The sequence below is a fragment of the Planctomicrobium mucosum genome (assembly GCF_051466335.1).
Lineage (GTDB): Bacteria > Planctomycetota > Planctomycetia > Planctomycetales > Planctomycetaceae > Planctomicrobium.
Window position 1 is genome coordinate 1,326,446 of the sequence record NZ_CP195793.1, and the last position, 57,671, is coordinate 1,384,116.

The 57,671-nt window shown below is 52.8% G+C and carries 47 protein-coding genes (2 of these 47 running past the window's edge); 24 read left to right on the forward strand and 23 right to left on the reverse strand.

Going from position 1 to position 57,671, the window contains the following annotated elements; translation table 11 throughout:
- A protein-coding gene (gene murC / locus SH668x_RS05340; RefSeq protein ID WP_437187662.1) for a UDP-N-acetylmuramate--L-alanine ligase crosses the window boundary here: on the reverse strand, nt 1–419 show its 5' end (the start). Its footprint begins 997 nt before the window's first position; only the first 419 of its 1,416 coding nucleotides appear in the window; its start codon is at nt 417–419; the stop codon falls past the left edge of the window.
- A 222-nt stretch (nt 420–641) separates the two neighbouring features.
- Here murC and SH668x_RS05345 point away from each other — a divergent pair, with 222 nt between their 5' ends.
- The 3 genes from SH668x_RS05345 to thiO are packed head-to-tail and all read left to right on the forward strand — an operon-like array spanning nt 642 to nt 3,867.
- A complete protein-coding gene (locus SH668x_RS05345) occupies nt 642–926 on the forward strand; it encodes a hypothetical protein (RefSeq protein ID WP_437187663.1) in 285 nt (94 codons plus the stop codon).
- Nucleotides 926–2,794, forward strand: a complete 1,869-nt coding sequence (locus SH668x_RS05350; protein ID WP_437187664.1) for a c-type cytochrome domain-containing protein — start codon at nt 926–928, stop codon at nt 2,792–2,794. Before SH668x_RS05345 ends, SH668x_RS05350 begins: the two co-directional genes overlap by 1 nt.
- Complete coding sequence (gene thiO / locus SH668x_RS05355) at nt 2,794–3,867, forward strand: glycine oxidase ThiO (RefSeq protein WP_437187665.1); 1,074 nt, start codon at nt 2,794–2,796, stop codon at nt 3,865–3,867. The genes SH668x_RS05350 and thiO overlap by 1 nt, the downstream gene beginning before the upstream one ends.
- 88 nt (nt 3,868–3,955) lie before the next feature.
- On the opposite strand, the gene SH668x_RS05360 is transcribed toward thiO, so the two are convergent.
- The gene (locus SH668x_RS05360) at nt 3,956–4,282 is read right to left on the reverse strand and encodes a hypothetical protein (RefSeq protein ID WP_437187666.1); all 327 of its coding nucleotides are present in this window, start codon (nt 4,280–4,282) and stop codon (nt 3,956–3,958) included.
- Between the two features lie 339 nt (nt 4,283–4,621).
- On the opposite strand from SH668x_RS05360, the gene SH668x_RS05365 reads away from it, so the two are divergent.
- Together SH668x_RS05365 and hrpB are read left to right on the forward strand one after the other, a co-directional pair.
- A complete protein-coding gene (locus tag SH668x_RS05365; protein WP_437187667.1) occupies nt 4,622–6,595 on the forward strand; it encodes an AAA family ATPase in 1,974 nt (657 codons plus the stop codon).
- A gap of 94 nt (nt 6,596–6,689) precedes the next feature.
- Entirely contained in the window at nt 6,690–9,245 is a 2,556-nt protein-coding gene (gene hrpB, locus SH668x_RS05370; protein ID WP_437187668.1) for an ATP-dependent helicase HrpB, read from the forward strand.
- Between the two features lie 9 nt (nt 9,246–9,254).
- Here the strand turns inward: hrpB and SH668x_RS05375 are convergent, their stop codons facing one another.
- Both SH668x_RS05375 and SH668x_RS05380 read right to left on the reverse strand, forming a co-directional pair.
- Complete coding sequence (locus SH668x_RS05375; RefSeq protein WP_437187669.1) at nt 9,255–10,853, reverse strand: rhomboid family intramembrane serine protease; 1,599 nt, start codon at nt 10,851–10,853, stop codon at nt 9,255–9,257.
- Nucleotides 10,854–11,044: 191 nt separating this feature from the next.
- A complete protein-coding gene (locus tag SH668x_RS05380; protein ID WP_437187670.1) occupies nt 11,045–11,974 on the reverse strand; it encodes a malate dehydrogenase in 930 nt (309 codons plus the stop codon).
- 391 nt (nt 11,975–12,365) lie between these two features.
- Between SH668x_RS05380 and SH668x_RS05385 the strand changes: the two genes are divergently transcribed.
- Together SH668x_RS05385 and SH668x_RS05390 are read left to right on the forward strand one after the other, a co-directional pair.
- Nucleotides 12,366–12,506 carry a Sec-independent protein translocase subunit TatA/TatB gene (locus SH668x_RS05385; protein WP_437187671.1) on the forward strand — a complete coding sequence of 47 codons (141 nt, stop codon included), beginning with the start codon at nt 12,366–12,368 and terminating at the stop codon, nt 12,504–12,506.
- A 79-nt stretch (nt 12,507–12,585) separates the two neighbouring features.
- Entirely contained in the window at nt 12,586–12,879 is a 294-nt protein-coding gene (locus tag SH668x_RS05390) for a Sec-independent protein translocase subunit TatA/TatB (RefSeq protein ID WP_437187672.1), read from the forward strand.
- Nucleotides 12,880–13,032: 153 nt separating this feature from the next.
- Here the strand turns inward: SH668x_RS05390 and SH668x_RS05395 are convergent, their stop codons facing one another.
- From SH668x_RS05395 to SH668x_RS05430, 8 genes are all read right to left on the reverse strand, one after another.
- Nucleotides 13,033–13,530, reverse strand: coding sequence for an HYExAFE family protein (locus SH668x_RS05395; RefSeq protein WP_437187673.1), 498 nt, complete (start codon nt 13,528–13,530; stop codon nt 13,033–13,035).
- A gap of 95 nt (nt 13,531–13,625) precedes the next feature.
- Nucleotides 13,626–14,198, reverse strand: a complete 573-nt coding sequence (locus tag SH668x_RS05400; protein ID WP_437187674.1) for a glutathione peroxidase — start codon at nt 14,196–14,198, stop codon at nt 13,626–13,628.
- Between the two features lie 155 nt (nt 14,199–14,353).
- Nucleotides 14,354–14,806 (reverse strand): GNAT family N-acetyltransferase, encoded by a 453-nt coding sequence (locus tag SH668x_RS05405; RefSeq protein WP_437187675.1) that lies wholly within the window; start codon nt 14,804–14,806, stop codon nt 14,354–14,356.
- 113 nt (nt 14,807–14,919) lie between these two features.
- The gene (locus tag SH668x_RS05410) at nt 14,920–15,306 is read right to left on the reverse strand and encodes a co-chaperone GroES (protein ID WP_437187676.1); all 387 of its coding nucleotides are present in this window, start codon (nt 15,304–15,306) and stop codon (nt 14,920–14,922) included.
- Between the two features lie 281 nt (nt 15,307–15,587).
- On the reverse strand, nt 15,588–16,727 hold the full coding sequence (locus SH668x_RS05415; RefSeq protein WP_437187677.1) for an aldose epimerase family protein: 1,140 nt from the start codon (nt 16,725–16,727) through the stop codon (nt 15,588–15,590).
- Between the two features lie 111 nt (nt 16,728–16,838).
- Nucleotides 16,839–17,438 (reverse strand): hypothetical protein, encoded by a 600-nt coding sequence (locus SH668x_RS05420; protein WP_437187678.1) that lies wholly within the window; start codon nt 17,436–17,438, stop codon nt 16,839–16,841.
- Between the two features lie 142 nt (nt 17,439–17,580).
- Nucleotides 17,581–18,483, reverse strand: a complete 903-nt coding sequence (locus tag SH668x_RS05425) for a hypothetical protein (RefSeq protein WP_437187679.1) — start codon at nt 18,481–18,483, stop codon at nt 17,581–17,583.
- A 431-nt stretch (nt 18,484–18,914) separates the two neighbouring features.
- Nucleotides 18,915–20,387 carry a S1C family serine protease gene (locus tag SH668x_RS05430; protein ID WP_437187680.1) on the reverse strand — a complete coding sequence of 491 codons (1,473 nt, stop codon included), beginning with the start codon at nt 20,385–20,387 and terminating at the stop codon, nt 18,915–18,917.
- Nucleotides 20,388–20,690: 303 nt separating this feature from the next.
- Here SH668x_RS05430 and SH668x_RS05435 point away from each other — a divergent pair, with 303 nt between their 5' ends.
- From SH668x_RS05435 to SH668x_RS05445, 3 genes are read left to right on the forward strand one after another with little or no spacing between them, the layout of a single operon-like run.
- The gene (locus SH668x_RS05435) at nt 20,691–20,996 is read left to right on the forward strand and encodes a hypothetical protein (protein WP_437187681.1); all 306 of its coding nucleotides are present in this window, start codon (nt 20,691–20,693) and stop codon (nt 20,994–20,996) included.
- A gap of 39 nt (nt 20,997–21,035) precedes the next feature.
- Complete coding sequence (locus tag SH668x_RS05440) at nt 21,036–21,656, forward strand: hypothetical protein (protein WP_437187682.1); 621 nt, start codon at nt 21,036–21,038, stop codon at nt 21,654–21,656.
- A 35-nt stretch (nt 21,657–21,691) separates the two neighbouring features.
- Entirely contained in the window at nt 21,692–22,678 is a 987-nt protein-coding gene (locus tag SH668x_RS05445; RefSeq protein WP_437187683.1) for an ROK family protein, read from the forward strand.
- Between the two features lie 464 nt (nt 22,679–23,142).
- Here SH668x_RS05445 and leuS read toward each other — a convergent pair whose 3' ends face one another.
- A complete protein-coding gene (gene leuS, locus SH668x_RS05450) occupies nt 23,143–26,064 on the reverse strand; it encodes a leucine--tRNA ligase (RefSeq protein ID WP_437187684.1) in 2,922 nt (973 codons plus the stop codon).
- 290 nt (nt 26,065–26,354) lie between these two features.
- Between leuS and SH668x_RS05455 the strand changes: the two genes are divergently transcribed.
- Together SH668x_RS05455 and rpsB are read left to right on the forward strand one after the other, a co-directional pair.
- Nucleotides 26,355–27,458, forward strand: coding sequence for a hypothetical protein (locus tag SH668x_RS05455; RefSeq protein WP_437187685.1), 1,104 nt, complete (start codon nt 26,355–26,357; stop codon nt 27,456–27,458).
- Nucleotides 27,459–27,685: 227 nt separating this feature from the next.
- Nucleotides 27,686–28,429 (forward strand): 30S ribosomal protein S2, encoded by a 744-nt coding sequence (gene rpsB, locus SH668x_RS05460; protein WP_437187686.1) that lies wholly within the window; start codon nt 27,686–27,688, stop codon nt 28,427–28,429.
- Between the two features lie 226 nt (nt 28,430–28,655).
- Here the strand turns inward: rpsB and SH668x_RS05465 are convergent, their stop codons facing one another.
- The 6 genes from SH668x_RS05465 to SH668x_RS05490 all read right to left on the reverse strand — a co-directional run bounded on the left by SH668x_RS05465 (nt 28,656) and on the right by SH668x_RS05490 (nt 37,103).
- Nucleotides 28,656–31,349, reverse strand: a complete 2,694-nt coding sequence (locus SH668x_RS05465) for an MGH1-like glycoside hydrolase domain-containing protein (RefSeq protein WP_437187687.1) — start codon at nt 31,347–31,349, stop codon at nt 28,656–28,658.
- Between the two features lie 71 nt (nt 31,350–31,420).
- The gene (locus SH668x_RS05470) at nt 31,421–33,397 is read right to left on the reverse strand and encodes an amylo-alpha-1,6-glucosidase (RefSeq protein ID WP_437187688.1); all 1,977 of its coding nucleotides are present in this window, start codon (nt 33,395–33,397) and stop codon (nt 31,421–31,423) included.
- Nucleotides 33,398–33,692: 295 nt separating this feature from the next.
- Entirely contained in the window at nt 33,693–34,484 is a 792-nt protein-coding gene (locus SH668x_RS05475) for a phosphoadenylyl-sulfate reductase (RefSeq protein ID WP_437187689.1), read from the reverse strand.
- Between the two features lie 553 nt (nt 34,485–35,037).
- Nucleotides 35,038–35,748, reverse strand: coding sequence for a hypothetical protein (locus tag SH668x_RS05480; protein ID WP_437187690.1), 711 nt, complete (start codon nt 35,746–35,748; stop codon nt 35,038–35,040).
- Between the two features lie 57 nt (nt 35,749–35,805).
- Nucleotides 35,806–36,507 (reverse strand): hypothetical protein, encoded by a 702-nt coding sequence (locus tag SH668x_RS05485; protein WP_437187691.1) that lies wholly within the window; start codon nt 36,505–36,507, stop codon nt 35,806–35,808.
- A gap of 158 nt (nt 36,508–36,665) precedes the next feature.
- Complete coding sequence (locus tag SH668x_RS05490) at nt 36,666–37,103, reverse strand: DUF2752 domain-containing protein (RefSeq protein ID WP_437187692.1); 438 nt, start codon at nt 37,101–37,103, stop codon at nt 36,666–36,668.
- Between the two features lie 404 nt (nt 37,104–37,507).
- On the opposite strand from SH668x_RS05490, the gene SH668x_RS05495 reads away from it, so the two are divergent.
- Both SH668x_RS05495 and SH668x_RS05500 read left to right on the forward strand, forming a co-directional pair.
- Nucleotides 37,508–37,840: an ArsR/SmtB family transcription factor gene (locus tag SH668x_RS05495; RefSeq protein ID WP_437187693.1), complete on the forward strand. Its 333-nt coding sequence runs from the start codon at nt 37,508–37,510 to the stop codon at nt 37,838–37,840.
- 331 nt (nt 37,841–38,171) lie between these two features.
- On the forward strand, nt 38,172–42,614 hold the full coding sequence (locus SH668x_RS05500) for a PVC-type heme-binding CxxCH protein (RefSeq protein ID WP_437187694.1): 4,443 nt from the start codon (nt 38,172–38,174) through the stop codon (nt 42,612–42,614).
- 92 nt (nt 42,615–42,706) lie between these two features.
- Here the strand turns inward: SH668x_RS05500 and dusB are convergent, their stop codons facing one another.
- Both dusB and SH668x_RS05510 read right to left on the reverse strand, forming a co-directional pair.
- The gene (dusB, locus tag SH668x_RS05505) at nt 42,707–43,798 is read right to left on the reverse strand and encodes a tRNA dihydrouridine synthase DusB (protein WP_437187695.1); all 1,092 of its coding nucleotides are present in this window, start codon (nt 43,796–43,798) and stop codon (nt 42,707–42,709) included.
- 77 nt (nt 43,799–43,875) lie between these two features.
- Nucleotides 43,876–45,066, reverse strand: coding sequence for a glycine C-acetyltransferase (locus tag SH668x_RS05510; RefSeq protein WP_437187696.1), 1,191 nt, complete (start codon nt 45,064–45,066; stop codon nt 43,876–43,878).
- 367 nt (nt 45,067–45,433) lie between these two features.
- Here SH668x_RS05510 and SH668x_RS05515 point away from each other — a divergent pair, with 367 nt between their 5' ends.
- The 4 genes from SH668x_RS05515 to SH668x_RS05530 all read left to right on the forward strand — a co-directional run bounded on the left by SH668x_RS05515 (nt 45,434) and on the right by SH668x_RS05530 (nt 50,489).
- Nucleotides 45,434–47,056, forward strand: coding sequence for a hypothetical protein (locus tag SH668x_RS05515; RefSeq protein ID WP_437187697.1), 1,623 nt, complete (start codon nt 45,434–45,436; stop codon nt 47,054–47,056).
- An 84-nt stretch (nt 47,057–47,140) separates the two neighbouring features.
- Entirely contained in the window at nt 47,141–48,442 is a 1,302-nt protein-coding gene (locus tag SH668x_RS05520) for a hypothetical protein (RefSeq protein ID WP_437187698.1), read from the forward strand.
- A 478-nt stretch (nt 48,443–48,920) separates the two neighbouring features.
- Entirely contained in the window at nt 48,921–49,223 is a 303-nt protein-coding gene (locus SH668x_RS05525; RefSeq protein ID WP_437187699.1) for a hypothetical protein, read from the forward strand.
- 639 nt (nt 49,224–49,862) lie between these two features.
- A complete protein-coding gene (locus SH668x_RS05530) occupies nt 49,863–50,489 on the forward strand; it encodes a hypothetical protein (protein WP_437187700.1) in 627 nt (208 codons plus the stop codon).
- A 103-nt stretch (nt 50,490–50,592) separates the two neighbouring features.
- Here SH668x_RS05530 and SH668x_RS05535 read toward each other — a convergent pair whose 3' ends face one another.
- Complete coding sequence (locus tag SH668x_RS05535) at nt 50,593–51,015, reverse strand: acyl-CoA thioesterase (protein ID WP_437187701.1); 423 nt, start codon at nt 51,013–51,015, stop codon at nt 50,593–50,595.
- A gap of 306 nt (nt 51,016–51,321) precedes the next feature.
- Between SH668x_RS05535 and larB the strand changes: the two genes are divergently transcribed.
- The 5 genes from larB to SH668x_RS05560 all read left to right on the forward strand — a co-directional run bounded on the left by larB (nt 51,322) and on the right by SH668x_RS05560 (nt 55,996).
- Nucleotides 51,322–51,996, forward strand: a complete 675-nt coding sequence (gene larB / locus SH668x_RS05540) for a nickel pincer cofactor biosynthesis protein LarB (protein ID WP_437187702.1) — start codon at nt 51,322–51,324, stop codon at nt 51,994–51,996.
- Nucleotides 51,997–52,033: 37 nt separating this feature from the next.
- Nucleotides 52,034–53,416 (forward strand): PQQ-binding-like beta-propeller repeat protein, encoded by a 1,383-nt coding sequence (locus tag SH668x_RS05545; RefSeq protein WP_437187703.1) that lies wholly within the window; start codon nt 52,034–52,036, stop codon nt 53,414–53,416.
- Complete coding sequence (gene larE / locus SH668x_RS05550) at nt 53,417–54,286, forward strand: ATP-dependent sacrificial sulfur transferase LarE (protein WP_437187704.1); 870 nt, start codon at nt 53,417–53,419, stop codon at nt 54,284–54,286.
- A 77-nt stretch (nt 54,287–54,363) separates the two neighbouring features.
- Nucleotides 54,364–55,524, forward strand: a complete 1,161-nt coding sequence (locus SH668x_RS05555) for a hypothetical protein (protein WP_437187705.1) — start codon at nt 54,364–54,366, stop codon at nt 55,522–55,524.
- A 283-nt stretch (nt 55,525–55,807) separates the two neighbouring features.
- Nucleotides 55,808–55,996 carry a hypothetical protein gene (locus tag SH668x_RS05560; RefSeq protein ID WP_437187706.1) on the forward strand — a complete coding sequence of 63 codons (189 nt, stop codon included), beginning with the start codon at nt 55,808–55,810 and terminating at the stop codon, nt 55,994–55,996.
- A 159-nt stretch (nt 55,997–56,155) separates the two neighbouring features.
- Here the strand turns inward: SH668x_RS05560 and SH668x_RS05565 are convergent, their stop codons facing one another.
- A complete protein-coding gene (locus tag SH668x_RS05565; protein ID WP_437187707.1) occupies nt 56,156–57,007 on the reverse strand; it encodes a sugar phosphate isomerase/epimerase family protein in 852 nt (283 codons plus the stop codon).
- Nucleotides 57,008–57,239: 232 nt separating this feature from the next.
- Here SH668x_RS05565 and SH668x_RS05570 point away from each other — a divergent pair, with 232 nt between their 5' ends.
- On the forward strand, nt 57,240–57,671 hold the beginning of the coding sequence (locus tag SH668x_RS05570; RefSeq protein ID WP_437187708.1) for a type I 3-dehydroquinate dehydratase. It continues 1,017 nt past the right edge of the window; the window shows 432 of its 1,449 coding nt (coding positions 1–432); it begins with the start codon at nt 57,240–57,242; the stop codon falls past the right edge of the window.

Here is a 57,671-nt window from a genome sequence, read left to right on the forward strand (position 1 = left end):
GCGGAGTGCAGGATTTGACCGAGCATCGCAGAGGTCGAACTTTTACCGTGCGTTCCTGCGATGCAGACAGACTGGAAACGTTTTGAAAGCTCGGCGAGAACTTCAACATAGGACATCTGGGGGATGTTGAGTTCGGTTCCTCGAATTCGTTCAGCGTTATCAGCACGAATCGCAGCGCTATAGAGAATTCCCTCTACTTCTGAGGTGATTTGCGAGGGATCGTGACCGCTGTAAAGCTGGATTCCGCGTCGCGATAAACTGTTCGCAACATGCGGATCGGGGTTGGAATCACTTCCGGAGATGCTGCAGCCCGCATGATGGAGGTACTCAGCGAGCGCCTTCATCCCTGCGCCTGTGATACCAATCAGGTGCAGTCGTTTCGCTGGAAGAGATGCGATAGAAAAATCGATCAACTGCATGAAATCCCCGGGGCAGAATCAACACGAATCGTGATCGTGCTGTGAGTTGCCGTCAAGTGCTTTCCGAAGATCCTGAGAGAGCAGTGGCGACAGGCGATGCAACCGCTGGAAATGCCTCTTGAATCTTTCTGTTAGCGATCCACTTGATGGTTGCGAGTTCCCGTAAATGACCCTGAAGAAATGGGACGAAAAGCGGAGGCGTGATCGTCAGAAGTGACGAACGTGTCTCAGTTTCTGGGAAATCTCTGGGGAATTGGTCGAACACAGCTGGGAGTTGTGTTGTATCAGGTGATGGGGAGGACCGTCCTTTATTCCATCGTTCTGGACATTTATACTGCGAGTATCCAGCAAGAGAGGTATTTCGAGATTGGTCCTCTTTCTGGAAATGATCCTCTGGATTTTACCCTACTGGTGAATGGATCGAGTCTTTATTTCGATGTGACCGGAATGATTTTTATTCCTGTGGCAACGGTGGGTGGCTCGATGACAACTGAGACGAGGTATTGATGTCAAAATTCGGTTACATCGTCGTTGTGGTCGGCCTGATGTTTTCAGCATTTGGTCAGAATGCAGCGTTGGCTCAGTACACACCAGAGCATCGCAAAGAGCTGAATGAGATGACCAAGACGGTCAATGGCGTCTCTGCGATCATCAAGAAAAAAGAGTATCAGGAGGCCCAAAAGATCCTCATGGAATCCAGTTCCCGGCTGGAGGAAATTGTCCAGGAAGCCAAAGGGACCGCCAACGATCCTCCGATTCGCAAAGTGCTTCTTCAGATCATGAAGCAGCAAGGTCTGGTTGAAAAAGGGATGGCGAAAGAAAAGCCTGTCGTTCCGGAAAAACCAATCAGTTTCATGAAGGAAATTGCACCAGTGGTGATCAACCGCTGTGTCGGATGCCACGGAGCAGAAAATCCTCGGAATCGCCTGCGACTGGATAGCTTTGCCGGATGGAAAACTGGTGGACAATCCGGGCAGATGATCATTCCTGAAAACGCATTCCGTAGCATGATGATTGCACGTTTGCATGCACCTGAAGGCAAAGGTCGCATGCCGGCCAACGGTGAAGCCCTGTCGGACGAGCAAAAGCAGCTGTTCATTGACTGGGTCAATCAAGGTGCGAAATTCGATGGAGAGAGTGAAGACAAAACATTCGCCGACCTGATCTACGAGGAGGAAGCGAAATCCGTCACGATTCCCAAGCCAAAAGGTGGCGAGCAGGTTCTGTTCACACGGGACATCGCCCCGTGGTTTACGAATCTCTGCCTCAATTGCCACAACTCTCGCCGCAAATCCGGTGGTCTCTCTGTCGAGACGTTCTTCGACATCATGAAGGGGGGAGATAGCGGTGAAGTGGTTATTCCTGGCGATATGGAAAACAGCCGCTTGTTCCGCCTCGTCGGTGGCCTCGAACTTCCACGCATGCCACAGGGGCAGGCTCGCATCACGAAGAAAAACTACGATGACCTTGTGACCTGGTTCAAGGAAGGGAACTCGTTTGACGGGGCTGATCCACGTGCTCCGATCTCTTCGTTTGTCCCCTCCGAAGAAGAGGTGTTGCTCAGAAATCTGGCTGGATTGTCGACCGAAGCGTTCCAAAAATTGCGAGAAGATCGGACCAACGACGCATATCGTCGGGCAATTTCCAAGGAACAGCATCCGAAATTGACTGGAGATCATTTTCTAATCACAGGAAATGTCCCAGAAGACCGGTTGAAGCAGGTCGAAAGCTGGGCTGTGGAAGAACTTGCCAAACTTCAGAAGTCGTTCAATAACGATCAGAATCCATTCCGTGGGCGGTTGGCGATCCTCGTTTTGAAGGATCGGTTTTCTTACAACGAATTCAGTGAGGTCGTTGAACGTCGGCGCGCTGATCCTGAATCCACAGGGCATTCAAAAGTAACTGCCGGACAGGAAGATGCTTATATCGTCCTCGTCGACACAGGTGACCAGGCTGGTAAAGATCCAGTGCTGAAAGCGGTACTGATTGAGAACCTGACCAGTGCTTATATGAAGAAGTCGGGGAGACCTATTCCTGAGTGGGCTGCTCGGGGGATCGGTCTTGCCATGGCAGATCAGGCTGTGCCGGACAAACAACGGGCCGATGCGATTGAGAAGGTCGCTATTCAGCAACTCGGAACCCTCTCAAAACCGGAAGATCTCTTTAATGAAGGAGTCTTCTCCCCATCGGGGACTGCTGCTGTTGGGTACTCAATCACGAAATACCTGCTGGCCAGTGGTGGACAAGAGAAGTTTGTGAGTTTTATAAATGCGATCGAGGGAGGAGCGAATGTCGGTGCTGCTTTGCAAAGCAGCTACGGCGCTTCCCCTGCGACAATCGCCGCTGGATACTTGTCTTCCCGAAAGCTTCGTTGATGTCTGATGTGGTTGTAGTTGGTGGAGGAGTGATCGGGCTGACAATTGCCTGGGAGCTCGCCATTGAGGGGCTATCGGTCTCGGTTCTGGATCAGTCTGAAATTGGACTCGAAGCATCCTGGGCCGGGGCTGGAATGATTCCCCCTGGGGATCTTCATCACGAAGCGACCCATCAACTTGCAGCTCTCAGTTCACAGCGTTGGCCGGTGTTGACCGCAGCCCTTCGATCCGAAACCGGGATTGATAACGGCTACCGCCGGTGCGGTGCGATTCTCATTGACGCAGCAGGGGATAACGAGGTCTTGGCCTCTCGCTGGCGTGAGCGACACCTGCGGGCAGATGTTCTTGATGCGACTCAACTTCAGCAATTGAACAACGTGATCGGCCCGGCGGTGACATCGGGGATCTGGGTTCCTGATCTGGCTCAAGTACGCAATCCCTGGCACTTGAGGGCGTTGCGAACCGCCTGTGAACTGCATGGAGTCCGATTTTATCCGAACCAGAAAGTTCATGAATGGACGGTCGAGGGTGGAAGACTGACGGCTGTGAACACGTCAAACTCGGCGTTCGCTGCTGACCAGTTCGTGGTCGCTGCTGGAGCCTGGACGCCGCAGATCCTTCCCCCAATTCCTCGTTCCTTTGACATCTCTCCGGTCCATGGGCAGATCGTACTCTTGCGAGCGAACGAGAAATTCTTTGATTTTGTCGTGGAACGCGGGACCGAGTACCTTGTCCCACGAAACGACGGGAGAATTCTTGTTGGGGCGACCGAAGAATACATCGGATTCGAGAAACGAAACACGGATGACGCGATTCAGAAGCTACGAAGTTTTGCCAATTCGATGATCCCGGCTCTCGCTGACCTTCCCGTCGAAAAGTACTGGTCCGGATTGCGCCCACGGAGTGATCGAGGTTGTCCATTCATCGGCGGCGTTCCGGAACATGACAACCTGTTCATCGCTGCTGGGCATTTCCGCGCTGGGCTTTCCAATTCGCCTGCAACCGCTCTCGTCGTCAAACAGCTGGTTCTAGGTGAACCGCCAACAATTGACCTGACAGAATTCTCATGCTGAGATCATTGATTTGAGCCGTCCAGCAATTCGCAATGCGTCGTGACTGTTGTCGACGGGAGCCGGACTTCGGTAGAAGCAGGTTGATCGCTCATGTGGCCATGAAGTAGGAACGAAGGCTCATCATGATCCGCTTTGCTTCAGCGGTGAATTCGTTCGAGTTCCAACGGGACGAGAGCGGACGAATGCTGACTGTCACTGACCAGTAATTGTCAGTGCAGGAATTCTTGCGGATCGCGTGCGGGTCTTCTGTTTGACTGTAAGGCTTGATCGCGATTCTGACTTCCATTGGTTTCTTGCGGAAGTTCCCTTGGAGGGGAGGCTCAAACCATTTCTGCCCGAGTCGAACACGGAGAGTCGTTTCGGAGACATCGAGGATTTGAGCCCGATGGTCCAGAATGAATCCACAGGCTTTCAAAATAAGAGTTCCCCCGATACTCATAGACGTGAATGAATCGGTTAACTTCTCTTGAGCAGTTGCTGAATTGAAGCCAAAAAAGCCCATTGTGTTCCCCAGACAGTCGATGTGATGCAATGAGCAAGGAGAACAAAGCGGAATCTGTGCCTAGATATCGTTGAGAAAAGAATGTCGTCGTGTTGCGGTGTTGCAACATGTTTTTGGGAAAAGGTTTGTGGTTTTCTTGAGGGCTTGTGGGTGTTCGGGAAGTGCGATTGTTGGGGCTCTGTCGCGGCGTGAGTGTTTCAAGTTCAAAACGCATTGCGATGCAAAAAAGAATCGCTTCAAGGTTGATGAGAAATGAATACTCGGATTGTCATCGAAGATCTGCGGCAACGAATCCAAGCGGAATTCCCCGCGTTGTTATTGCAGACCTACGAAGAGCAGCGATGGGAAGATGAGATTGCCGAACTGGCATTCGAGCTGGATCGAGGTCTTGTCTGCTGGTCTTCAATATCGGGAGCCATGCCGCCTCTGGGAGCTGATATCGAATCAAGCAATCCGGTCGAATTTCTCAAGCAGATTCGGGACTACCCTGCGAATCACCTCTTCCTGCTGAAAGATCTGCATCCCTACTTGAATGAGCCTGAAGTGATTCGGGCGATGCGTGAATGCCTGATGGCCTTATCCGGTCAACAGAAGACGCTCTTATTGATGTCCCCTGTGAAGGAGGTGCCGATCGAACTCGTCAAAGATCTGACGGTGATTGAGTTGCCTCTTCCGGGGGACACCGAAATCCGGGATGAACTGCTCACAGTGTTGGCAATTCAATCAGAACAAGTGCAGCGTCGGTTCGAACCTCAACAGATCGACAGGATGGTGCAAGCAGTTCTCGGGTTAACTGTCGGCGAAGCCCGGAAAGCATTTTTGAAGGCGTTTCTGAAGTTCGACGTCGGAACAGACCAGATCCTGCCGTTGTTGGTCGCGGAGAAGCGGCATTTGATTCAAGGATCCAATCTGCTGGAGTTCTTCGATCTGGAAGAAGATGTTGCTGACATTGGTGGACTCGATGGGTTGAAAGAGTGGATTGAGCAGCGGGCCTCTGCGTTTACAGCAGATGCTCAGGCACGTGGAATCTCCACTCCAAGAGGGGTCTTGCTCGCGGGGGTTCAGGGATGCGGCAAGAGTTTGAGCGCACGAGCCATCGCGATGACTCTCGGGTTTCCACTGGTTCGACTCGACGTCGGTTCGCTGCTGGAATCGGCGCGGGGAAGTTCAGAACAAAACTTGCGAGATGTTCTCAAGCTGATGGACCACGTTGCTCCAGCCATTCTTTGGCTTGAAGAAATCGATAAGGCCTTTGGCGGTTACGATGCGGAATCCGGAAGCGATGCTACGATGTCGCGCATCGTCGGTCGATTCCTGACTTGGTTGCAGGAACACACATCGCCAGTTTTTGTCGTGGCAACGGCAAACAATATTTCAGCGCTTCCCGCGGAATTGCTGCGTCGCGGTCGGTTCGACGAAATTTTCTTTGTCGATCTTCCTAACTATCAGGAGCGATGTGAGATTTATCGCATTCATCTCCAGAAGCGTGGGTGGAAACCAGAGAAATTTGCAATCGAGGATCTCGCTGAGCAAAGCAGTGGTTACAGCGGGGCAGAGATCGAACAGGTTGTGAATTCCGCGATTATTGAGTCGTTCGCTGCCAATCGGTTGATGAGTCAAAAGGATCTTGATGATGCCCGCGAGAGAACGGTTCCGCTCTCGGTCACGATGGAAGATGAAATCTTCCATCTTCGGGAATGGGCACGCTCGCGATGCCGGTCCGCGACCACGGAGTTCCGGGTGATGGAGGTGATGGAAGAAGAAGAACGTCGCGGTGAAATTGAACTGCCACGAGGAACGGCGCAGCCGAAGTGGCGAGAACTTGCGGAACATGGACAGATAGCAGCTGCCGTGATTGAACACGTCCGCCTGTATGATCACGTTCAGTGGGGAAAACTAATCTCCGATTTCGCCCCGCTCGTCGATTTGAAGGGGGAGTACGGTTTAGTGTTGAGAGCCGATCCAAAAGCGGTGATCTGCGTTCGAATCAGTAAAGAGCTTGCGGACATCTTTTGCGACTACGTTGATGGGCGTCGTCTCTACTTGAATCCAGTTGCTCTTTCTGAAACGGACGTTGCAGATCGTCCCACGATCGAACCGATCGATACCCTCCCCGAAGAGAGACTCACTAAACCCGCGTGGTTTCCGACGAAGATTCGCCTCCTTCCGCCTGCATCAGGAAGTGGAAAACTCGCTCGCGTAGCCAGGATCAAAATGGGTCGATAAGTGAAGCGTCGGTTGACTTGATTGACGATGTTCACAAGAAAGAATCAATCAGCTCTCAGTTGGCAGTCAGACTGCAATCCGGGATAGTGCTCGCATGAACTCCCCAGACCTTTCTTCGTTGCCAATTCAAGAAGTCCTTCCTCATTTGTTGGAGGTTCTCTCTACGCGATCCTCTGTCGTGTTACGCGCACCAACGGGGGCCGGGAAAACAACGCGGGTGCCGCCAGCAATCCTCCGGTCGGGGCTCGCTGGTGACGGTCAGATCGTCATGCTGGAACCCCGTCGGATTGCTGCCCGCGCTGCTGCAGTGCGAATGGCGCAGGAGATGGAGGTGGGCGTCGGGAGAGAAGTTGGCTATAGCGTTCGTTTCGATTCGAAAGCGAGCGACGCCACTCGAATTCTGGTGGTCACTGAGGGAGTGCTGTTACGTCGACTCCAGTTAGATTCTTTTCTGGACGGTGTGAGTGTCGTTGTCTTCGACGAATTTCACGAGCGCAATCTGGCGAGTGATCTTGCGCTCGGAATGGTTCGGCGGATTCAACAGACGGTACGACCGGATCTGAAGATTGTTGTCATGTCCGCTACGCTGGATCCGGTCCCGATCGCAGCCTGGCTGGGAGCTGAATCGGCTGTCGTCGAGAGTCAGGGGCGATCATTTCCTGTTGACGTTCTCTACCAGAAATTTCGTGATCCTCGTCATCCATTGGAGTTGGTGACAGCCGGGGTCGAGCAGATTTTTCATGGGACAACGGGACATTTGCTGGTCTTTCTGCCCGGTGTCGGCGAAATCCATCGGGCAATGCGCGATCTGGAAGAGTTTTCCCGTCGACATCAAACCCCGCTCTTACCGCTGTATGGAGACCTTCCGCCCGAGGAACAGGATGCGGTTCTGAACTCGACTGGAGGCCGGAAGATCATTCTCGCAACAAACGTCGCGGAGACGTCGGTCACGATTCCGGGGGTGACCGCTGTTGTGGATACCGGTGTCGCCAAGGTGATGCGGTTCGATCCGGTTGCAGGTTTGGATCGACTGGTTCTGGAGCCGATTTCTCAGGCATCGGCAGACCAGCGTGCGGGACGAGCAGGGCGGACTCAGCCCGGTGTCTGTCTGCGGTTGTGGGACGAGAAATCTCATCGGCTACGGTCAGCCCAGACAGATCCTGAGATCAAACGAGTAGACCTCGCGGGCCCTGTCTTGCAGTTACTCAGTTGGGGCGAAAGAGACGTTCAGGGATTTCCCTGGTTGGAATCGCCACCCGTGGAAGCGGTCGAACAGGCGCTGCTCTTGCTGCGTCGTTTGGGGGGGATTGATGAAGCAGGCGAAGTGACGCCGTTGGGGTATCAACTGGTGCAGTTGCCTGTTCATCCACGTATTGCTCGCATGCTGATTGCAGGGCACCAAGAGGGAGTCACACGCCGCGCAGCATGGCTGGCAGCACTGTTGGAGGAACGTGATCCATTCTTTCGGCCTCGCAGCGGTGGACATTCTGGCGGCGCTCCACGAACAGTTTCATCTCATCATTCTCAATCTGATGTGCTGGACCGACTCGCTGCACTTGAAGAAGCGGAGCGGGGAGGAAGCAGTGAATTCCCATGGGGTGTCCTCAATCGGGGTGCCGCCCGACAAATTGGACGCGTGCGTGACCAACTTCTGCAGTACCTGAAAGATCTGAAGCTCCCCACCGGAACCGGAGCATCTACTTCAGATGACGAAGTTTTGTCGCGAGCGTTGGTGGCAGCTTTTCCTGATCGGGTTGCCAAGAGGAGATCTCCGGGAAGCGACAAAGGACTCATGGTCGGGGGACGTGGCATCAAATTGGCACCGCAATCATCGGTGCGCTCTGGGGAACTGTTGCTGTGTGTGGATGTCGATGCTGGAAAGACGGATGCCCTTGTTCGTCAGGCGTCGCTCATTCAACCAGAATGGCTGCCGTCTGAATCGTTAAGAACCCAGACTGATCTTTTCTTTCATCCGACGCAAAAGCAGGTTGTGGCTCGCAGGCGCGAGTACTTCGATGATCTGGTGTTGGCGGAATCACCAGTCTCTCTTCCTGATGGAGACGGACCTGCGATCGTTCTATTTGACGAAGCCAGTCGAGCTTGGGATCAGGTGTTCCCGGTGCAGGACCCGGCAATTCAAGGCTATCTTCAACGCATTCAGGCACTGTCCAGCTGGATGCCTGAACTGGAACTCCCCGCATTTGAGGAAGAAGATCGCCTCGCAATTTTGAGACGGCTGTGCGCCAGTTGTCGGTCATTTTCAGATTTGAAGAAAGCAGACTGGCTCAGCGAACTAAAAATCAATCTCTCATGGAATCAGCAGCAATCAATCGACAAAGAAGCGCCTGAAGCTCTTCGAGTTCCCAGTGGAAGTATGATTCGGTTGGAATATGAACCCGGACGGTCTCCTGTGATGGCTGTGCGAATTCAGGAACTCTTCGGGATGGCAGAGACACCGCGGATTGCTGGGGGGCGAGTTCGCGTGTTACTGCATCTGCTTGCTCCCAATCGACAACCTCAGCAAGTGACAGAAGATCTCGCAAGTTTCTGGGCGAACACATATCCGACAGTTCGCAAGGAAATGGCTCGTCGATACCCGCGACATCCCTGGCCAGAGAACCCGCTGACTGCTCCTGCTATCCGCAAATGAGATGAGCGTTCAAGATTTTCGAGTGCGGTGTTGGTTGAGTCTCTGACTGATTGTGAATCCGATGTTCCAGCACGCTCCGCACAGAAAACCGAGTCCGAATCCGAGAATGTGAGCTTCCGAACTGACATTGGGTGTCTGTGAATCGAAAATAAATTGGATGACAACAATTGTCAGCAGCACAAGGAATTGTCGCAGCGCTTCCGTATTTCGACCTGTGATCAAATTGAAGACTGCCTGGACGAGCAGTCCCCCGAGCAGTCCCATGACTCCCCCTGAAGCTCCGACAAGAATTGTCGGATAATCCAGGTTCGCAGCGATGAAGTAGGGAGCGAATCCGACCGCCCCGATAGCAGAAATCAGGTAGGTCAGCAGGAAGAGCCACGGACCCCAGAAGCGTTCGATGCTTGCGCCTAATGCGATGAGACCCAGCAGGTTCATGGTGAGGTGGATCGGGCCGAAGTGGAGAAATGCAGCGGCGATGACTCTCCACCATGCCTGATCACCTGCTTCGGCCGGGATGATCATTGCTCCCATGCGGGCGAGGTTTTCAATGTCATCGCTGCCGCCGGGGATTTCGCACAGAAAGACTCCGACGAGCAGCAGAGCAACCCCCCACGTGGCCCAGATTTTCCGCTGATTGCTGAAACTGATGATTCCATTCTGAATATCGAATTCAGCCTGTTGCCTCATACGTTCAAGTTGCTGGACTTCCTCATCGATTAAAGGAACTTCTGCCAAGGTCGGCAGTGGATAGCTCAGACGGCGATTTCCTGCCTCTGAGATGTGCCCTAGGTTATGAGCCTGCAACGCGTGGAAGTCGCGTTCGGCTTCCTCCTTGTCTCCTTTGACGAACAGCGCAGTCGCCATCCAGAAACGCTTTAGTTCTGCAGGGAGGTTGCGAAGTGGACTCGTCAAGATTTGTGCAGCGAGTAAATCGTCACCACTGAATGCAGCGATTTTTACTCTCAGATAACGCTCCGCTTCGACAGGAGAATTCTGGAAACGATTCTGAATGACTGCATATTCCCGGAGCATTTCGGATCGCTGTCCAGATTCTCCGAGCGATTGAATGTACGTGTCGAACAGGCCGATGTCGTTGATGATTTCCGGGTGATGACGATTAGCCCGGTACCAGTTGATGTACGGAATCCAGCTTCTCTCCATTCGGGTCCGCATTCCGTAAAGAATGCGACCAATCTGGGATGAAAGTGGAATGGGACTTTGCAGCAATTCGCTGAATCGTTTGGTATCTCCTGCGTTCATGGCCTGCATTGCCTGCACCATTCTCGGGAGATACTTCACATCGCGGTCAAAGCGAATGAGGGTGAGAAGTCGAGCGACCCAGAGGGCACTGCGGAAGGAATGCTTCGACATCAGAGAATTGAGAAGCACCGTGCAGAGGGCAGGGAGCATCCCAAAGATGAAGAAGACGGCCCCGGAGAGATAGCCGGCACGATCAGGAATTATGAAGCACAACGTGATCAGGAGTACGAGGATTGCAACCGGGAGCCAGATACTCTTTGCCAGACTTCGAACCGTGACGAGTTGAAGTATCCCCACTCCGCATCCGGTAGCGACGGTCCAGATTAATAGGGAGTTCAGATCCATTCAGTGACGTCGCAGAGATTCCCCGGAAACGGCCGGTGTTTTGAGGTGAGGAACGGAAAAATAAAAAGGAGGTCGCAGTTCGTTTCTTCTGCGCCCTCCTTGTCTCACGGTAACGTTAAAAGCTGCTTCTGAGTGGCTGCAAGATCAGATGGTGTGTGATCTGCGGATTCCTCAGGAGATTGTGGCTGGAATTAGCCATGCAGGACTTTGTCGATGGTTTCTCTGAGAACCTGTCCTGATCGCTGCAGTGCTGCCAGTTCTTTCGGCCACAGATCGATTTCGACGTGCGACAGTGCCCCTTTTCGCCCGACGACGGTTGGGACGCTGATGCTGACATCATGCAATCCGTAGGCGCCGTTCTGAAGTGACGACACCGGGAGAATGCGACGCTGATCCAGCGCGATGGAGTGAATGACGTCCGCAATCGAAATTCCGACGGCGAATCCTGCTCCACCCTTTTTCTTGATGACTTCTGCTCCAGAACCGCGAGTGCGTTTTTCAACGTCTGCGATCAGTTGAGGAGTCACGCCAGGGAATTTTTCGAGTGGCAGACCCGCGATCTGGGCGTTGGACCAAGCGGGAACCATGCTATCCCCGTGTTCCCCGAAGATGGTGACCTGCACCTGACTCGCAGGGACATCCACCTGATGTGCCAGCAAGCTGCGAAGGCGAGTGGTGTCGAGAACGGTGCCGAGTCCGATAATCTGCTGCGGAGGAAGATCGAGTTCCTGAGCAGCCAGGTATGTCAGCACGTCGACTGGGTTCGAAACAACAAATACGATGGTTTCTTTTTTGTATCCGACACGTTTGAGGTCACCCAGGAGTGAGCGGAACAATGCAACATTGCGATTGATCAGATCGAGACGGCTTTCGTCTGGCTTGCGGCGAAGACCGGCAGTGATGCAGACCACGTCAGCACCTTCAGATGCTTCTGGTCCACCGAAAGTGATCTTCTGGTCTGCGATCAGCGAGGCGCCATGCAGAAGATCAAGAGCCTGGCCTTCGACCAGTTCCTGATTGACGTCGACAAGAGCGATCTCGCGAACCACTCGACCAAATTGAAGGGCAGATGCGGCACATGAGCCAACCAGTCCACCGCCGCCGATAATCGAGACCTTCATGAATACTTCCTGCTGGGCAATTGTAAGCTCAATGCTTGAAGGAGCTTGGAGTTATTGTACGTTTCTTGATGAAAGACTGAGATGTCAAATTGTCAATCAAGTGGACGTATCGACAAGTTTTACACAAGTCTCGAAAATTCTCCCAGAGAGTGGCAGATCTGGATCTGAATTGGGAAAGAAATTCAGATTGTCGAGTTTGACTTCAGCTATTCCCTGTTTATGATAAAAGGCGCTCAACGTGCTCGCAATTCCTCCCGCGGGCGAATCGAGTGTCGACTGACCGGCAAGGACCGGAGCGCCACTCGTCTGCAATCTGACCCGTGCACCTCCTTCTTCCGTCAATCCCAGTCGTCTTACGACCGTTTTGATCGTTATGTTTGAAGGATGCGTTATGCTTGGTTTCGGGTTCACTGAAGTCATGATTCTGGCAGTGATTGTGCTGTTGCTGTTTGGAAACCGCCTCCCTGGTTTGCTTAAATCACTCGGACAAAGTTTGCCTGCATTCAAAAAAGGTCTGGCTGACGAGTCGTAGCCAGTTTGGAAATATCAATCAGCTATCCAGACGTCGAATCGTGACGTCCTTGAAAACTCCAGCCTGATAGAGGTGTATTATGTTCGGTATTGGCCCTCCAGAAATGATCATTGTGGGGATCATCGCGTTGCTGCTGTTTGGAAAGCGGCTTCCTGAAGTTGCCCGCAGCATGGGAAAAGGAATCGTCGAATTCAAAAAGGGTATGGCTGGGATTGAGGACGAAGTCAATAACGCCACACGACAAACGTCGACATCCGCTTCCAGTAGTTCACGTCCTGCTGTTGAGAATGATGATCAGCAATGGAAGGCTCCACGGTTTGAGCCACCTGCTTCAGAGCCAGTTGACGAGAAGAAAAGTGAAGCAACAGTCTGATTGGCTTTCGAAATCGGCCCTGAGCTGGTGACTGCTGAGCAGGTTTTATGAATGTTGAACAGGGAGCCGGATCGTTTGTCCGGCTCCCTGTTTTGATGTTGTCGTTTGAGACCTGCGATAGAATTGGAGCTGCTTCACTCAACTTCTGTGGGACTAAAGAAGGCTGAGTAATGGCTGCCTGATCTTTTGGAAGTCTTGCGATTTGAGCGAGACCGTTTTCCAGCTGTTGGAACGGGTCCGCATGAACTGTGCGTACTCACTCGCCCAGACCCCGTAGAACGCATAGCGACGACCGCGGAAATCCCAAGTGACCTCGTGCTGATCTCCATCCTTCAGCGATGCAAGTTCGTAGGCAAAAACTAACAGACCCTTGAAGTTCTCTCCAAAGACCTGTTCCCACTTCATGAGGCTGCTGACGTCCTCGACTGTGGTCCAGTTCTCCCAGCATCGACTTCCCGAGAGTGTGCGTCTCCCCTTCACATCGATCAGCAGATTTGAAGTGCTTTGGGAATAAACGACGAAGTCCATCGATTTCAGTGAGCCATTCTGAAAGAGGGGGCGACGTGTTTCATTCACTGAGACATAGGGGCGTTGCAGAAGCCGCAGGAGTTTCTCGAAAGCCATGTCGTAATGATTGTTTTGCTTTGCCATGAGTTGGAGCGTGACGCCGCGACGAATCCAGAGTCCCTCAATGAAAACGGCACCGCATGTGAGTGACGGTGCCGTTTAGAAGATCAAATTCTGTATTATTTGGCAAGTTCGGCCTTGATTTGGCTGACGATCGTCTCGTCGTCAGGCTCAACTCCAGTGCCAAAGCGGCCGACGATTTCTCCATTCTTGCCGATCAGGAACTTTTCGAAGTTCCATTTCACTTTGCCTGCGAACTTTGGGTCTGTTTTCTCTGAGGTGAGGTGTTGGTAAAGCGGCGAAGCATTCGGCCCGTTTACGTCGATCTTTTCGAACATCGGGAAGGAGACTCGGTACTTGGTTTCACAGAACGTCTGAATTTCCTTGGCATCTCCGGGCTCTTGTGCTCCGAACTGATTGCACGGAAACCCGAGGACGACGAGTCCCTGATCCTTGTACTCTTCGTAGAGCTTTTGCAGGGGAGCATACTGAGGTGTTGCACCGCATTCGCTTGCGACGTTTACGATCAACAGGACTTTCCCTTCGTACTCGGAGAGTGCGACAGGTTTACCTGCGAGAGAATTCACTTTGTGATTCAACACTGCTGGGGTTTCCTTGTCGGCAGCACTGCAGAACGAGGTGAGTGAGACAGTCAGAGTGAGGGCTGTCAGCAGTTGGCGAACGGATGTCATGGAGGGTTCCTTCTCGGAGTGGCCGGGCGATGTCAATCGGAATGCGGGACTCTGGTGAGCGTCCATCTCAGTCAGTTTACAGTGATGCCACGTGCGCAGAGCCTCTCCATGATTCAACCATCAATGCTGATGGATCGCAATGATGCGGGATGAGATTATGGTGTTTCACGAGTCTGCAGGAACAACGCCTTCTTCTCGCCGGGCAGTGTGAAATCGAACCCGCAGTTTTTGAAGAAGTCGTCGGAGGAGGTGATGACCATCACTTCGAAGATGTTTCGTGATGCAGCCAGTTCGACACAGGCCCGTGTGAGCTGCTTACCGATTCCACGGCCCTGCAAACTCGATTTGACGCAGAGTGAGCGGATCTCAGCCAGCTTGCGGGAATACACTTCAAGTGCTGCAAAACCGACGATCTTCTCGTCCAGAACAGCGACGAACGCTGTTGGCATCAGGAGTGTCATTTCGTCGAGTGTTCTGGGAAGAATGCGTTTTGCCTCGACAAACGCTTCCAGAAATTCCAGCACATCGTCAGCGTCGTCGGCCTGAGCCGCTCGTACTGTAATGTTGAGCGTGGAGGTTGCGACAGAGGAGGATTCAGGGTGTGCCAACTTGGGCTTACCTTCCGTATCAGGTTTTCATGGCGAGAGTCGGGTGACAGAATGCTGATACCGCACACCGAAGTGTGCGGTATCAGAAAAAAGCAGCTGGACAGACGGAAAGCTTACGCTTCATCCGGGTCATCATACTCGGAGAGTCCACCAAAGTCGTCTTCAAATTCGTCGCTGTCGTCGTCTTTTGAGTCCTCCTCGTCTGGACGGGGAGCCCGGCGGAACACAGCGACGACGTCGTCTACCGGAACAACGAATAACACATTGTTAGGCTCCAGGTCGACGGGGATGGCATTCTTCGGATGGAATAGTACTTTGTCATATTTGGCGACAGGAAATTCATCGTCGTTTTCCACTTCGACGCTGACTTCCACAACTCGACCGGTAATGGTTGGGATCTCGGACTGATCCGGAAGAAGAATCCCCCCCTTGGTCTGCTGGCGACTTTGGTCCTTTCGGATCAGGATTCGCGGTCCCAGTGGTTCTACAAATTCGTCCATGGCAAGTCCCCCTCTATTGAAGGGTCAAAGATTCGGTTGCAACGTTGCCATTATATCCCGGTGCCTGATGCGAGACGAGATAAATGTTCAGCAGTCGCTGAAACCTGAGCAGGATAGTGAGAACCGGACCGAATTCAACAGCTTTAGGTTCACAATTCGCGCCGACGCCATCACCTTCCCGATTTAGGGATTGGAAAGAAGCTCCTCTTTCTCAAAAAGGGAGCTTCTGACCTGTTCAGGTGTGATTCTCATTCCCCTGGATCGGTTTGGTGGACGTTTGATTAGTACCCTGGGGTGAGGTCGTAGACAGTGGTCTGCATGTACTGCTCACCGGGACGCAAAATCGTCGTCGGGAAGTTCGGGTGATTGACGGAGTCAGGGTTGTGTTGGGTTTCGAGGCAGACAGCGCTTCGCTTGATGTACGTCTTGCCGTCCTTTCCTTCAATTCCGCTCAGGTGGTTTCCTGTGTAAAGCTGAACTGATGTCTCTGTTGAGCTAATTTTCAGAACGCGTCTGCTGACAGGATCCACCAGTCGGGCGACAGGGCGAACTTCGCCAGCTTTGCCGTTCACCACGAAGTTGTGGTCGTATCCCATCGCTGGGGTGTTATCCAGATCGTCGATGTGTTCGCTCAGAAGAATTTCGTCGCGGAAGTCGAGAGGTGTCCCTGCGACGGGAGCCAATTCGCCCGTTGGGATCAATGTGTCATCTGTCGGTGTGTACTGATCTGCGTGCAGTTGTAACTTGTGATTCAGGACTGTGTCGGCACCTTCACCCTGCAGGTTGAAATAGGAGTGGTTTGTGAGATTGATCGGTGTCGCTTTGTCGGTGGTTGCGTGGTAGCTGATTGTCAGGCTGTTATTTTTGTGGGGAAGGAGAAACGTGACGGTGCACTTCAAATTGCCGGGGTATCCCTCCTCACCATCGACGCTCAGGTAGCGAAAGACAACTGCGTTGTATTTCTCTGATTCAACCGCTTCGCCCGTCCAGACCACCTTGTCGAAATTTCGGCTCACTCCACCATGCAAATGGTTCGGCCCATTGTTCACTGCGAGTTTGTACTCTTTCCCATCGAGAGTGAATTTCCCTTGGGCGATTCGATTACAGACTCGGCCGGTTGTGCACCCGAAGAACGGGTTGTTTTCCGATTCGTATCCAGCGAGATTGTCGAAGCCCAGAACGACATCGGCTCTGTTTCCTTCTGGATCTGGAACGATCAGTTTGACGATCGTCGCGCCCCGCGACATCAATTGCACTTCCATGCCAGTGTCGTTTTTAAGCGTGAACAGCGTCACCTCTTCGCCGTTGGTGGTTTTGCCGAATGACGATTCGGTGATTGAGCCTGCCCAGCCCACGGAAGCCTGCAAACCTAACAGGAGAGAGACACACAAGGTCCACTTAAAGAATGATGTGAAACGCATCACGACTCCTGCATTGCGGTGTGATTGGCTGTTGTCAGAGAGGTTCCCTGATCATTTCAGCTTTTGAATAGATGATTATCAACGACCACGACAGGGCCAGCAAGTGACGCGTCAGGAAGTTTGTTTCGCGGTGTATCGTTTGACGACTTGACTGGAGAACTTTTGGCAGGCTCGACGCACGACGGTGAGTAGAAATTGACTTTCCAACGACAGCAGAGTGAGGAGTGCTGTGATGACCGTGGCGGCAATAAGCCACCTGCGCTGTTCTGCCGATTCGTCAATCGCAAGCAGCAACGAAACCCATTTGGCTGGCTCCGGCTTGGTACGACCCGCTTCGAGTGATGGGCGAAGTGAGTCGTAATGCAGTTCATGGGCGACGGGAATCTGCTTCGACCCAGTTGTTTGAAGTTGGAGTTCCGCCCCAATGACGCGGTTCAGAAAATCCTTGTCTGTGCGTAAAGACTCGGCGACAAGTTTGAGGTGTGCGGTCTCTCTCTGAAGATCAGCCAGCGCGTTCGCATTGTTCCAGAATCGGTCCTGAAGCTGTTCCTGTTCGAGTAGTCGAGGAGTGATCGTGAGTATTAAAACCAGCAGCGACGTCGTCGCCAGTCCTCCCCAGAAAATGATTGAATTGAGCGTTCGGGCGAGAGTCAATCGGAATGGGTGTTGATTGGAATTGATCATGAGATTGCCGTCGCGCAGAGTCAGCAAAAGTGTTCTCAACCCCAATGAAGAAGGCCTCGCAATCACGAGGCCTTGATCGATTCATCGATTCGGATGAGCCGCGGCCAATCTCACTGTACAGAGAAATTCGCGGTCGTCACTGATCGTACTTCAGGTCAACTTGGACCTGTTAGTTCTGTGCGGTCGCTGGCGACTCCGGAAGCTTCTGGCTGCTGCTGTTTTCTGAGAGGGCTTTCGCCAGATCCTGATTCTCTATTAGCGTCGCCCTGAGTTCGGTGTATTTCTCGGCAAGGATCACTCGTAGGTGGTCTACGATCAGCAATGTGTCGTCGCGAACTTCTTCGGCCAGCGTCAATGTTGCGATCAAGCCGTCTTTGACATCCGGAAGGGCAGTTTCGGGAGCGTCGGGATTTCCGTTCAGTTCCGCGAGACGCTGATCGAGTGTCGCTTGGGCAGCGATGACCAGCTTCTTCTGGACCTCAAGTTGCTGGAGCGAGTCTGCCAAAGAGGCTTCGGCAATTCGTTCCTGTCCTTCGAGATCTGCAATGCTCACGAGGAGGTCGCCGGGAAGGGTTGCTCGGGCGTGATAAAGGCCACTTGGCCAGGTTCCAATTTCATTCTGGAAAGGAGCTCTGGCGAGTCTTGCGACTGTATGGTTTGGTCGAATGCTGCCGATGGTAAACTCACCAAGGTACTGTGATTGACCTTGCCCGTCAGCGAAAACAAAGATGGCAGGATCGGTCGTGGCATCCGCTGCACGCTGAGGCAGGCCAGAGCTAGCCCCGACTCCCAGTTCCACGATACCAGCGTTTCCGGGTTGCACGATTGAATTTGTCGCATTCCAGACGTCGCCCCAAGCTTGCACCAGGGCTTGACGTTGCTCTTCCAAGGCTCGCACGCGTTTTTCAGCATCTGCGATCTGGACGAGCCCTTTTTCGACGCGGCTCTGGCGATCGGCGACATCCTTCAGCCACTTGTGGCGGACTTCGAGTGTCATTGTCGTCAACACGAGCGCTGCGGGAATCAGTGGGAACACGCACAGCCAGAGGAGCACCTTCCCCAGGATATGCATGATTTCTTTCCTTCTGATAGTACTGGTAAACGGAATGAGCGAACGCAAACAGTTGTTCTAAAGTCACGACCTCAGTGAGGATGAATCACCTGCCATCGTGTTGGGGGATCCCCGTGAAAGAGAGCACCCATTCATTGAATCGGCACACTGTCACCGAATTCAATAGTCTGTTGCAAAACGATCGGATGTAGCGGTTTGCGCGAAAGTTTGAACGAAACCCTGTGATTTAGAAGTTGCGCAAAATGGCTGGAGATCGACGCATCTAGAAATCGTAAACCGCTATTGATGGAGCGGTCAAGCAGGAGGTTTGGATTTCTGGGAAGCTCAGGGCGAGTGCGGGAGTCGTAGTGATTGTGTGGGGTTTTTGGTTGATTGGTCAACGAAAAACGCCCATTTCCTGAGAGGAATGGGCGTTGAGTCACTCACGAAATCTATTTGCGAGCGATGCTGCTCAGTCGGAAGTGACCGAACAGGGTTTCGCCATCTCGGACGATGTAGAACTTCAGCGGTCCGAGCGTGTTCAATTGGGGGTGTGAGAGAACGTAATCGATGTTCTCGTTGCTCACGGTTTCCCAGAGGTGCAGACCGACCAGAACGTCACCTTCGCGAATTCCATTTGCCTCAGCTAGCCCTGACTGGCGGACTCCTGTGACTCGCATTCCACCGTGATATGGCTGACCGGGGACGCTGTAGCCTTCAGTTGCCTTTTCCAGTTTCAGTCCGAGAACATCCCAGCACTTTTCACTCACTGACTGGCGTGTCGGGGTGGACACTGGTCGGGCAGTTGTTGTGGTAGTCGTCGACGTGTTGTTATTTGCCAGAAGCTGCTGTTGCCCAGGTTGGCGTCGTGCACTTGAGAGCTCGGCCAGTCTGAATGGAATTTCCTGAGTGGACCCGTCACGAATCACTTTGATGGGGATGTCCGATCCAGCTGAGCGACCAAACAGCGACCGTTCAAAGTCGGCACCGTCGACAATCTGGACATTTCCTGCCTGTGTGATGACGTCGCCCGGTTTCAGACCAGCCGAGTTCGCTGGTGAATCTGGACGAATGCTTTCCACAACCAGTCGGCGTTCTGTTCCACTCTTGATGTCGGTTGTTGTGACACCGTGGTAAGTCAGATTGTGGCGTTCAATGTTCAAGAGTCGAGCGACGACTTTTCGAGCCGAGTCGATCGGAATCGCGAATCCAATTCTCTGTGCCCCAGCACGAATTGCGACGTTGATGCCGATGACTTCCCCGTCAGCATTCAGAAGCGGGCCGCCGCTGTTGCCGGGATTAATCGCAGCATCGATCTGAATCAGATTGGTGTACGATTGTTCTTCATTGACTTCGACGTCGCGGGACCGATGGCTGATAATTCCGCGGGTTACTGATGATTCGTACCCGTAAGCATTTCCAATCGCGATGACATCTTCAGCGAGCATCAAATCGGATGAAGTGCCAAAGTTGGCGACGATCAGCGGTTCACGTGGATCAATGCGGATGATTGCAAGATCTTCACGGGAGTCGTAAGCGAGGACCCGGGCTTCGTATTCACTTCCCTGATAGGTTGTGACGCGAAGGCGTTCGACGTCTTGAACGACGTGATAATTTGTGACGATATAGCCACGTTCGTCGATGACGATTCCAGTTCCCATTCCGTTGATTTTGGTTGCTTTTCCAGCTGAAAAAACAACGTCCATCGACTTCTGTCGCTTCTCTGTATGGATGTTTACAGAAGAGCGTTCAGCGCGGGCAACGATTCTTGTTATGTCTGTATTGCGTTGTGAGCCACTTGCAAGCGCGATTTGCTCCGCTTGAATCAAGCGGGGAAAAAGCACAAGCAGCATGGCCAAGCAAATTCCAGCAAGGCAGCATCGCTTCGTCATCTGCAGGCCTGTTCCTGTTGCGAACCGAGGCATCAAAGGCGAGGTCCATTCGCCGGACGGTATCAGGAGGTCACTCCGTGTTTCTCCACAGCCCCAACATCGGACAGGTCGTTGAATCTGCTTGAAATGCCCGATGGAACGGCGAAAAAGTTACCCATTTTACTATGTGTGGGTGGGTAATTTGTGATGCCGGAAATTTTGCGATGCAAAAAAAAGATCAGTCAGGGGCGAAGTTCGCCTCAAGAGACGCTATACCAGATACGCCGACCACTCCAGTTTTCACGGCAATTGAGTCCGTTCCGGATGTCCTCTGGAAGAATTTTGTAGAGCTTTTTGATGAACCGCCTTGAAAAAATTGAAGAACGACTCAAAGTCGATCCTGACGATATTTTTTTGAATTATTCCTACGCAATGGAACTGTCGAAGGGGATTGATGTTGAGGCGACGCGGGCTGCTTTTTCGAAGGTGAGGCAGCTCGATTCGAATTACGTCTCGGCATATTTCCAGGAAGGGCAGTTTCTGGCAGGGCAGGAACTCCTGAACGAAGCACGGGAAATTCTCCGGGAAGGCATTACTGTTGCCAAGCGAATTGGAGACGGACATGCGCTGGGTGAGATAACCGAGTTCCTCGATAACCTGTAGTCCTGGAGCCGGCTCCCGAAGTTGTCGATTGAGGTTCGAATGCGGCTACTCGTGACGGGGTTTCCACCCTTTGCCAATCGTCCCGTGAATCCATCCCAGACGCTGGTTCAGGACGTCTTGGCGGGCAAAGTGCAATTTCCAGCCGGGATCACAGTGAAAGCTGCGCTGCTCCCGGTCGATTACGATGCGATCGAATCGCGGTTCGTCGAGTTGGTGGAGGAATTCCGCCCAGACGTCTGGTTGGCATTCGGTGTCGGGCGGAACACAATTCCGATTCAACTCGAAACCGTAGGCCATAACTGTGACGACGCATCAATTCCGGATAATGCTGGCGTCCTCAGGCAAAATCAGCTGATTCGGGACGATGGACCAGAGTTATATCGAGTCAAGCACTCGGTAGATTCCTTGCTGAGTTCGTTGCAGTCGGAGAATGTAGAATCCGGGATCAGCGATGATGCTGGGCGGTACTTGTGCAATCACCTTTTTTATTACGCGCTCAACTACCTCGAACGCGCGGGGATAGATTGCCGGTTCCAATTCATCCATCTGGCTCCGGCAGAAACCGGCATCCCGGGGGAATTGTACTCATTGGGACTTCAAATCATGGCAAAGTGGTTTCAGAATGACGGGAATGCAACTGAGGCCGAATGTGCAGGCTGATGGGAACACTCCTCCTGAGTTGGAATTGAGCAACGATGTCCGCTTCTGATACTGCTCGTTACTGGATGGGATTTGATTTGGGTGGCACCAAGATGCTGACCCAGATCTATGACGAGCAATGGAATGTCGTTGCGAAAGAACGGAAACGCCTGCATCCGGGGACCGGAGCAAAGGGAGGAGTTGATCGGATTATCGAAACGATCAACGAGGCCCTCAAAAAAGCGGGGCTGACGTATGAAGACCTGAAAGGGCTGGGCATTGGGTGTCCCGGTCCGATCGATATGGATCAGGGATTGCTGCTGGATCTCCCAAATCTCGGGTGGCAGGCGGTTCCACTCAAGGAGCGTCTGGAGTCTGCGATCGGTCGCCCCGTCGCTGTGCTGAACGATGTCGACGCTGGTGTCTACGCAGAGTACCGACAGGGTGCTGGAAAAGACTGCCGGTGCGTGATCGGGATCTTCGCCGGGACGGGGATTGGCGGAGGGTGCGTGTATAAAGGTGAAATCCTGCGGGGCGGGCGAAACTCCTGCTTTGAGATTGGCCATATGCAAGTGATGTCGAATGGCCCTCGATGTGGCTGTGGACAACGTGGATGTCTGGAGTCGGTCTCGAGCCGGCTTGCAATTGCAGCTCAGTGCGCCCGGGCAGCTTACCGAGGAGACGCGCCACATTTGCTTGAAAAAGCAGGGACGGATATCGCTGAGATTCGAAGCGGTGTTTTGAAGAGTGCTTTGGAAGCGAATGACAAAGCGGTTGACGATGTTATTAAAGAAGCGGCGCGGTACATCGGAATTGCAGTGGGGAGTGTGGTCAATCTCATCTCTCCTGACACAGTCATTCTCGGCGGAGGACTCGTGGAAGCGATGCCGGATTTGTTCGTCAGCCAGGTCTTCAAGGCGGCGAATAAACGAGTCATGCCTGCCTACAAAGATTCGTTCAAGGTCGTGCCCGCTGCACTGAAAGATGATGCCGGTGTGTTGGGGGCGGCTCTATGGGCCGAGTACGCCATCAGCGGGAAGTGATCTTCACACACTTCCGCTCCTGTTGAGTCGATGGCGCAGTGGATATGGTGCTGGCGGCGCACAGATCGTTTTGTTCGGTCAATCTCTGCTGTCAACTGGTGGTCATCAGAATGAAGATGGAAATCCGCTCGGGCGATCGCCGATAGGGTTTTCGCTTCTTGAAAAGGTCGATCATCACTTTTCTGACTTTCGATTGATTATCGTTTACCCGTGCGGAGAGTGTTGCGACTACTCTTCAGGGAGTCATTAGTTGGCCAGCTTTAGCAGCGTTGGGCAAATCCCAGGACTCTGGAAATACCGAAGAGTTTCCGCGTGAAGTGACTGGAGAGATCGAGCAAAAAAAGTCTCCTGAACTCGCATTGCGAGCTGAGGAGACTCTCATGACAATGACATCAACTATTGAAGCAAGTCGACCAGAGATCTTTCGTGTGGGAAATTCCTGGACTTGCAGGAGATACGCTCCTCTACTTCACGACAAAGTTGACCATCTTCTTCGGAACGCAAATCACCTTGACGATTGTCTTCCCCTCAAGTTGCGATTGAACCTGTGGGTCCGCCTCAGCCAGTTTTTGAAGCTGCGCTGAGTCGGCTGTCACTGGGACGTTAATCTTTGCTCGAAGCTTCCCGTTGACCTGCACTGGAATTTCGACCTCGGATTCCACCAGTTTCGATTCGTCATATTGCGGCCAAGGGGCGTAGGTCAGTGAGGTCTTTTCGCCGAGAAGCTCCCAAAGTTCTTCCGCGAGGTGAGGTGCAAATGGGGCCAACAACAGGGCAAACTGTTTCAGGCAGCTGACAGGTCGGTCAGTTTGGTTGGTGAAGAAATTGGTAAACTCCATCATACGGCTGATCGCAGTGTTGAAAGAGAGTTTTTCGATATCTTCTGTGACAGCTTTGATTGTGCGATGCAGCACCCGCTCCTGTTCAGAAGTCGGCGGGATATCCTTGAGTGCCGAAGAGAGTTTCAATTCGTCTTCGAGGTCATCCACAACCAGTCGCCAGACGCGACCGAGGAATCGGTAAACACCGTCGACGCCGCTCATGCTCCAGGGCTTCGTCTGTTCCAGCGGTCCCATGAACATTTCATAGAGGCGGAGTGAATCGGCCCCGTATTCATTCACAACATCGTCCGGGTTGATCACGTTGCCGCGAGACTTGGACATCTTGAATGTGCGGGTTTCGACGACGACTTCTGGTTTCTCCTTGAGGACCAGATCGCTTCCCTTCTTCTCGACGAGTTCAGGTGAAACCCGAACAGATACAACAGCGTCACCCGTCCGCGTGTCTTTGTCCTCTTTCACAAACTTCGCGGAGATGAAGTCCTCGAGCGCGATCGATGCCGGGTCAATCTTGCCTTCGCTGTCACCCTCAGCTCCTGCAGGCGCTTTGACATAGCTGGTGATCTCAGCTTCACCGAGAATCATTCCCTGATTCACAAGTCGCTGGAATGGCTCGGAAGAGGAGACATGACCACGGTCGAACAGCACCTTATGCCAGAAGCGGGAGTACAGCAGATGCAACACTGCATGCTCGGCCCCGCCGATATAGAGGTCGACTGGAAGCCAGTATTTTTCCAGTTCCGGATCAATGAACTGATTCGGGTTTTTGTTGTCACAGAAGCGAATGTAATACCAGCAGCTTCCAGCCCATTGAGGCATGCTGTTGGTTTCCCGCTTCAGGCGAACTCCATCTTCGGCGGTCTTGTATAACCACGATTCCGGAGCCCATGAAAGGGGTGGTTCCGGAGTTCCTTTGGGTTTGAAATCATCCATGTCTGGCAGTGTGACGGGGAGTTCTTCCACTGCGACTGGGCGGACCTTGCCCGTTGGATTTCCAGCGTCGTCGAGTTCATGCCAGATCGGGAATGGCTCGCCCCAGTAGCGCTGACGAGAAAACAACCAGTCTCGCAAACGGAAGTTGACTGCCTCTTTTGCAATACCACGGGTGTGCAGGTCAGCGGTGATTTGGGCTTTGAAAACAGCTGTTGCCAGACCGTTGTAATCGCCAGAATTGACGGCAGTCCCCAAGTCGGTGAATGGTCGATCCTGAACTGATTCGTTGTCCGCACCTGATGTGACGACTTGAATGATGGGGATCTCGAATTGTTTTGCGAATTCCCAGTCGCGTTCGTCATGCGCCGGGACGGCCATAATCGCCCCCGTTCCGTAGCTGATGAGAACATAATCAGCAGCCCAGATCGGAATCCGGTTTCCGTTGACCGGATTGTAAGCGAACGCGCCGGTGAAGACGCCTGTTTTCTCTTTGGCGAGATCAGTTCGATCCAGATCGCTCTTGAGGGACGCTTTGCGGCGATACTCTTCAACCGCAGTTTTCTGCTCAGGCGTCGTGATCTGATCGATGATCGAATGTTCCGGAGCAACGACCATGTAAGTCGCCCCGTAAAGTGTATCAGGTCGAGTTGTATAGACTCGCAAAACGTCTGCTTCAGGAGCAGCGGGAAAGCCCCCTGTCTTTCGCTTGAGGCTCCAGTTCTCAAACGCAGTTGAATCGCTCTGATCTGGTGTGGCAACGAGGAAGTCGACTTCTGCTCCAACGCTCCGACCGATCCAGTTTCGCTGCAGCGATTTGACCGATTCGGGCCAGTCGAGTTCTTCCAGTTCGGAAATGAGGCGGTCGCCATAGGTCGTGATGCGCAGCATCCACTGACGGAGGTTCCGTCGTTCAACCGGGAAGTTTCCTCGATCGCTCTTGCCGTCGGCGGTCACTTCTTCGTTCGCCAGAACTGTTCCCAAAGCAGGGCACCAGTTCACGGGAGCATCAGACTGGTAAGCAAGACGGTGATCGTCCTGGTACTTCCGAACAGCTTCGCTTCCTTGAGCCTCGATGTCCCCTGGAATTGGCAATTCTGCGATCGGACGACCTTTTCCGACGCGCTCGATGCCATCTGGTCCGGTCCACTTCATTTCTGGATCGAACCAGGTATCGAACAGCTGCAAGAAGATCCACTGGGTCCACCGGTAGTAATCTTCGTCGGTTGTCGAGAGCTCGCGGGACCAGTCGTAGCTGAACCCGAGCATTTTCAACTGGCGACGGAAATTGTCGATGTTTTCGTACGTCGTGACGCGCGGGTGGGTCCCGGTGTTGATCGCGTGCTGCTCGGCTGGAAGTCCGAATGCGTCCCAGCCCATGGGGTGCAGCACATGCTTGCCTTGCATACGGCCTGCACGACAGATGATATCGGTCGCAGTGTAGCCTTCGGGATGACCGACGTGCAGACCCGCTCCCGATGGGTAAGGGAACATGTCCAGAACGTAGAGTTTCCCTTTTGCATCGGCTTGCGGAGCATTGGAAGTGACGAACGTTTGCTGTTCTTCCCAGTGGTCCTGCCATTTCTTTTCAATTCGTTTGGCGTCGTAACGTGGCATGGGAGTATCGCAAATCTCTCTAGCCCCTGTATTCAGGGGGGCGAATCGGGGCAAAATCTTCGTTCAAACACTGTCTCAATCACCGCCGGAACGTCCAGCAGACACGAGATGCGCTCAAGAAAAGCGAAATGTTTGTGAAGTCTGCAGTTTACGGCGAGTTGTTTCCCCTTGCCATCGTGAAGGGGGCCTCAGGGGAACGATGCAAAATTCGAATAGGGGAGAGACAGGGGGGCGTGATATGATTCTGGGCATTCCGTCCGAATGGATCCCGCGAAGAATGGAGTTCTTTGATGCGTTCCGCCGCTCTGCAAGTGCTGTTGCTGATTGTTGCATTCATGTTGGGGGGGGCAGTTTGTGACTCTGCACGTGCTGAAAATCCCGCCAGTAAAACAATGATGGAGATCGAGATTCTCCTTCCCGGAAAGGGAGCAAGCCCGCTGTTGGGACAGGAATGGCGACGGGTGTTCGAAGAAGTGGGAGAAGGGGTTCGATTACGTCAGCCGATCGGTGACGAAGCCCCCAAAATCCAGGAAATTCCACGCGGCCCATTTCGGACAATTCGTCTCGTCGGTGAGCTCACTCGAGAGGGAAGTCTCGTTTTTCCGGGGAAGACGTTTAAGTCGACTCAGGCTTTGGAACTGAAAGAATGGATCGGGGAGCTGCAAACATATGGTGCGCAGGGCTCTCCGGACGGTAAACCGATGTGGGGGCTGACGCAGGAGCAGTTTACGGGGATCTTTGAAAAGCTGAAGAAGCCCGTTGAAACGCCGCTTGTCGGCGTGTCGGTGGATGAGGCAATCCGCGAAATCTGTCCGGATTCCGTGATGAAGGTCGCGTTTCATTCATCCGTTTCGGATGTCCCTGAAAAGCTGAAAACAGAACTCGTCGGTGACGAAGTCAAAGGACTGGCAGCAGGGACCGCGTTAGCTTTCGTGCTTTCACAGGAGGGGCTGGGATTTCGACCGTTGCGGACTCCGACAGGAGAAATTCAGCTCACTGTGCAAATGCTGAAGGATATGAAAGACCCTTGGCCTGTTGGGTGGCCGATCGATGATAAGGTTGCTCGCGATCGACTCGTTCCGGGGGTATTCAAGAAGGTGGAAACAGGAGTCGCTGAGGCCCCTCTGACTGCCGTCGTGAACGTCATTGAAGAGCGCTCGGAGACGATCATTCTGGTTGATCGACTCTCAGCGTTGGTGCGAGGATTTGATCCCGAAGAGAAAATGGTTGCCTATCCGCGGAAGAAGACCGCCTGGATTTTGATCCTGAATCAGATTTCAGTGAACTCTTATCTGAACGTCAATTACAGGCAGGATGAGAATTCTAAGAATTTTCTGTACCTCACCCCGTTCGAGCATTACCGGGCAAAGCCGAAGCCAGAGGCAAAGAAATAGGTGTCGGATTTGCACCCTGTGGGGGAATTTGACGTCGGAGACTCAAGCCGGTACCATGTTCGACTTCCTGAAACTGACAACCTGAACAGCTTTAGGTTTTGAAGGGGAAGGCGGTCGCTGGCAATCTGCTGGCGTCGGTGGTGAGAGAACCACCCTTGCGAAACTGTATCCTGTAATGGCCACGGGGTTTACACCTCGGCCATGCACGTTCAACTGGAGAAGAGTACGTGTCTGATATCGTCGTCAAAGACATTCTGGAAGCGGGTGTTCACTTCGGTCACAAGACCAGCAAGTGGAACCCCAAAATGCGTCCGTACATCTACGGGAAGCGCAACAACATTCATATTATCGACCTCAAGGAAACTGTCCGAGGTCTGGTTCGCGCTCAGAAATACCTGCACAAAGTTGCAGCTCAGGGAAGCCTGATTCTGTTCGTTGGAACCAAGCGACAGGCTGTCGACACCGTTCGACAAGCTGCTGAGTCCTGCGGAATGCCTTACTGCACCGAGCGTTGGTTGGGCGGTATGCTGACCAACTTCCGCACAATTCGTTTCCGCCTGAAGCGATTGGAAGAGCTCGAAACTCTGGAAGCCAGCGGCGAACTCGCGACTTACTCCAAAAAGCAGCAGTCACGCCTCCGTCGTGAACTGAACAAGATTCGCCGTAACCTGGGCGGTATTCGCGAGATGAACCGATTGCCAGAAGCAATCGTCATCGTCGACCCAAGCAAAGAGAAGAACTGTATCCACGAATCCAAGATTCTGGGCATCACCACTGTTGCTCTGATCGATACCGATTCCGATCCAGATACCGTCGACCTGCCAATTCCAGGTAACGACGACAGCATTCGCTCTATCCGCATCGTTCTGAGCTACCTGTCAGATTCGATCATCAAGGGCCGTGCAACACTGCCACAGAAGAGCGAAAAGCCAGCTGACGATGAGCCAAAAGCAATCGGCCGCATCAGCTAGTCGGATTAGCATGAAGAGTTGGCGAGCTGGTGGCAATCATTGTTGATTGAAAATTGTGGTTGCCCGTTCCGTTCCAATTCCTCATGTCAGGTTCGATCACTTTTGTGATTCGCTGTGAATAACGAAAAACGCTCCGGATGTCCGGAGCGTTTTTTTTGTTGGGCCACATATTCTCTTTGACTTGGACCAATGCGACGTTTCGCCCTCGGTCGGATCATTGCGTTGCTTATCGGGAATTGGCGACCTTCTCAAGGAGCAGCGACACAAGCGACGTCCATCCTGTCTGATGACTCGCTCCGCACCCGCGGCCGTTGTCTCCATTGAAGTATTCATAGAACAACACGAGGTCTCGCCAGTGGGGATCGCCCGCGTATCGATCTTCGTCGCCGTGACAGGCTCTTCGCCCGTTGTCATCTGGAAGGAAGAGTTTTGTGAGGCGCGTCGCAATCTCGATGGAAACGCTTTTGAGATCCATCCAGTTCCCGGATCCGGTAGGGAACTCGACTTTGAACGTCTCGCCGTAGAAGTGGTGATACCGTTCCAGCGATTCGACGAGAAGGAAATTCAAGGGGAACCACACCGGACCGCGCCAGTTGGAGTTGCCGCCGAACAGTCCTGTTGTGGATTCAGCAGGGGCGTAGTCGGCGATATGTTCTTCTCCGCCGACATTGCATCGAAACGGTGTGGACTGGTGATATTTGGACAACGAGCGAATCCCGTAGTCAGAGAGGAATTCGTTTTCATCCAGAATGTACTTGAGCATTCGTTCCAGTCGCTCTCGTGACGGGATCGCCAGCAGTCTCCGTTCGTGTTCCGGGTTGCCATCGACTTCGGGATCATGCTGAAGAAATGAAATGTGCGCTGCCAATTCGGGGCGATGCTCGAGAAACCAGTCAAGCCGCTTGTTGAATCCCGGGAGAGCATTGATTTGCGATTGTTCCATCACTTCGACTGCAAACATCGGAATAATTCCGACCATCGAACGGATACGCAGCGGATGTGTCTGGCCGTCGACAGCGAGTGAGTCGTAATAGAAGCCTTCGTTGTCATCCCAAAGACCTCCGCCGCCGATGCAGTTAATGGCGTCGGTGATCTCGATGAAATGCTCGAAGAATTTAGAGGCGATGTCTTCGTACGAACTGTCGAACGTCGCCAGTTCCATTGCCATTCCAAGCATGGTCGAGCAATAGAAGGCCATCCATGCAGTTCCGTCCGCCTGCTCCAGGTTTCCTCCGGTGGGAAGCGGCTTGGAGCGGTCGAACACTCCGATGTTATCGAGCCCGAGAAATCCGCCGGCGAAGATGTTTTTCCCTTCTGGGTCCTTGCGATTTACCCACCACGTGAAGTTCATCATGAGTTTCATGAAGACCCGCTTCAGGAAGTGGAGATCGCGTTGCCCCCGCTGAGCCGTCATCTTGTAGACCCGCCAGCAAGACCACGCATGAACCGGAGGATTCACGTCTTCGAACGCGAACTCGTAGGCCGGCATCTGCCCGTTGGGATGCATGTACCATTCTCGAAGGAAGAGGATCAGTTGATCCTTGGCGAAGTCTCCATCAACTCGCGCGAACGGCAGCATATGAAACGCAGAGTCCCAGGCTGCAAACCACGGGTACTCCCACTTGTCTGGCATGGAGAGAACATCACGACTGTAGAGATGTGTCCATTCATGGTTTCTGCCAGTCAGTCGACTCGCTGGTGGGGCGGGGGAGTCTTTGTCTCCGTGAAGCCAGTCTTCAACGACGTAGTGATAAAACTGCTTCGAGGTGAGCAAGCCAGCGTAGGACTGACGGCTGATGTGCCGCTCTGCTTCTGACATCCCCGGAGGAAGGATCTTCGAATAATATTCTTCGCATTCACGCTGCCGTGTGAGGATTGTTGCGTTGAACCTGTCTCCAAATGGCTTGGCGATTTTCAGAGATGATTTAGAAAGACGCAGGTCAATCGATTGTGTTTGATGCGCCGGGACGCTGAGGGCATAGTGCAGTGCTCCCTTTGTTCCGCACTCATTGGGATTTACCGCACTTCGATTTCCTGCGATGAGGTACTCATGAAAGGCGTCTTTGACGTAGGGAGTAGCGTTGTCCGTTCCGAATAGCCGTTGATAGTTCGTCTCGTTTTCAGTGAAAAGAAACTCAGGGTGCGTCTTCTCTGGTGACTGTCCGATCGAAAGCGTGAACTCACCGAGCGTCGGGTGGTGAGCGAGAATCTGGCTGGCCCCCTTGCGTTCCAGATTCGGCTTCGGTTCTTCAGGGGGATGTTCCTGGCTGAAACTCCAGGTGTTCCGGAACCAGAGTGATGGAAGTAAGTGTAGAACAGCTTCCTCGGGACCGCGATTCGAGACCGAGATTCGAATCAAAATATCGTCTTCGTCAGCTTTGGCGTATTCCGTGGTGACATCGAAATAGCGGCTCTCATTGAAGATTCCAGTGTCGAGTAGCTCAAACTCCGATTCTGTTCGAGATCTTTCCCGATTCACTCTGACCAGTTCATCGTAGGGAAACGCGTTTTGCGGATATTTGTAAAGTGATTTGACGTAGCTATGAGTGGGAGAGGAATCGAGGTAGTAGTACAGTTCTTTGACATCTTCTCCGTGATTCCCTTCATTGCCGTTCAGGCCGAAGAGCCGCTCTTTCAGAATAGGGTCCTTCCCATTCCATAGGGCGATCGCAAAGCAGAGACGACATTGCCGGTCAGTAAAGCCCATGAGGCCGTCTTCGCCCCAACGATAGGCTCGGCTGCGGGCGTGATCATGCGGGAAGTAGTCCCAGCATTCACCCCAAGGAGAGTAGTCCTCGCGTACGGTGGCCCATTGGCGTTCCGAAAGATAGGGGCCCCAGCGTTTCCAGTTACCGGTTCGATTTAATGATGCCTGAAGGCGAAGCGATTCGTTGGTGCGAATGTCAGGTGTAAGGGTCATGATCCTTCTCGCGATTCACTTCGTGAAGCCAACAGGTTCAGCGATGACGAAGAACTGTCAATTGCGTTTGCTTAGTGCAATGAAACGTCTTCCCGAGTTTCTATTGAAAGAGGGCCTTCAAGCAGTCGGATCAGTTCGCCCAACGACCATGCCTGGAAGGGGCAACCGTGCAGGAGTTGACGTGTCTGCCCGTCGATGGTGGTTGGCTCAGCGTCCGCGATTTCTGAAATGTGGTTGAGCCCCGCGTCATCGAGATGGTCCAGCAGTGGTTGGATAAACCGCGTACGGGCGATCTGTTTGTTCTCGGGAGTATTTCCGTTTGTACGAAGCCAGGCCTCCACAAAACCGCCGATGAGCCAGGGCCAAACCGTTCCTTGATGGTATGCCCCGTCTCGCTCAAGCTGTCCCCCTTGATAGTAGGGGTGATAGTCAGGAGACGAAGGCGAGAGCGTTCGTAATCCCATTGGCGTGAGGAGTTGTTCCTCCACGCATTGTACGACCATTCGAGACTGGATCGCGGGAAGTAACTCCAGTGGCAGGCCACCCACTGCGAAAATCTGATTCGGGCGAATTGAGGCATCGACCTTCCCTGCGACGTGATCGACATCGATTACGTCGTACAATGCGGAAATGTCTTCGTTCCAGAATCGACTCTGGAAACTCCCCAATGCTTTCGCAAAGAGCATCTGCCATTTAGGTTCAAAATCACTCGCGATCGCAAGAGCATTGATCCACAGGGCCTGGATTTCGACCGGCTTTCCGATACGCGGTGTGACAACCCAGTCGCCGACTTTGGCGTCCATCCATGTCAGTTGAACGCCCGGTTCCCCGCACTTCAGCAAGCCGTCTTTGTCTGCCTGAATGTTGTACCGGGTTCCTTCATGGAATGCTTCGATCACCGTCAAAATTGCACTTTCAAGAAGGCTGCGTTCTTCCCTGTCGACACGCAATGAGGCAGCTTTCATCACATTGAAATAGTCGTGAATTGCGATGACGAACCAGAGTGTGGCATCGACAGAGTTGTATTCCGGAGATTGTGAGCCATCGGGAAATCGATTGGGGACCATTCCCCGATTGATCGTTCTGGCCCATGCTTTCAGGATCGACGCAGCGAGTTCGAGTCTTCCGGTCGCAAGACAGAGACCTCGAATGGAGATGAATGTGTCTCGTCCCCAGTCGGTAAACCAGGGATAGCCTGCGATGATCGTGTCCCGATCGCCGGATTGAATCAGAAACTGATCAGCTGCTCGATGAAGCTTTGTTGAGAACTGCAGGCGTCTGGTTCGTTCCGAGCGTGCTAACAAACTGGTGACTTCCGCGGCGGACTTTCCGTTGCTATTTAACGAATTGGGACCGCCAGCTGTGAAAATGCAGTATGCGGGGCTCTGGTCGAGGTCGAATCGAAATGTTCCCGGTGAGGCGAGATCTTCACAGGCGTCGAGTCCTCGCTGCGCTTCAGCAGTGTAGTAAAACTGTCGATACCAAAGCGGCTCTTCATTGAACCCTCCGTTGGTCATCGCCGTGATCGACGGGACGCCGGGGTAGGGGCTCCATGTCAGTTGTTGGCCGTCACCCACGTGACCAAATCGAAAGTTTGGATTCGCTTGATGAAGCGAATGGTAGTTTCTTCCTGAAATCAAGGGACGAACTGTCAGGGTGATTCGATCTTTGACCGGAGTCAGAAGCGTCCAACTCATGACGACGGCTGTCGATCCCTTTGGGACGAAAATCTCCTGTCGGAGCTGAATCTGGTCTTCAAGGACATACGTCCAGGTTGGCCACGGGCCACTCTGGAAATCCTGAATCAGGCGTGATCCGTGTGGATGAATCACATTCGGAAGATACCGCTGAGAAGAGAGAGCAGAGACGGATCGCCCGTGAAAAAGATAGGCTTCGATTCCGTTGACCAGAACATAGCGTAAGTTCGTATCGGGATCTGTCGCGAGTAGGAGTGCGTGATAACGACGAGTACGACGTCCTGAAATTGTCCCGGAAGCAAATCCTCCGAGGCCGTCAGTCTCAAGCCACTCGCGTTCCAGCTGCTTCATGCTATTCCCTTAACTTTTTTGAAACTGCCTGAAGAGACCTTAGTTGATTCTGCGACCCGCTTCCAAAGGAAAATACAGCAGATGTGGGGAAGTACTTTCCGCGATTCATCATAGGCTCAATTTTACCGAGGGGGCAATGAATGAGAGAATCGCTGATGGATTCGGGCTGATTTTTGGTCGGAGGAATAATCGCGGAGGTTGTCAGGATGTCGTCAGTTCAGAAAACGACAAGAGTGCCTGAATCATCGATCCAGACACTCTTGGCTGCTTGAATTGACTTTGAAATCGATGCGACTCAGATGACGAAGTCTGTTTTCTGTCCGAGCATACGATCGACGAGATCTTGCGGGAGGTCGATCGCTGTGAGTTCGCCGGCGTCGACGTCCGTCGGGTTGATGCCGCAGTATTGTGACCACGGGCCAAGATGACGCCATCTGCCTGCACGTTTCGGCTCACCGGGAATCACCGGGGTTGTGCACCGGTTGCAGCCGATCGTGGAGTATCCTTGAGCGTGCAGCGGATTCACAATAATTGGATGGGTTGCGATATATGCTTCCATCTCTTCGTCGCTGAAGTTGGCGAGCGGATTGATGCGAACGGTGTTCATCTCAACGTCGAGTGCCAGAATTGGACAGTCTCCACGACGTCCTCCGTCAGCGCGTCGTAAGCTTCCGATGAATGCGTCGTATTGCCCCTTCACTGCGAGCAGTGGTTCAACTTTCCGCATATGGCAACATTGAAGCTGACCTTCAACTGTCAGATACAGCACACCGTGCTTCTCGGTCTGTTCCACCATCGAGAGTTCAGGAGTCAGAGTGCGGATGCTCAGACCGTATTCCTTCTCAATACGGTCTCGGGTATCGAGCGTCTCCTGAAACATGACGCCGGTATCAACGAACAAAACTGGAATGTCCAGTTTCAGTCGTGAGATCATGTGGGAGACGATGCTTCCTGACTGCTGCATTGCGGAGAGTGTCGCGACTCGATCGCCAAAGGTTTCTTTCGCCCAACAGATCAGTTCATCGGGTGTGCGATCTTCGAATGCCTTGGCGAGCTTTGTGACCTGCGCCTGTGTCAAACGTGCCATTGTTTTTCCTGGGGAAAATACTCGCCTATGTGCATCCGCACGACACACATGAATTGTATCTGCAGATGTTTGTGTCGTGAATTGGATGTGATGACAAGCTCATCACGGGCGATGCGGTCCGCCAGATCGTTTTCGCCGGGAAGTACTCGACATCGTGATCGAATCTGTCTGCACGACACCAGTTGACAAGTGTAGCAATGTGTTCTTCTCTGTCACAAATCGAATTGATAGATCTAAACGATGCACTCCCATTGATGAGAAATTGGGGGGCGTTGAACGAATTGATTTCAGCGACGCTGCGAAATAGACACGTTTTTGGGTGATTGAGTGCCTCGTTGGGGTGGTCGGAAAACATGCAGCTATAGAGACAAATAGATGTCGATTGATGGTTTTGATCGCAGAGAGATGGCGGTCGGTTTCAGATGTCGATTTAAAAGCGAGCGAGCCCGTCCAGCTCACTCGCTGATCGGGCTCGACAATTCTGTGTCGCTAAGACGGAGCCAATTCGATCGCTCCGTAGCGAGAAGGGTGTTTTCTCGGTGCAAGCTTGGAGTCAGTCAGCCCACGAGATCATTTCTCCGGTGAATCGCTCGTAGAACAGGTAGCCGATTCTTTCGCTCAGGCGTGAAAGGTATTCCGCCTGAAACGAGCTCAGACTCTGTTCTCCAGAAGGGCGTGGCACACGGGTTGGAAATTCGAAATCAAGTTCTTTGGTGAAGATGCGTTCGCCTTCTCCGGTCAGCTTTTTCTCTTCCATTTCCATTTCGACAACGTGGACGTAAGCCTCTGTTTTTCCTCGGTACAGAGTGGTGCTGCTTCCTTCGTGGAGAGTGAATTCAGCGAGCTCAATTTCGATCACGTAATTGGCTTCAAAAGCATTTCCGATTTCAGTTGCTTTTTCCCATTCAGGATTCGCGTCGGTCCAGGCTTTGACGTAATCGGGGTGAATGACTTTGATACGATTCTGGCCGAGACGATAGGCTACCGCGGTAGCGACCTGATGATCGATTTGAGGGAACTTCCACTGAAGTTCTTTTGGCGCGAAACAAACGACCGCGACAGTGCACTCTTTTCCGACCGGGGTCATGGATTTGCCGGTTTCTTGATCGAAATCCGGTTCAATCGTCGGCGGTCCGTGCAGCAGGTAGCTGATCAGAACGAACTGGGTGCACCCGGAGAATCCGGCGCACATCAGGGTCACCGCCAGCAGCCAACGGCACATTTTCAGCTTGCGGCGATTTGGCTGAGGTTTCGATGTCGTCATGACAGGTTCCGGATTTCAGGCTGGGCGTGAACTGAAGAGGGCCGTGAGGTCGAGATTTCAGTTGGCGTAAAGTTCGGTGCGATAGACTGAGTAAAACGACGTTCCAAGGTTGTCTGTGAGTCGATCCAGAAAACGCCTGACAAAGATGTTTTTCGGAGTCGATTCCACAGAGACGGGGTAGGTCGTTGGGTAGGTCGAGTGGAAGTTCTGATCGAAAATCTGGACGGCATGTTTCCCGTCATCGGATCCACGTACTTCGTAACCGACGATGCGACCACTCGCGTTTCCTCGGTAGAAGTTTGAACTCGTCCCTTCAAGGTAGGTGAATTTTTCGAGTTGGATGTGGAAGATGTAATCGACCTCTGGGATTTCCTGAGCGAGTACCTGCGGGTCGAATTGCCCGCCACGCCTGTCGAGAACTTCCGCAGCCTTGCTGGAACTCACAATTGGAATTTCGTGCCGCTTCATGCGTCGCAAGAGTTCGTCTTCAATTGTTTCAGTGATCGAACCTTCTGATTCCGCCAAAAAAGCTGGGGCTGTGCAGCGGAGCAAGACTCGCTTTTCCCCTTTTTCAAGCTTAACTCCAGAGGCGAGTTCGAATCCTGACTTCTGCTTTGGATCACCAAGCAAAACTTTGCTCACCATCACCATTGTGTTGATGCAACCTGATTGCGAAGCGAGTAGACAGAAGCTCAGCGACGCTGCGATGAGCAGTCGCGAAGTTCGTTTGCAGTTTCGCAGGAGTAGGGTTGTGAACATGAATTTCAATCCTTCGCAGGATGGAAACATCCTGTTGCGGCGAGTGTCAGGAACTCTCTTTTTCTGGCTGGCTCTTAGGAAGGGGACTTTGAGGATTGATTCGAGGGAAGGAAAAAGAGGGGGAATTGCTCCCCCATTCTTCGGATCGGGCGGGACATCTAATGCAGGAGGTGAGGAGCCCATTGCAGGACTGCAATCAGGCTGATCGTTGTGAGCATCCAGAACAGGAGGCTCGAAGTGGTTTTCACGAAAATCGGTTTCCCTTTGATGCTGCTGCCAATTGCCCAAGGGACAAATAACAGGCCAGCCAGGCACCCGACGAACGCAGCTGGGTGAGCTCTGAGTGAACTCATCCACTCACCGCGGACGAAATGGGCGAAACTTGTCGTTCCACCGCAACCCGGGCAGGGAATGCCAAACAACATTTGAAACAAACAGGGGGGGAGGCCGAGTTGCTGATGACTTCCAAATCCGCGGGGATCCGGGGTAATCGTCAGTGACAAGGCAAAGGTTCCGAGAACACCGAGACTGACTAGAACCAGAACAGTTCTTTGAAGCCAGGACAGTGATGCCGGAGGATGGGGATTGGAGGACATGACCTTCAATTTGATGGGACTGACTTATTACCGGGAACGGAACGCCTTCATCAATCCCATTCTGCTCGGTGGAATTCCCGGCAGTGGATCGATTTTGAGTCAGAAATGATCATTTTTTCAATGTTTTAGCACGTATAGATGAGGTGAAATTCAATTGTCGTGTGCGGTTGAGTCGAATCGCTGGGAGGCAGCTTTTGCCGATGAAGGGCCCAGACAGGCGGTTGAATCAGCCAGATCTGGAGCAGGTTCAGGGGAAACGCAGCCATCCGCAGCCATCGGATTGCCCGCGAAAATCAATCTGTATGATCAAAATTTTCCGGGGTGTTGCCAACCTTGGAAGTTCCTTATCATGATTGGAGCGTTGGCGATATTGACGTCGCGAAACGAGTGGAGGGAGTTCATTCATGAATCTTGAGCAAATTGACACGTTCCAAGCCAACTTTTGCGCTGAGCAATTGAAAGCGCTGAGTGAGCCCATGCGATTGAGAATTGTTGACCTCCTCCGCGATGGACCGCTGTCGGTCAGCGACATTACAGCCAAGCTCCAAACGGAAGTGGCGACAGCGTCGCATCATCTCCAAATTCTGAAGAACGCCAATCTCGTATCGACCCGGAGAGACGGGCGATTCATTTACTACGATCTGCGGGATGGCCTGTTGCAAAAACGCGGAAAGTCGAAACAGCAGTTGAATCTCGGATGCTGTTCCATCGAGATTCCATCGAGCACTTCAACCTGATCGCAGGAATCTGTCGCGCCGACATCGTCGTGGTCGTTACTGCTTCTTGTTCAGGCCCTGTTGTCAATGTGACGTTGGTTGACTGTGAAGAGTTTCAGTAATTTGGGCCTGCGATATCGGCAGAATTTTTCTCGAACGAAATGCCATCGCTGGGATTCTTCGAGTTGTGGGCAACTCAAGATTCAGTTCACTGCCTGGATTGATCGGCTTCTTGCACATCGCCGGTCTTTTTTAGTAGTCTTTGATCAGGTTCTGTTGATGCGATCGTGATGGAATTCTCTATGTGAGAGAGCTGCGTTTGCATCAGGATTCTCATTCTATGAGAGGCAGCATGCGAATCTTTTTCCCCGTCAGATGTTCCGCTCTGTTGGTTTCTGTTTTCGTGTGGGGCCTACTCGCCGGTAGCACGTCGCCCGTCTCAGCTCAAACTCAACAGGATGTGCCCCTGAATGTGTTGTTCCTCGGGGACAACGGACACCATCGTCCTGCTGACCGTTTCGCTGATCTCGCACCAGCATTGGAGAAGCGAAATTTTCGCTTGAAATACACGGATGATGTCGCTGTCGCGCTCACTGCGGAGACGCTCGATCAATTCGACGCTCTGATTCTGTATGCGAATATTGACACAATTCAGCCTGCGCAGGAGCAGGCACTGATCGACTTTGTATCGAAGGGCAAAGCGTTTATTCCGCTGCACTGTGCTTCGTTCTGCTTTCGTAATTCTCCACGGTTCATCGCCCTCGTTGGTGGTCAGTTTCAACGACACGGAGGAGAGGTCTTCAGCGTGGAAAACGCTGCCCCTGATCACCCGATCATGAAAGGGTATTCAGGATTCGAGAGTTGGGATGAGACTTACATTCACACGTTACACAACGAAAAAGACCGCACAATTCTTGAGTACCGTGTACAGGGTGAACAGGCGGATGGTCAAACCCAAGAGCCATGGACCTGGGTGCGTACTGAGGGAAAAGGACGAGTTTTCTACACCGCTTGGGGGCATGATGAGCGAACCTTCCAGAATCCGGTGTTTCACAATCTTGTCGAACGGGGAATTCGCTGGGCCTGCGGGCAGGATCTGTCTTCAGTTCCAGATTCGGAGCAGCTAGCACGGTCGCCTTTTAAGCCACTGCCAATGACCAAGATTTCGACCGATGCTCCGAAGTTCGATTTCATCGACGTCGGCCCCAAAATTCCGAATTACGCTGCCCGCGTGCAGGGTGAGACAAAGTCGCTGATGCAGCTACCGCTCTCACCGAGTGATTCCATGAAACACTATTCCGTGCCGGAAGGGTTTCATTTGGAGCTTTTCGCGGATGAAAGTGATTTCTCTGGGAAACCCATTGCGATGAATTGGGACGAGCGTGGCCGGCTATGGATTTGCGAAACCACCGATTATCCCAACGAGTTGCAGCCTGTCGGCGAAGGACGTGACCGGATTCGCATTTGCGAAGACACAGATGGAGATGGCCGTGCAGACAAGTTCACCGTCTTCGCTGAGAAGTTGAGCATTCCTACTTCAATCATTTTCGCCTATGGCGGAGCCATCGTTCAGGACGGTAGGGAAACAGTCTTTCTGAAAGATACGAACGGCGATGACACGGCGGACCTGCGTGAAATTCTCGTTCGCGGTTGGGGAATGGGAGATACTCACGGAGGGGTAAGCAATTTTCAGTACGGACTCGACAACCGAATCTGGGCCATGCAGGGATACAACCATTCCACCCCGACTTATGGCGTCGGCAATCAGAAGGCTTCGTTTCGACAGGGGTTCTTTACGATCAAAGTCAATCGTGCCGGAGAGAGTGCTGTTGTTGATGATGTCGAGTTCATTCGCTCGTCAAACAATAACACGTGGGGATTTGGCATGAGCGAAGAAGGACTCATCTTCGGCTCAACGGCGAACCATAATCCGAGCATGTTTATGCCAGTTCCGAATCGTTACTACGAACGGGTTCGCGGATGGTCGGCGGAACAACTCGGGACAATTGCAGAGACACATCTCTTCAATGCGATCACTGAAAATGTCCGGCAAGTCGACCATTTTGGAGGATATACCGCAGCCGCGGGGCATGCACTCTACACAGCGAGGAATTACCCGGAGCAATTCTGGAATCGAACCGCCTTTGTCTGCGAACCAACGGGACATCTTGTCGGCACATTTGTGTTGAACCGGAACGGTGCGGGTTATCAGAGCTTCAATTCCATGAATCTGGTGGCCGCCGACGATGAGTGGGCAGCCCCAGTGATGGCGGAAGTTGGGCCGGATGGAAATGTCTGGATACTCGACTGGTACAATTTCATTGTTCAACACAACCCGACACCTGCTGGCTTTGAAACAGGAAAAGGGAATGCCTATGAGTCGGACCTACGTGACAAAAAGCACGGCCGCATTTACCGATTGATCGCGTCGAACCATGTGAAGCAACCATCTGGTCTTTCCATTGCACGTCCTGAAGAACTCGTTGATGCGCTCAAACGAGACAATCTGTTCTGGAGACGACATGCTCAGCGACTTCTCGTTGAACGAGGGGATATCGATGTTGTGCCCCGTCTTCTTCAACTCATTCAGGATCAATCGACGGATGCCATCGGTTTGAATGTCGGCGCCATCCATGCCCTGTGGACTCTGTCGGGGCTGGGGGTCGTCAACAGTGATCACGCCGAAATCATGAAAACGGTGGTGGCTGCTCTTGCACATCCATCTGCTGGAGTTCGCCGAAACGCGTTGTTAGTGCTCCCGCCATCCGAGGCTTCCATCACCGCCATTCTAGAATCACAGTTACTGGGAGATACTGACTCGCAAGTTCAGCTGGCAGCGATTCTCGCACTTGCTGATATGCCGATGTCCGTTGAAGCTGGAACTCAGTTGGCGCGAGTTCTGGTTGAGTCACCCAATATTTTGAAAGACCGTTGGCTGGTCGATGCTGCGACGAGTGCTGCCTCAGTTCATACTGTCTCGCTGCTTGTCGAACTCAAACGACTTGCCAGTGAAAACGATGCCGCGATCAACCCTGCGTTGGGAGGGATCGTTGAACGTGTGGCGGAGCATCTCTCTCGGGGGCGTGCGGATTCCCGAGCCGTTGAAGAGTTGCTGACAATTGTTGATGGGGCATCGGAATCGTTGATGTCCGCGATTGTCTCTGGATTCGCTCGTGGCTGGCCCAAAGATCACACGATTGAGTTGTCGGCTGACGCCGATGCGAAGCTGGTGGCGATCTTCCAAGCTCTGCCCGCGGGAACGAAAGGTCAACTTGTCAAACTGACGGGAAGTTGGGGAAGTCGCTCGCTTGATCAGTTTGTGGATGAGATCATTCAAGCAATGCTGGAAACAGCGAACGATTCCTCAGTTGCGGAGTCAGAGCGGCTTGCCGTTACTCGGGACCTCGTCAGCTTTCAGCCACAGTCTGACGATGTCGTCGCACGAATTATCGAGTTCGGTTCTCCTCGAAATTCCGCAGAACTGGCTGCTCAGATGATTTCCTCTCTGTCGGGCAGTTCTGCTCCTCAACTGGGAACTCAGCTCATTGACCGATTGTCCACCTTTGGACCTTCCGCTCGCAGTGCGGCCATTCGAGTTCTCTTGAGCAGGCCATCAACGACGAAGGAATTGCTGGCGGCGATCGACGCTGGAGTGGTGCAACTCTCTGATCTGTCACTCGATCAAAAACAGGCACTCTCCTCCCATCCCGAGAAAAGCATTCGTGAACAAACTCTGAAGCTTCTCAAGCAAATGGGCGGTCTTCCAGATCCTGACCGCGAAAAGGTGATTGCTGAACTCCTGCCCGAAGTGGAGAAAAAAGGAAGTGTCGACGCTGGGAAGGCCATCTTCCTGAAGCAGTGCGCGAAGTGTCACACGCATTCCGGAGAAGGGCAGCGCATCGGTCCTGATTTGACAGGCATGTCTGTTCATCCTCGCCATGAATTACTGATTCACCTACTCGATCCGAATCGGAGTGTCGAAGGGAACTTCCGGGTCTATACAGTTGCGTTGGAGAGCGGTCAGATCCTTTCAGGAATGCTGGCAGGTGAAAGCAAGACTGCGATTGAATTGATCGACACAGAAGGGAAGCGGCACGCCATTGCTCGTGAAGATATCGATGAAATCGTTGGCTCGAAGAAATCCTTGATGCCCGAGGGGTTCGAAAAGCAGATGACCGTCGTTGAGTTGCGGGATCTGATGGAGTTTTTGACGAACCGTGGGAAGTACATTCCCTTGGACCTCGCGAAAGTCGCGACAGTTTCAAGCACAAAGGGGATGTTCTACTCCGAGGAGGCAACGGGGGAGCGACTAGTCTTCAACGACTGGTTACCGAAAACGGTAGACGGGGTGCCATTCCAACTTGTTGATCCTGTCGGTGATTCACGCCCAAATGTGATCATGCTTCGGAGCCCCAACGGAACGATTCCGCCACGGATGCCAACGAGTGTGTCACTCCCGGTCCGTTCGCCAGCGAAGGCGATCCATATTCTGGGGGGCGTCGGCGGATGGTCGTATCCGTTTTCAAGCGAAAAGTCGGTCTCCATGATTGTCCGACTGCACTATGCGGATGGAAGCACTGAGGATCATGAGTTGAAAAACGCAGTCCATTTCGCAGACTACATTCGAGTGATTGATGTTCCGGAATCAAAACTCGCGTTCGAACTTCGAGGGAAGCAAGTAAGGTACCTCGCGATCACTCCCCGTAAACCGGATGTGATTGAAAGTATTGACTTGGTTAAGGGCCCGGATGCATCTGCCCCTGTGACGATGGCAATCACGGTTGAATCGCCGTAGTCGCGGGACTGGGCTGCAAGAGTTTCTCATCGTGAACAACACCGCAACCTGATCGTTGCGGTGTTGTTTTTGTTCGGGCGATCCCGTTGGGATTACCAGCGTTCAACGGGGCCATTCGGGACTGGAACGTGCATTTCAGGGAGAAGTCCAGTTCTATCGCCAGTGGTGGGGCCAGCGAGCCGAATCTTCTCCACAGAGGCGGTGATTTCCTCGAGGGTCTGTGCTTGCTGGAATTCATGCCGCAGGGCGCGGTGGACCAGCATCCCCTTGAGGTACCAATGTCCCATCTTCCTGAACATGCGGATGGCCCGTTCTTCTCCGACCTGTTCCAGTGCATACTCAAACTGCCTGAGCATCATCTGCAGGCGGTCTTCAAAGTTACCGGGTGGATTGAACGTTCCTGTGGTTTCCCACTCAACCAGTTGGCGGAAGATCCAGGGATTGGCCAACGCTCCGCGGCCGATGGAAATCCCCGCACAACCTGTCTCCTGAAACATTCTGGCGGCGTCCGCGACAGTTCGGATGTCACCATTTCCAATCACCGGAATCTTCTGGACAGCTTCAACGACTTTCCTGATCCCTTCGAGACTCACTGAGCCTGAAAAACCTTGTTCTCGCGTCCTGCCGTGAATGGCAACGGCTGCAATTCCAACCTGTTCGAATTCCCGGGCAAACTGAGGGGCTGTCAGTTGCGTCGAATCCCACCCGAGCCGCATTTTGACCGTGACCGGAATGGAGACCGCCTCAACGACAGTCTTTACGAGCTGAATGGTGTTCTCTGTGGAACACATCATTGCAGACCCAGCACCATTCTCCGTGATTCGAGCAACCGGGCAACCCATGTTGATGTCGACCGAATCTGCTCCGTACTCCTGGAGAAACTGGGCGGCATCCCTCATCTCGAACCGATCCGGCCCGAAGATCTGCACTGAATACGGAGTGTCGATTTCGCAGGTTTCGATGAGCTGTAACGACTTGGGGCCGCGCTCGATCAGTCCTCGAGCGCTCACCAGATCCGTTGTGCAGAGTCCGACCCCACCGACCATCCGGAGCACTCTCCGGAACGGCAGATTGGTAAAACCTGCCAGGGGGGAGAGATGGTATCTCGATGGAAGTGTCAGCTTTCCGTACTTCAGCGGCGCCGGATTCCCGGATGAACTCGAAGGCGATGGAAGGGGACTCATCGGGACAGCACTCTGCGGAATAAATGTGAGGTACGGCTCCATCAGGAATCACATGGATCTGACGGAGCCGCATCGTATCAACTGTTGATGCCAAGTTCTTTCTTTACAATCGCAAATTGCTCAATTGCGAATTCCAGATCCTCTCGAGTGTGGGCTGCTGACATTTGCGTTCGAATTCTCGCTTTGCCTTGTGGAACGACCGGGAACGAAAATCCAATCACGTACACACCACGTTTCAGAAGTGCGTTAGCCATGCGGGTTGCCAATGCAGCGTCGCCCAGCATCACTGGGACGATTGGATGTTCTCCGGGGACGATCGTGAAGCCGACTTTCTGGATGGCGGAACGGAAGTACTCCGTGTTCTCTCGGAGTTGGTCTCGTAGTTCGCCCCCTGTTGAGATCAGTTCCAGTGCTTTGAGCGACGCAGTCACGATGCAAGGAGCCAGTGAGTTCGAGAACAGGTATGGCCGTGATCTCTGACGAAGCCAATCGACAATCGGTTGGCGTCCAGATGTGTAGCCCCCGCTTGCTCCGCCAAGCGCCTTGCCAAGTGTCCCGGTGTAGATGTCGATCCGGTCCGAGACTCCAAAGTGCTCCGGCGTTCCTGCTCCTGTCGGTCCGGTGAAACCGACTGCGTGGGAGTCGTCGACCATCACCATCGCATCGTATTTGTCAGCCAGTTCGCAAATTCCCGGGAGGTTGGCGAGGATGCCGTCCATCGAAAAGACGCCATCTGTTGCGATCAATCGGAAGCGTGCTCCCTGAGTTTCCTTCAGCTTCGCTTCGAGGTCCGCCATGTCGTTGTTTTTGTAGCGGGCACGCTGCGCTTTACAGAGTCGTATTCCATCGATGATGCTCGCGTGATTGAGCTCATCCGAGATAATTGCATCCTGCTCCGTCAGGAGCGTCTCGAAGAGTCCTCCGTTCGCGTCGAAGCAAGAGGAGTACAGGATGGTGTCCTCTGTTCCCAGAAACTTGCTGAGCGTCGTTTCGAGTTGGCGATGAATCTCCTGAGTTCCGCAGATAAAGCGGACTGACGCCATTCCGAAGCCCCATTCGGAAAGTGACTTCCCAGCAGCATCGATAATCGCTGGGTGGTCAGCCAGGCCAAGGTAGTTGTTCGCACAGAGGTTGAGGACACGCTGCCCACCCTGAACGGTGACCCGAGAATTCTGGGGAGACGTGATAATGCGCTCGGCTTTTTCAAGCCCTTGTTCACGCACCTGATTCAATTGCCCGCGGAGATGATCTTCAAAACGTACATTCATGGGGGCTTCCAATGGCCTCAAAATCAGGAAGTCAGGGCAACCAGATTCGAGGGCATAATTTGCATGTTGACTGATGCGAACGCTCTGTGATTTTACTGGATAAATCGCTGTATCACTACCGATGTTTCGCAATTGCGACGGTTGCTTAATGGCAGCCTTCCGGGAATAACCCCTACAGTGTGAATGTGATGTTTCCGTTTCTCACCGGGGAGGAGTCATCTTATTCGACTTTGCTCTTGGCGTGAGTCTAGCTTGATGGGGCAGTCTATTTCACGGAAGGTCGAGCACTTACCGCTGATTCGGATTGAAATTCACAGTAAGAATCAGCGCGAGAAGACTGCGATCAGCCAGTCTGGATCCAGATATTATGAGTACAATTGTGGATGATGCGACATCACCTCCGGAAGACGCCGCTCCGCAGAAAACACAATATTTGACGGAAGATGGTCAGCCCAACGTCGCACTCCTCCAGGATCGCACACCGGAAGTGTTGAAGTCATCACCCAGAGTTGTCTGGCTCACATTGGTGCTGGCCGGGCTCTATGTGTACTCGAACCTGCTTCCAATCTGGCACACCGACATCTGGGGGCATCTCAGCTATGGTCGTTGGATTGTCGAAAATCGAGCGGTTCCTCAGCTTGAACCGTTGATGCCGTTGTCGAAGGGGATTCCGTTTTTGGATCTTCCGTGGTTGAGCCAGATTATCGGCTACGGAGTGGTTCAGCGGTTCGGAGTGACTGGTTTGCAGTTTCTGAACGGTTTGGGAACGACACTCGCTGTCGGTCTACTCGCTATCTGCGTATATAATCGCACAGGGCGGCTGGGGGCCGCATTACTGACTCTGCTTGTCTTCTACTGGGGTGCCTATCAGCAGTTTCTGGTTTTCCGCCCGCAATTAGCGGGGCTGGTCTGTTTTGCTGTCGTCTTCATGATGGCTGCTTCGAATCAATGGAGACGCTGGTATCTGGTTGCATTGCCTATTGTCTTCACTGCGTGGGCGAACTTGCACGGATCTTTCATCGTGGGATTTCTCCTGATGGGGGCGTTTGTGGTCGGTCGAGCGACTGATCTCTATCGCCACTCGCGTAGCTGGAAGATCGTCATTTCGGATCGCACATTGCGAGGAATGGTTCTGGCGACACAACTTTCACTGGCTGCTGTTCTGCTGAATCCATATGGATTGGCGATCTACGGGGAGATCTTCGCGGTCTCCCGTCATCCCAATCTGGAAACATTGATCGAGTGGGACCCGCTGACCTTGCGGATGAAACAGGGGCAAGCCGCGTTAGTGATTGCCCTGACTTTGGTGGCCCTCTATCGTGTCAGCCCGCGACGCGTCACTGCCCGCGAAGTACTGCTACTCTGCGGATTCGGAATTGGAATGCTCTGGCATTCTCGCATGATTCTCTGGTGGAGTCCCGTTGCCGCGTACTATATCGGTCTTCATGCCGCTGCAACGTTCCAAAAGTGGTGGGGAACCAGTGACAAACCGGTGAAGACCGGCGGAGTGTGGACCGTCGCGTCACTCGGAATCATCTGGATTGCCTTTGCTTATACACCCTTTGGAATTGAAGTGATTCATGGCCGGCCTAAAGACGCCAAAGCTGTTGAAAAACGGTTGCACGCAGCCGTGTCTCGTTCGACTCCAATCGAGATCGCGGACTATCTCAATCGAAATCCGCCCGTGGGCATGGTGTTTAACACCTACGAGTGGGGCGATTACTTATTGTGGGCGGGCCCGAAGGGGATGCAGATTTTTGCCAATTCACACGCCCATCTTATTCCGGAAGAGATCTGGAGCGACTACCACGCAATCTCCAGGCTGGGGGTCAACTGGGAAGACCGATTGAATCGCTATTCCGTGAACACTGTGGTCGTCGACCAGAGATCGCGTGGCGATTTGATTAAGGCATTGGAAAAGCTGACGACATGGAAGAAGAGCTATTCGGATGCCAAGGGAGCAGTCTTCAAGCGAGTGAAGCCGCTTTAGCGATTCGTTCCACTCCAGCGAGCAGTTCCTGTTTCCTCGATCTCAATCACGATGTGATTCGACTCTGAAAATACAGAAGATCCCATGAGTCAGTATCCGAAAAAACGCATTTCAACTCGATCGATTATCGTCGTTCAGATGGTCGTTCTCGCAGCGTTCGGCACCGCCTACTTTCTGGCCAATGCAGAAGCCCGCGCCTTGGTAAGTTACGAGTTCGCGGGGAAAGAACGGTTTCATCGTGTTCCTGTGACCCGTGACATGCCGATCCCGATCACTCGTCCTTACAACAGACCGGATTTGATTTCCGATGAAACTCTGGCCGCTGTCTTGCGACAGATTCAACCAGAGTTTGACCGCAAAGAGATGAAACCCAACTTTGTGGAACACGCTCTGAGAGCCTGGGGAGTTGACGCGACATTCCAGAACCCCAAGGCTGTTTCGGGCCAGGAGATGCTCGAATTTCTGACAGACACAGCGAAGTTCGTGAACTCCTGGGGATCGGAGATTCAGCCGCTTTTGCAGGAACGACCTGTGGGAATCGGCGTCCATTGGGGGACCGATACCGGAGCTTCCTACCATCATGACCATTTGTTGGCGTGTGTCACTGAAGCGAATGCCCCGCTAAATACTCCCGTTTATGGACCCGCCAGAAAAAATGCGACCCTGTTCGACGTTCTTCAGGAGTCGATGCGAGATTTCCGACTCGATGAGCGAGAGGTCGAGTGGACGGCGATGGCCTTCGGGCTCTGGATCTGTCCTGAGAAAGAATGGATTGGATCTGAAGGGCGGCACTACTCGTTTGATCTGATCGCTGATCGACTCATGCGCGGGGAACGTTCATTGGGAGTCTGTTCGGGAACGCACCGCGTGTATTCATTGATGCTGCTCATCCGGCTGGATGATGAATACCACATTCTCTCCCCGGACGTTCGCCAGACCTCTTATCGTTATCTGGAAGGGGTCCGTGATTCGATCATCGAGTCTCAGTTTGAAGATGGTCACTGGCCATCAAACTGGCCGGATGGCAAAGAGGCTGTTACGAATCCGGTTGATGATCCGCTCTATCGAAAAGTGATTGCAACGGGACATCATCTCGAGTGGATGTCGATTGCTCCGCCTGACCTGCTGGTTCCCGAAGAGCAATTGAAGAAGGCGGTTGACTGGATTGTTGAAACGACCCTCTCGCAGCCGAGATCAAAGATTCATGAATCGTACACGTTCTACAGTCATGTTGGTGCTGCGTTGAGCAACTGGCGACAGGAACGTCCCGCTTCCTTCTGGAAGAAGTGGGAAGAGGCACATCCGGGATTCGGGGAAATTGACGCGGTCGCTGAAGAAGCCAAGACCGAATCAGAGCAAGAGAAGCCGGTCGAGGCCGCGCATTGATTTTGAAATCATTCTGACACGTGTCTACATCGCTGATATGGCGAAACGCACAGTGCTCACGAGTTTTATCGTGGGCACTTTCTCTTTGATGCGGAGTCAATTTCGGATTCCCATTTGTGCCAATCCGAAGGCTTGAGCAGGATTGCTTACCTTCGATTGCAATTGCTGGATCGATGCTGGTCGCAGCGGATCTTTTTCCTAACCGGAATAGCTTTCGCAACTCTCTCGATGGGTTTTTAAGAAGTGTACAGCTTTACTGCGATCATTCGGCGCAATCTGCCTCTTGCGATGGAGGCGAATCGCAATTTTGGCCGCTCTCGTGAAATGTTGAAAGCTGAACTGCGAAAACTGCCGAATTGTAAGGTTAAGTGAATCGCTTGTCGTGAGAAGGCCAAGGCTGGCGTTGAGTTGAACTGTTTGTCCTCGCCAGACGAATTCACGAATGCGGTCCATCGAATCAAGTAACGGGAGTCTGAGCATGTTTCGTTCAACGGGTCTGACCCTGATTGCATTAGTCATGGCGAGTGGTTGTCAGACCGTTTCACAATATTCTCCGATGCGAATCTGGCGCCCCTCGGCTCCGGTGAGTGTTCCAGCTGAAAGCTATACCTCAGCAGAAGTGGATTATCCGGCTCAAGCAGAGAGTCCGGTTCCCGTGGCGATGCCAATTTATCAATCTCAAGAGTCGACTCAAGGGGACGATATTCCGCCGGCTCCTTCATTCGATTCATACCCTACACCTTCCCGGACCGCTCCTCCCACCCTCTTTCCAATGGAATAGTGGGTGGAGCGGTGGGTTGGTATTCGCCCAGCGAGTCCCTGCTCGTTCAGTTTTGAAAATCGGATCCATCAGAAGTCAAAGTGAGGCGATTCGTCGCCTCACTTTTTGTTTTTGGCTTGGGGAGTTTGTCACGTGTGACCGAAAGTGTGATCGGACTGCTTTGGTGGGTTCTCGTGTTCGATTGGGATGGCGCGATCAGTGAAATGCTTTGCGTTGCGGGAAGACTAAGGCGGGCCAGTCTGAAAAGTCGTGGCTTCCACTCAAAAAACGGTCGAAATTTCATCCGCCCCGTACTCAGGGTGTAGATTTGAATGGCACGCTCGAGTTTGAAACTGTCCCACCTGGCGGTTTCAGCTCGAGTCTCCTTCGAACGCAGGCATGCTGCCAAGGACTCCTCTTGTGTTGTGGGGATACAGCTTCAGGAAGAGTGCATGTGTTGTCAGCTTGTGATTCAGGGATTGCTATGCGAATCCCAGTCCGTTTTGAACATCTGTTTGGGAGATGATTCAACTGCTGGCTGGGTGATGCGAGGAGTTTTGCAGCGCGAAGCCGGTGCTGCGCACCGTGGGGATTACTTGTGATTTCCATTGTTAAAGTGATGATGGCTGAGTTATCGATTGCTCTAACAGGCATGGTACAATGAATTTCGACCATCAGATTTTGGCGTTCTGTCTTGGGTTTTCACTCATCGGCGTCGTCGGGCCATCTTCTGTTCAAGGGGGCTGTCCTTGTCAGAAGGGGGCTCAAGCGATGCCTGTGGAAACATTGGCTCCAACGCCTGAATATGCGGGAGCGGGATTTGTTCCCCCTGTTAGCATGCCGGGTGTCGCCCCGATGACACCCGTGTATGGAAGTGCGAATGCGCCCCCTATCGGGCTGATGCAGCCAGGAGTCGGGCCGGGTTACTCGGCTGCGACTGCCACTACATGGCAGCCACCCCCGGGGACAATCGGTCAGACTTATCAGATGAGGTCGCGTCCGGTTCCAGTGAAGATGCACCCACGAGCGGCTCTTGTTGATGTCCGGATTCCGGGTGCGAAGAATGTCCGTGTTCACGACATGAATGTGTACCGTACTCAAGATTTTCTTGAGGGGTTCCAAGACGACCAGGATTCGGACGTCTGGCACTTTACATCTGAACCATTGATTCCAGGGTTGGCCCACATTTACCGAATCGAAGCCCGCATCAATGGTCCAGAGGGAGAGAAGGTGGAAGAGCGTTACGTCCGCCTGATCATGGGGCGCGTGATCGAAGTCTCCTTCTGAGCGTCGCAGTGACAATCTGAATCGTTCAATCAGCCGCACAGTTCAATCTGACCTGTGCGGCTGATTTTGTTTTGACAGGCAACGCCGTACGGCAGGCTGATTGTCATTCTGCTGGCATCTCTTTGATGTACTCCAAATAGTTTTCTGGAATCAGAATCGATGTGAGTGTTCCGTTCGGACGGCAGATACAGCAGGCAGACTTCATTCGCCCCCAAGCGACTTTGACATCATCCCGCCAGAACTCGATGTAAAACGTCAGCGATTTTGCACCGACTCTTTCCACTCTCAGTCGGCCTTCGATGATGTCGTCGTAATGAACAGGTGCGACGTAATGGCAGCTCGAGTTGACGCGAGGCCAACCGATATACGTTCCGTCTTCCTGTCGCTCCATAATGTTGAGGCCGATTGAGCGGAAATAGGCATGCTCGGTCTCCTCCATCCATTTGTAGTAGTTGGAGAAATGGACGATCCCAGCCATGTCAGTTTGTGAGAACTCGATGCGGCGCTTGGCGATGAATGGAGGCATTCGTGGTGCTAGTCCTTGTTGCGACGTGGAGAGACGTTTCTTTATATGAAAATCTCTTGGCGTAAATCTTCTCGATCACGAGGTTTTCTTGTGTCGTTTTGCTGCAATTCGACGTAAATGAGATACTGTAGTGGTGAGTATTGCTGCAGGTTATTGCTATTGTAATTTGTGTTGCGAGAGAACTGCACCCACTCATGCTTCGATGATCCTTACTAGGAGGCCAAAGCAGCGTTCATCATGGTCCTCGAAGAGCTACAATCCGGTCTGACTCCATTCCTGGAGTTGTTAACGTCTCAAAGGATGACAATGTCAGACCCTACTCAACCTTTGCACTCGGTTCGAGTTGATCTCGAGCGGCAAGCTCGTTGTGGATATCCAGAGGTGATCTACGCACCGGGTAAGACCGACGAATCATTGTTGTTGGGGGTTCAAACGTTGCTTGAGGCGAACCAGAATGTTTTGGTGACTCGTTGCACTTCCGCTCAGGCCACCTTGTTAAGCACTGCGCATTCCCAACTGATTTCGAATCCTCGGGCGAAGACAATCAGATGGAATCCGCCCGAGACTGTTGAGGGGCGAGTTGTCGTTGTGAGTGCGGGGACTTCAGATTTGCCCGTCGCTGAAGAAGCGGTTGAGACACTGCGATGGATGAATGTTGACGTTGAACTCCTGATGGACGTGGGGGTGGCAGGCCCGCAACGATTTCTTCAGGAAAAGCACCGATTAGATTCCGCGCAAGCGATCGTCGTCGTCGCTGGGATGGAAGGGGCGCTTCCCTCCGTCGTCGGCGGCTGGGTTTCTTGTCCGGTCTTTGCTGTCCCGACTAGCGTCGGTTATGGAACTGCATTCGGTGGTATCACAGCATTACTCGGAATGCTCAATAGCTGTGCTTCCAATGTGGCGGTCGTGAATATCGATGGTGGATTTAAGGGGGGCTATCTCGCAGGGATGGTTGCCCGTCAATCACGGTTAAAATCCTGATTTCGAACTGTTTGATGCAGCCAGAGGAGTACCAGTGATGCGACAATGTCTGGAAATTTCTCAGCGAACTCTGCTTGGGGTTCTCGTCCTTTGGTGCGTTGTTGCACCGACGGCTGCGATAAGTGGCGAACGATCTGAAGAGTATCTACGGAACTGGCCCCATTGGAGAGGACCAAACGCAGATGGAACGGTAGTGGTTGGAGATCCACCGCTGAAATGGAGCGAAGCCGAAAACCTCCGTTGGAAAATACAGGTTCCCGGCCGCGGAAGTGCAACTCCGATTGTCTGGAATAGTCGGGTGTACGTTGTCTCTGCAGTTCCGACTGGAAAAGAAGCGCCGCCATTAGAAGCTTCAGGAGACAGAGCGCCAAGAGGAGGTGGCGAAGCGGCTTCGGAATTCTATGAATTCACCGTTTTTTGTTACCAACTGCAGACGGGGGAACTCCTCTGGAAGCAAATTGCAACGACAGGCGTTCCGCATGAAAGCGGCCATCCGACGAACTCTTTCGCCTCCGGGTCTCCGGTCACGGATGGAGAACGCCTGTATGTGACTTTCGGCTCTCATGGAATCTACTGCTACGACCTTGATGGGAACATCATTTGGACTCGCCAGCTGGGGAAAATGCAGACCAGACGCGGGTTTGGAGAAGGGGGATCCCCAGCGGTCTGGGGTGAGACATTGGTCGTCCCCTGGGATCATGAAGGACAGTCCCGAATCTACTCGCTCAACGCGTTGACGGGGGAAATCAATTGGCAACAGGATCGCGATGAAGTGACCACCTGGGATACGCCGTTGATTGTCCCGTATGAAGACCGTGTTCAGGTTGTGATGAACGCCACGAATCGCACTCGCAGCTACGACTTGCATACAGGCGAAGTGATTTGGGAATGTGGAGGACAAGCTACGAACGCGATCGCGTCTCCGATTGTTTACGGGGATCTTGCGATCTGCATGACGGGGTACAACGGGTTTGCTGTGTACGCGATTCCATTGTCTTCCAAGGGGGACGTGACGGAGACGGACCAGATTTCCTGGAAGAGGAACGATGCCGGACCGTACATCTCTTCGCCCGTCATCAGTAATGGCTCCCTGTTCTTTACGAAATCAAAGGACGCGATCCTGTTCAGCGTGGATGCAGCGACAGGAGAACCTCAAATTCGCGGAAAGAGAATGCCGCAGATGGGGACTCTGTACGCATCTCCTATTGCCGTGAAAGACCGGTTGTATTACTGCGACCGTTCGGGAACGTGCCTTGTCGTGAAGGCTGCTGACGAGTTTGAAGTGTTGGAGACAAACCGTCTCGATGAGGTGATTGACGCATCGCCTGTGGTTGTCGGAAACAAACTGATCATCCGTGGTGAAAAGTCTCTTTATTGTATTGAAGAAGATTCAGTGGCTGAGATTTCGCAGGAGAACTAAGTGGCAGTCCATCAGAAACTGGAAGAAAAGCGGGATCTTCTGCTCTCAGTTCTCCGAGAGATGGGAAGCGTCGCAGTTGCCTATTCTGGCGGTGTTGACAGTGCCTTGGTTGCAAAGGCTGCTGTGCTCGCCTGCGGGAATCGGGCTGTTGCGGTGACCGGATTGAGTCCCTCTTTCGCAACAGGCGAGCGGGAGATCGCGCAAAAGACGTCACAGGAAATCGGTATTCGTCACGTCATTGTACGCACGGATGAGTTCAATGTCGGCGAGTATCGCGAGAATTCTGGCAATCGATGCTTTCACTGCAAGACTGAGTTGTATGAACAACTGGAGCGAGTTCTGCCGTCGTTGAATGTCAACGTGATTTGCAATGGAGCGAACATTGATGATCAGGGAGATCATCGGCCCGGGATGAAAGCTGCGGGACTCTATTCGGTTCGAAGTCCGTTGATTGAAGCAGGGTTTACCAAACAGGATGTCCGCGATCTCGCGAAAGATTGGAAACTCCCCGTATGGAACAAGCCTGCTTCACCGTGTTTATCAAGTCGCATCGCCTACGGGGTGGAAGTTACTCCCGAGCGAGTTCGTCGAATCGACATGGCGGAACGGTTCTTGAAAAGCCGATTGCGTTTGAACGAACTTCGAGTTCGTCTGGAAGCAGGAGAACTTGCCAGAATTGAAGTTCCTTTGGTTCACATTCCAAGGCTTGTTGAACAAATCGTTCGAAACGAAATCTGTGAGAAGTTTCTGGAGATGGGCTTTCGGCGCGTGACCGTCGACCTGGAAGGGTTTCGCTCCGGGAATCTGAATCAGTCGCTGCCACTCATTGAGTTGCAGTTTGCTCGACCAGTTAAGAGTTCCTCGTTTTGAGTTCCGTTGGCGAGCAACCTCGGTGGGATTCGGAGAGAGCACTGTGTCTCACTGTGGGAGTGTTCTCGTTACTCCTGATGTTTTCAGTCTTCCCGCTTTGGCTGCCGTTGGATGGGGCAGTTCAGATTCCGTGGTTGCAGGTGCTCTGCCGTGCACCACTTTGGTTGGATAACATCACTCTCGGGGTGATGGTCGCTGGTGCCATTTCGTTGGTTGTTGCTGGCTCGACGGGGCTTTGGCCGCGAGTTGGGCTATGGTGCTACACGATTGGTCTCGCGGTGCTTGTCCTCATGGACCAGCACCGGTTGCAACCTTGGGCTTGCCAGTATCTCTTGTTCGGAGTGCTGTTTCTGGTCACTCCCAAAGGTGGGCGGATTTGTTATTGGCGATGGATCATTCTCTCGATCTATTTTTGGTCAGCGGTTTCAAAGGTCGATCTCGCTTTTCTAAAGACGCAAGGTCAACTGCTGCTGAACGGGATCGGAACCCCATTGGGGATCGACCTCGTACTGATGTCTGAAAAGACACGCCTACTCCTCGCAGCGATGATGCCAGCGAGCGAATTTCTGATTGTGCTTCTATTACTGGTTCAGAAAACTCGCATTTGGGGATTGTTGCTTTCCTTGGTGATGCACTCTTTGCTCATCTTCGGGCTAGCGGTTGGCTTGAAGCATGAGTGGAGTGTCGTGATCTGGAATCTGTACTTCATTGTTCAGAACCTGATTGTCTTCTGGTCGTCCCGTCCGATTGCGAAGAGCGATGCGAAAATTGCCGATCGCAGGGACTCAGCGGCGTTGTTTCTCTCGGTGGTATTCGTTAGCTACCCCGGTTTAGAACTGGTGGGGTGCTGCGATCACTGGCCGGCATGGTGCGTTTATTCATCCAGACAGGAAAACGTCAGGGTGATGATTGACGAAGAAGCAGCGGCATCGCTTCCAGAACACCTTCAGCGGTATTTGGGGAAGCCCGGTCCGCTGGAAGAGAGAGTTCCATTCAACCTCGAAGCTTGGTCGTTCTCGATTCGCAGTTGCCCGATTTACCCGCAAGGGCGTTATCGTCTCGCCCTGATCCTTGGACTGCTCGGGGAGTATCTTCACGAAGAGTCGCTCTCAGTCGAAATTCGGAATGTTCCAAATCGTTGGACCGGTCATCGAGTAGTTGTCGAACTCCATGGCATGGGGGCGATTCGGCAATACTGTGACGATTTTGTTCTCAACACAGTTGCCCGCGGGGACTGACCTGCAATTTCGCGGGAAGTTCATCTGGGAAGTTTGCGAGACAGCGAAGTTTGGTGGACAGGGAAAACTGCAAGGGAGACGATCTCAGCGTTCAAGTGGAAAATCAATTTGCTGAGCTGGAATTTGATTGAGTGTGACTTTTAATCCTGCTAGCCTGAATTTTAGAGTCGCTGGCCTGAGTTGTCGGCGCTGGTGTTCTTTGCGAAATTCGGCCTGACTCATCGATTCGAGCATAACAATCCCGTTGTGGGCTGTTGTTTGACGCGTATTGGAGGACATTCAAATGGATAGTCAATCTCGACCTGAGATCTCCAATGAACTCGACTTCATCGAAGAGATCAGACTTAGAACCTGGGCGAGGAATCATTACGCCCCTCAGGGAGAACGGAATCGACTTTGGCACCCCATTGTGCTGGATGAGATGCACCGAAAAGATGGTGAGCAGTCTGCAACGCACCATTCACGTAAGTGATTTGCCGCCGAATTCGGCTGACACATCAGCGAGCGATGTCCTGCCGTGTGAAGAGGTCAACAGAATGAAAACGAGACATCTGATTTTCACCAGATGTCTCGTCGTTTTAGCAGCATTCTCGGGCAGGTGCTCGATCGGCTTGTGCCCTTTTAGCGCCATTTAAGCGTTGATCTTCCCACGGAGTTCTTCGAGAAGACGAACTGCACTGCCGACGTCGGCTTTCTGCTGCTCGCGTTCTTCTGGAATTTCCCGTTCGATGGTGAGTGGGCCGGTGTAACCGATTTCTTTCAGCGTGAGCAGGTAGTTTTCGATCCCGACATCGCCGGTCCCGAGCGCAACTTCGCGTCCCCAACCTGTTCCGCGATCGGCTTCGGCAGCCCATGTCCCATCTTTGCAGTGGCAGCTACGGACGAGGTGGCCGACCTGCTTCAGCGCTTCGATCGGGTTGCCTGTCCCGTAGAGAATCATGTTCGCTGGATCGAAGTTGATGAAGAGATTGTCTCGCTTCACATCGTGAATGAATTCCAGCAGGTGATCCGCAGTTTCTTGTCCTGTTTCCAAGTGCAGATTCTGGCCGTTGCTCTTGGCGTGGTCGAGCAAGTCCTGAGTCACAGCGATCAAGTCTTTGTAGTCAGCGCTTTCTCGGTCTCTCGGCACGAAACCGATGTGCAATGCGATGACCGGGCAACCGAGCAGCTTGGTGAAGTCAGAGATTTCTTTCATCTCTTGAGCACGGGCTTTGCGTGTGGCCGGTGGAACCAGACCAACAGTGCGAGCGGATTCAGCAATGCTCGCGTAGCTTTCCCCTTCGAAACCGCCGAAAACAGCGGTGATGGTGATGCCTGCAGCGGTGCACTTGTCCAGGAATGCCTTGGCAGCTTCCGGTGTGCGTGTTTCAGCATGCGGGGCGTGAATTTGAACGGTTGGTACTTTCAACCATTGAACGACATCCAGATGGACGCCGAGTCCAGCGTCGACGGAGGTAAACACGCCAATCGGCCAGCTACTCATGTGGAATACTCCTGAGTCTGTAATGGATTTTTTCGAACTCCAATCATAGCAGCCAGTAACTAACGACTCTATGAAAGGCGAAGTTTTGAATAGCAACGCAGAATGAGCGCACATTCCGAATTGTTTTTGGCAAATGCTTCGAGTGAATTGCCATGAACGAACCGACATGTTTCGATGTTGGTGGTAAAGTTCAGTCCATCCTCAGTTTTTGACTCGATTTAAGGGCACGTCGATGATCTGCGTAACGGTGACTCCCGCATCTCGCACGCTGGCAAAAGCAGATCTCCTCAATGCAGCTCGATTCGGCGACATCGTTGAGCTGTGTCTGGATCATTTTCACAAAGAGCCAGATGTAAACGATCTCATCTCAGCGATTGATAAACCGATGATCGTTTCCTGTAGGCGTCCTCAGGATGGAGGGAAATGGCAGGGGACTGAAGAAGAGCGACTGATGTTGCTGCGTCAGGCGATTGTGGCTGGCCCTGCGTATATTGAACTCGATCTGGATATTGCGAATCAGATTCCTCGGTTTGGAAGCACCCAGAGGGTCATCTGCTTTACGAGGCTGGATCGTCCAGAACCCGACATCGAAGAGATCTTCAATGAGGCCGCTGGAGCGAAGGCTGATATCGTGAAGTTCGCCTGGCCGACTCCCACGCTGGAA

What these genes read in the sequence shown, in the direction of transcription:
- larB (WP_437187702.1), top strand. Translation starts at nt 51,322, where the DNA reads ATGTCAGACCCTACTCAACCTTTGCACTCGGTTCGAGTTGATCTCGAG.
- SH668x_RS05395 (WP_437187673.1), bottom strand. Translation starts at nt 13,530, where the DNA reads ATGGCAAAGCAAAACAATCATTACGACATGGCTTTCGAGAAACTCCTG.
- SH668x_RS05485 (WP_437187691.1), bottom strand. Translation starts at nt 36,507, where the DNA reads ATGTTCACAACCCTACTCCTGCGAAACTGCAAACGAACTTCGCGACTG.
- SH668x_RS05510 (WP_437187696.1), bottom strand. Translation starts at nt 45,066, where the DNA reads ATGAATGTACGTTTTGAAGATCATCTCCGCGGGCAATTGAATCAGGTG.
- SH668x_RS05490 (WP_437187692.1), bottom strand. Translation starts at nt 37,103, where the DNA reads ATGTCCTCCAATCCCCATCCTCCGGCATCACTGTCCTGGCTTCAAAGA.
- SH668x_RS05535 (WP_437187701.1), bottom strand. Translation starts at nt 51,015, where the DNA reads ATGCCTCCATTCATCGCCAAGCGCCGCATCGAGTTCTCACAAACTGAC.
- SH668x_RS05425 (WP_437187679.1), bottom strand. Translation starts at nt 18,483, where the DNA reads ATGCATATCCTGGGGAAGGTGCTCCTCTGGCTGTGCGTGTTCCCACTG.
- SH668x_RS05410 (WP_437187676.1), bottom strand. Translation starts at nt 15,306, where the DNA reads ATGGACGAATTTGTAGAACCACTGGGACCGCGAATCCTGATCCGAAAG.
- SH668x_RS05445 (WP_437187683.1), top strand. Translation starts at nt 21,692, where the DNA reads ATGTCCGCTTCTGATACTGCTCGTTACTGGATGGGATTTGATTTGGGT.
- SH668x_RS05440 (WP_437187682.1), top strand. Translation starts at nt 21,036, where the DNA reads ATGCGGCTACTCGTGACGGGGTTTCCACCCTTTGCCAATCGTCCCGTG.
- SH668x_RS05365 (WP_437187667.1), top strand. Translation starts at nt 4,622, where the DNA reads ATGAATACTCGGATTGTCATCGAAGATCTGCGGCAACGAATCCAAGCG.
- SH668x_RS05560 (WP_437187706.1), top strand. Translation starts at nt 55,808, where the DNA reads ATGGATAGTCAATCTCGACCTGAGATCTCCAATGAACTCGACTTCATC.
- SH668x_RS05455 (WP_437187685.1), top strand. Translation starts at nt 26,355, where the DNA reads ATGCGTTCCGCCGCTCTGCAAGTGCTGTTGCTGATTGTTGCATTCATG.
- hrpB (WP_437187668.1), top strand. Translation starts at nt 6,690, where the DNA reads ATGAACTCCCCAGACCTTTCTTCGTTGCCAATTCAAGAAGTCCTTCCT.
- SH668x_RS05350 (WP_437187664.1), top strand. Translation starts at nt 926, where the DNA reads ATGTCAAAATTCGGTTACATCGTCGTTGTGGTCGGCCTGATGTTTTCA.
- SH668x_RS05525 (WP_437187699.1), top strand. Translation starts at nt 48,921, where the DNA reads ATGTTTCGTTCAACGGGTCTGACCCTGATTGCATTAGTCATGGCGAGT.
- SH668x_RS05545 (WP_437187703.1), top strand. Translation starts at nt 52,034, where the DNA reads ATGCGACAATGTCTGGAAATTTCTCAGCGAACTCTGCTTGGGGTTCTC.
- SH668x_RS05530 (WP_437187700.1), top strand. Translation starts at nt 49,863, where the DNA reads ATGAATTTCGACCATCAGATTTTGGCGTTCTGTCTTGGGTTTTCACTC.
- SH668x_RS05435 (WP_437187681.1), top strand. Translation starts at nt 20,691, where the DNA reads ATGAACCGCCTTGAAAAAATTGAAGAACGACTCAAAGTCGATCCTGAC.
- dusB (WP_437187695.1), bottom strand. Translation starts at nt 43,798, where the DNA reads ATGAGTCCCCTTCCATCGCCTTCGAGTTCATCCGGGAATCCGGCGCCG.
- SH668x_RS05390 (WP_437187672.1), top strand. Translation starts at nt 12,586, where the DNA reads ATGTTCGGTATTGGCCCTCCAGAAATGATCATTGTGGGGATCATCGCG.
- SH668x_RS05495 (WP_437187693.1), top strand. Translation starts at nt 37,508, where the DNA reads ATGAATCTTGAGCAAATTGACACGTTCCAAGCCAACTTTTGCGCTGAG.
- SH668x_RS05465 (WP_437187687.1), bottom strand. Translation starts at nt 31,349, where the DNA reads ATGACCCTTACACCTGACATTCGCACCAACGAATCGCTTCGCCTTCAG.
- SH668x_RS05480 (WP_437187690.1), bottom strand. Translation starts at nt 35,748, where the DNA reads ATGACGACATCGAAACCTCAGCCAAATCGCCGCAAGCTGAAAATGTGC.
- SH668x_RS05555 (WP_437187705.1), top strand. Translation starts at nt 54,364, where the DNA reads ATGTTTTCAGTCTTCCCGCTTTGGCTGCCGTTGGATGGGGCAGTTCAG.
- SH668x_RS05475 (WP_437187689.1), bottom strand. Translation starts at nt 34,484, where the DNA reads ATGGCACGTTTGACACAGGCGCAGGTCACAAAGCTCGCCAAGGCATTC.
- SH668x_RS05400 (WP_437187674.1), bottom strand. Translation starts at nt 14,198, where the DNA reads ATGACATCCGTTCGCCAACTGCTGACAGCCCTCACTCTGACTGTCTCA.
- SH668x_RS05515 (WP_437187697.1), top strand. Translation starts at nt 45,434, where the DNA reads ATGAGTACAATTGTGGATGATGCGACATCACCTCCGGAAGACGCCGCT.
- SH668x_RS05430 (WP_437187680.1), bottom strand. Translation starts at nt 20,387, where the DNA reads ATGCCTCGGTTCGCAACAGGAACAGGCCTGCAGATGACGAAGCGATGC.
- SH668x_RS05415 (WP_437187677.1), bottom strand. Translation starts at nt 16,727, where the DNA reads ATGCGTTTCACATCATTCTTTAAGTGGACCTTGTGTGTCTCTCTCCTG.
- leuS (WP_437187684.1), bottom strand. Translation starts at nt 26,064, where the DNA reads ATGCCACGTTACGACGCCAAACGAATTGAAAAGAAATGGCAGGACCAC.
- SH668x_RS05380 (WP_437187670.1), bottom strand. Translation starts at nt 11,974, where the DNA reads ATGAAGGTCTCGATTATCGGCGGCGGTGGACTGGTTGGCTCATGTGCC.
- SH668x_RS05470 (WP_437187688.1), bottom strand. Translation starts at nt 33,397, where the DNA reads ATGAAGCAGCTGGAACGCGAGTGGCTTGAGACTGACGGCCTCGGAGGA.
- SH668x_RS05520 (WP_437187698.1), top strand. Translation starts at nt 47,141, where the DNA reads ATGAGTCAGTATCCGAAAAAACGCATTTCAACTCGATCGATTATCGTC.
- SH668x_RS05500 (WP_437187694.1), top strand. Translation starts at nt 38,172, where the DNA reads ATGCGAATCTTTTTCCCCGTCAGATGTTCCGCTCTGTTGGTTTCTGTT.
- SH668x_RS05385 (WP_437187671.1), top strand. Translation starts at nt 12,366, where the DNA reads ATGCTTGGTTTCGGGTTCACTGAAGTCATGATTCTGGCAGTGATTGTG.
- SH668x_RS05565 (WP_437187707.1), bottom strand. Translation starts at nt 57,007, where the DNA reads ATGAGTAGCTGGCCGATTGGCGTGTTTACCTCCGTCGACGCTGGACTC.
- SH668x_RS05375 (WP_437187669.1), bottom strand. Translation starts at nt 10,853, where the DNA reads ATGGATCTGAACTCCCTATTAATCTGGACCGTCGCTACCGGATGCGGA.
- thiO (WP_437187665.1), top strand. Translation starts at nt 2,794, where the DNA reads ATGTCTGATGTGGTTGTAGTTGGTGGAGGAGTGATCGGGCTGACAATT.